This window comes from Glutamicibacter sp. NPDC087344, assembly GCF_044744225.1.
In the GTDB taxonomy this organism is placed as follows: Bacteria; Actinomycetota; Actinomycetes; order Actinomycetales; family Micrococcaceae; genus Glutamicibacter.
This window is the reverse complement of sequence record NZ_JBIUXY010000004.1, coordinates 239,222-296,289: the sequence shown is the minus strand read 5'-3', so window position 1 is coordinate 296,289 and position 57,068 is coordinate 239,222. Positions and strand designations below refer to the sequence as shown.

The 57,068-nt window shown below is 60.3% G+C and carries 51 protein-coding genes, 2 pseudogenes and 1 riboswitch (1 of these 54 cut by a window edge); of the genes and pseudogenes, 21 read left to right on the top strand and 32 right to left on the bottom strand.

Translation table 11 applies throughout. The annotated features are described in order from the left end of the window. The 4 genes from gcvT to ACIOWL_RS08975 all read right to left on the bottom strand — a co-directional run. On the bottom strand, positions 1–620 hold the 5' portion of the coding sequence (gene gcvT, locus ACIOWL_RS08990; RefSeq protein WP_400383751.1) for a glycine cleavage system aminomethyltransferase GcvT. It extends 502 nt beyond the left edge of the window; 620 of the gene's 1,122 nt are visible here — the first part of the coding sequence; it begins with the start codon at positions 618–620; its stop codon lies off the left edge, out of view. A 10-nt stretch (positions 621–630) separates the two neighbouring features. Continuing rightward, positions 631–3,477, bottom strand: coding sequence for an aminomethyl-transferring glycine dehydrogenase (gene gcvP, locus ACIOWL_RS08985; RefSeq protein ID WP_400383748.1), 2,847 nt, complete (start codon positions 3,475–3,477; stop codon positions 631–633). A gap of 165 nt (positions 3,478–3,642) precedes the next feature. Beyond that, positions 3,643–3,740, bottom strand: a riboswitch (glycine riboswitch). A gap of 114 nt (positions 3,741–3,854) precedes the next feature. Then, positions 3,855–4,634, bottom strand: a complete 780-nt coding sequence (locus tag ACIOWL_RS08980) for an SGNH/GDSL hydrolase family protein (RefSeq protein ID WP_400383745.1) — start codon at positions 4,632–4,634, stop codon at positions 3,855–3,857. Between the two features lie 11 nt (positions 4,635–4,645). Then, entirely contained in the window at positions 4,646–5,803 is a 1,158-nt protein-coding gene (locus tag ACIOWL_RS08975) for a serine hydrolase domain-containing protein (RefSeq protein WP_400383742.1), read from the bottom strand. Positions 5,804–6,065: 262 nt separating this feature from the next. Here ACIOWL_RS08975 and ACIOWL_RS08970 point away from each other — a divergent pair, with 262 nt between their 5' ends. Further along, positions 6,066–7,514 carry an APC family permease gene (locus ACIOWL_RS08970; protein WP_400383741.1) on the top strand — a complete coding sequence of 483 codons (1,449 nt, stop codon included), beginning with the start codon at positions 6,066–6,068 and terminating at the stop codon, positions 7,512–7,514. A gap of 268 nt (positions 7,515–7,782) precedes the next feature. Here ACIOWL_RS08970 and ACIOWL_RS08965 read toward each other — a convergent pair whose 3' ends face one another. After that, entirely contained in the window at positions 7,783–8,697 is a 915-nt protein-coding gene (locus ACIOWL_RS08965) for an RNase H family protein (protein ID WP_400383738.1), read from the bottom strand. Between the two features lie 219 nt (positions 8,698–8,916). Between ACIOWL_RS08965 and ACIOWL_RS08960 the strand changes: the two genes are divergently transcribed. The 4 genes from ACIOWL_RS08960 to ACIOWL_RS08945 all read left to right on the top strand — a co-directional run bounded on the left by ACIOWL_RS08960 (position 8,917) and on the right by ACIOWL_RS08945 (position 13,195). Further along, the gene (locus ACIOWL_RS08960; protein WP_400383735.1) at positions 8,917–9,540 is read left to right on the top strand and encodes a hypothetical protein; all 624 of its coding nucleotides are present in this window, start codon (positions 8,917–8,919) and stop codon (positions 9,538–9,540) included. Positions 9,541–9,929: 389 nt separating this feature from the next. Next, entirely contained in the window at positions 9,930–10,499 is a 570-nt protein-coding gene (locus tag ACIOWL_RS08955; protein WP_400383732.1) for a copper chaperone PCu(A)C, read from the top strand. A gap of 23 nt (positions 10,500–10,522) precedes the next feature. Continuing rightward, on the top strand, positions 10,523–11,701 hold the full coding sequence (locus tag ACIOWL_RS08950) for a Dyp-type peroxidase (RefSeq protein WP_400383729.1): 1,179 nt from the start codon (positions 10,523–10,525) through the stop codon (positions 11,699–11,701). Between the two features lie 39 nt (positions 11,702–11,740). Then, complete coding sequence (locus ACIOWL_RS08945) at positions 11,741–13,195, top strand: PepSY-associated TM helix domain-containing protein (protein ID WP_400383727.1); 1,455 nt, start codon at positions 11,741–11,743, stop codon at positions 13,193–13,195. Between the two features lie 67 nt (positions 13,196–13,262). On the opposite strand, the gene ACIOWL_RS08940 is transcribed toward ACIOWL_RS08945, so the two are convergent. The 5 genes from ACIOWL_RS08940 to ACIOWL_RS08920 form a co-directional block, all read right to left on the bottom strand. Continuing rightward, complete coding sequence (locus ACIOWL_RS08940; RefSeq protein ID WP_400383724.1) at positions 13,263–14,381, bottom strand: peptidase C39 family protein; 1,119 nt, start codon at positions 14,379–14,381, stop codon at positions 13,263–13,265. 52 nt (positions 14,382–14,433) lie between these two features. Next, on the bottom strand, positions 14,434–16,575 hold the full coding sequence (locus ACIOWL_RS08935) for an iron ABC transporter permease (RefSeq protein ID WP_400383722.1): 2,142 nt from the start codon (positions 16,573–16,575) through the stop codon (positions 14,434–14,436). 12 nt (positions 16,576–16,587) lie between these two features. Continuing rightward, a complete protein-coding gene (locus tag ACIOWL_RS08930) occupies positions 16,588–17,649 on the bottom strand; it encodes an ABC transporter substrate-binding protein (RefSeq protein ID WP_400383719.1) in 1,062 nt (353 codons plus the stop codon). A 44-nt stretch (positions 17,650–17,693) separates the two neighbouring features. Next, positions 17,694–18,536, bottom strand: coding sequence for an ABC transporter ATP-binding protein (locus tag ACIOWL_RS08925; protein ID WP_400383716.1), 843 nt, complete (start codon positions 18,534–18,536; stop codon positions 17,694–17,696). 117 nt (positions 18,537–18,653) lie between these two features. Continuing rightward, complete coding sequence (locus tag ACIOWL_RS08920; RefSeq protein ID WP_400383714.1) at positions 18,654–19,487, bottom strand: helix-turn-helix domain-containing protein; 834 nt, start codon at positions 19,485–19,487, stop codon at positions 18,654–18,656. Between the two features lie 376 nt (positions 19,488–19,863). Here ACIOWL_RS08920 and ACIOWL_RS08915 point away from each other — a divergent pair, with 376 nt between their 5' ends. Next, the gene (locus tag ACIOWL_RS08915; protein ID WP_400383711.1) at positions 19,864–20,124 is read left to right on the top strand and encodes a hypothetical protein; all 261 of its coding nucleotides are present in this window, start codon (positions 19,864–19,866) and stop codon (positions 20,122–20,124) included. A gap of 648 nt (positions 20,125–20,772) precedes the next feature. Here ACIOWL_RS08915 and ACIOWL_RS08910 read toward each other — a convergent pair. The 4 genes and pseudogenes from ACIOWL_RS08910 to ACIOWL_RS08895 form a co-directional block, all read right to left on the bottom strand. Further along, positions 20,773–21,593 (bottom strand): annotated as a pseudogene (locus tag ACIOWL_RS08910) (pyridoxal-dependent decarboxylase). Between the two features lie 155 nt (positions 21,594–21,748). Continuing rightward, the gene (locus ACIOWL_RS08905; protein ID WP_400384245.1) at positions 21,749–22,972 is read right to left on the bottom strand and encodes a M20 family metallopeptidase; all 1,224 of its coding nucleotides are present in this window, start codon (positions 22,970–22,972) and stop codon (positions 21,749–21,751) included. Continuing rightward, the gene (locus tag ACIOWL_RS08900) at positions 22,969–23,388 is read right to left on the bottom strand and encodes a hypothetical protein (RefSeq protein WP_400384256.1); all 420 of its coding nucleotides are present in this window, start codon (positions 23,386–23,388) and stop codon (positions 22,969–22,971) included. Before ACIOWL_RS08900 ends, ACIOWL_RS08905 begins: the two co-directional genes overlap by 4 nt. 97 nt (positions 23,389–23,485) lie before the next feature. Beyond that, positions 23,486–24,310, bottom strand: a pseudogene (locus ACIOWL_RS08895) (MFS transporter); the annotation flags it as partial. Here ACIOWL_RS08895 and ACIOWL_RS08890 point away from each other — a divergent pair. Continuing rightward, positions 24,302–24,436: a hypothetical protein gene (locus ACIOWL_RS08890; RefSeq protein WP_400384253.1), complete on the top strand. Its 135-nt coding sequence runs from the start codon at positions 24,302–24,304 to the stop codon at positions 24,434–24,436. The pseudogene ACIOWL_RS08895 and the gene ACIOWL_RS08890 sit on opposite strands and share 9 nt — an antisense overlap. 109 nt (positions 24,437–24,545) lie before the next feature. Further along, a complete protein-coding gene (locus tag ACIOWL_RS08885; protein WP_400383708.1) occupies positions 24,546–25,565 on the top strand; it encodes an Lrp/AsnC family transcriptional regulator in 1,020 nt (339 codons plus the stop codon). Positions 25,566–25,902: 337 nt separating this feature from the next. Here the strand turns inward: ACIOWL_RS08885 and ACIOWL_RS08880 are convergent, their stop codons facing one another. Next, entirely contained in the window at positions 25,903–27,021 is a 1,119-nt protein-coding gene (locus ACIOWL_RS08880) for a glutathione S-transferase family protein (RefSeq protein ID WP_400383705.1), read from the bottom strand. A 135-nt stretch (positions 27,022–27,156) separates the two neighbouring features. Then, positions 27,157–27,732 (bottom strand): NADPH-dependent FMN reductase, encoded by a 576-nt coding sequence (locus ACIOWL_RS08875; RefSeq protein ID WP_400383702.1) that lies wholly within the window; start codon positions 27,730–27,732, stop codon positions 27,157–27,159. A 156-nt stretch (positions 27,733–27,888) separates the two neighbouring features. Between ACIOWL_RS08875 and ACIOWL_RS08870 the strand changes: the two genes are divergently transcribed. Beyond that, complete coding sequence (locus ACIOWL_RS08870; RefSeq protein WP_400383699.1) at positions 27,889–28,413, top strand: MarR family winged helix-turn-helix transcriptional regulator; 525 nt, start codon at positions 27,889–27,891, stop codon at positions 28,411–28,413. Here the strand turns inward: ACIOWL_RS08870 and ACIOWL_RS08865 are convergent. Beyond that, positions 28,410–30,245 carry an ABC transporter ATP-binding protein gene (locus ACIOWL_RS08865; protein WP_400383697.1) on the bottom strand — a complete coding sequence of 612 codons (1,836 nt, stop codon included), beginning with the start codon at positions 30,243–30,245 and terminating at the stop codon, positions 28,410–28,412. The two genes, ACIOWL_RS08870 and ACIOWL_RS08865, sit on opposite strands and share 4 nt — an antisense overlap. 110 nt (positions 30,246–30,355) lie before the next feature. On the opposite strand from ACIOWL_RS08865, the gene ACIOWL_RS08860 reads away from it, so the two are divergent. Further along, positions 30,356–30,844, top strand: a complete 489-nt coding sequence (locus ACIOWL_RS08860; RefSeq protein ID WP_400383695.1) for a MarR family winged helix-turn-helix transcriptional regulator — start codon at positions 30,356–30,358, stop codon at positions 30,842–30,844. A 91-nt stretch (positions 30,845–30,935) separates the two neighbouring features. Here the strand turns inward: ACIOWL_RS08860 and ACIOWL_RS08855 are convergent, their stop codons facing one another. The 4 genes from ACIOWL_RS08855 to ACIOWL_RS08840 are packed head-to-tail and all read right to left on the bottom strand — an operon-like array spanning position 30,936 to position 34,935. Further along, complete coding sequence (locus ACIOWL_RS08855) at positions 30,936–31,967, bottom strand: siderophore-interacting protein (RefSeq protein WP_400383692.1); 1,032 nt, start codon at positions 31,965–31,967, stop codon at positions 30,936–30,938. Next, positions 31,964–32,854, bottom strand: a complete 891-nt coding sequence (locus ACIOWL_RS08850) for an ABC transporter ATP-binding protein (protein WP_400383690.1) — start codon at positions 32,852–32,854, stop codon at positions 31,964–31,966. The genes ACIOWL_RS08855 and ACIOWL_RS08850 overlap by 4 nt, the downstream gene beginning before the upstream one ends. A 3-nt stretch (positions 32,855–32,857) precedes the next feature. Further along, complete coding sequence (locus ACIOWL_RS08845; RefSeq protein WP_400383688.1) at positions 32,858–33,889, bottom strand: FecCD family ABC transporter permease; 1,032 nt, start codon at positions 33,887–33,889, stop codon at positions 32,858–32,860. Beyond that, entirely contained in the window at positions 33,886–34,935 is a 1,050-nt protein-coding gene (locus ACIOWL_RS08840) for a FecCD family ABC transporter permease (protein ID WP_400383686.1), read from the bottom strand. The genes ACIOWL_RS08845 and ACIOWL_RS08840 overlap by 4 nt, the downstream gene beginning before the upstream one ends. Positions 34,936–34,955: 20 nt before the next feature. Here ACIOWL_RS08840 and ACIOWL_RS08835 point away from each other — a divergent pair, with 20 nt between their 5' ends. Further along, entirely contained in the window at positions 34,956–35,753 is a 798-nt protein-coding gene (locus ACIOWL_RS08835; protein WP_400383684.1) for an MBL fold metallo-hydrolase, read from the top strand. Between the two features lie 3 nt (positions 35,754–35,756). On the opposite strand, the gene ACIOWL_RS08830 is transcribed toward ACIOWL_RS08835, so the two are convergent. The 3 genes from ACIOWL_RS08830 to ACIOWL_RS08820 form a co-directional block, all read right to left on the bottom strand. Next, positions 35,757–36,815, bottom strand: coding sequence for an ABC transporter substrate-binding protein (locus tag ACIOWL_RS08830; RefSeq protein ID WP_400383683.1), 1,059 nt, complete (start codon positions 36,813–36,815; stop codon positions 35,757–35,759). Between the two features lie 190 nt (positions 36,816–37,005). Then, positions 37,006–38,331, bottom strand: coding sequence for an FtsX-like permease family protein (locus tag ACIOWL_RS08825; protein ID WP_400383681.1), 1,326 nt, complete (start codon positions 38,329–38,331; stop codon positions 37,006–37,008). Further along, complete coding sequence (locus tag ACIOWL_RS08820) at positions 38,328–39,065, bottom strand: ABC transporter ATP-binding protein (RefSeq protein ID WP_400383679.1); 738 nt, start codon at positions 39,063–39,065, stop codon at positions 38,328–38,330. Before ACIOWL_RS08820 ends, ACIOWL_RS08825 begins: the two co-directional genes overlap by 4 nt. A 131-nt stretch (positions 39,066–39,196) precedes the next feature. Here ACIOWL_RS08820 and ACIOWL_RS08815 point away from each other — a divergent pair, with 131 nt between their 5' ends. Continuing rightward, a complete protein-coding gene (locus tag ACIOWL_RS08815) occupies positions 39,197–39,457 on the top strand; it encodes a glutaredoxin family protein (RefSeq protein ID WP_400383678.1) in 261 nt (86 codons plus the stop codon). A gap of 64 nt (positions 39,458–39,521) precedes the next feature. Next, positions 39,522–40,166, top strand: a complete 645-nt coding sequence (locus ACIOWL_RS08810) for a YqaJ viral recombinase family protein (RefSeq protein WP_400383676.1) — start codon at positions 39,522–39,524, stop codon at positions 40,164–40,166. Positions 40,167–40,251: 85 nt separating this feature from the next. Here the strand turns inward: ACIOWL_RS08810 and ACIOWL_RS08805 are convergent, their stop codons facing one another. Beyond that, complete coding sequence (locus ACIOWL_RS08805) at positions 40,252–41,349, bottom strand: mechanosensitive ion channel family protein (RefSeq protein WP_400383674.1); 1,098 nt, start codon at positions 41,347–41,349, stop codon at positions 40,252–40,254. Positions 41,350–41,552: 203 nt separating this feature from the next. On the opposite strand from ACIOWL_RS08805, the gene ACIOWL_RS08800 reads away from it, so the two are divergent. From ACIOWL_RS08800 to ACIOWL_RS08790, 3 genes are all read left to right on the top strand, one after another. After that, positions 41,553–42,092: a hypothetical protein gene (locus tag ACIOWL_RS08800; RefSeq protein ID WP_400383672.1), complete on the top strand. Its 540-nt coding sequence runs from the start codon at positions 41,553–41,555 to the stop codon at positions 42,090–42,092. A gap of 94 nt (positions 42,093–42,186) precedes the next feature. Next, the gene (locus tag ACIOWL_RS08795; protein ID WP_400383671.1) at positions 42,187–43,185 is read left to right on the top strand and encodes a PhzF family phenazine biosynthesis protein; all 999 of its coding nucleotides are present in this window, start codon (positions 42,187–42,189) and stop codon (positions 43,183–43,185) included. 61 nt (positions 43,186–43,246) lie between these two features. Further along, positions 43,247–44,713 (top strand): MFS transporter, encoded by a 1,467-nt coding sequence (locus tag ACIOWL_RS08790; protein ID WP_400383669.1) that lies wholly within the window; start codon positions 43,247–43,249, stop codon positions 44,711–44,713. 122 nt (positions 44,714–44,835) lie between these two features. Here ACIOWL_RS08790 and ACIOWL_RS08785 read toward each other — a convergent pair whose 3' ends face one another. Both ACIOWL_RS08785 and ACIOWL_RS08780 read right to left on the bottom strand, forming a co-directional pair. Next, entirely contained in the window at positions 44,836–45,075 is a 240-nt protein-coding gene (locus tag ACIOWL_RS08785; protein WP_400383667.1) for a CsbD family protein, read from the bottom strand. 101 nt (positions 45,076–45,176) lie between these two features. Next, the gene (locus tag ACIOWL_RS08780) at positions 45,177–45,608 is read right to left on the bottom strand and encodes a hypothetical protein (RefSeq protein ID WP_400383665.1); all 432 of its coding nucleotides are present in this window, start codon (positions 45,606–45,608) and stop codon (positions 45,177–45,179) included. Between the two features lie 153 nt (positions 45,609–45,761). Here ACIOWL_RS08780 and ACIOWL_RS08775 point away from each other — a divergent pair, with 153 nt between their 5' ends. Together ACIOWL_RS08775 and ACIOWL_RS08770 are read left to right on the top strand one after the other, a co-directional pair. Continuing rightward, positions 45,762–46,451, top strand: coding sequence for a TetR/AcrR family transcriptional regulator (locus ACIOWL_RS08775; RefSeq protein ID WP_400383664.1), 690 nt, complete (start codon positions 45,762–45,764; stop codon positions 46,449–46,451). 100 nt (positions 46,452–46,551) lie between these two features. Then, positions 46,552–47,784: an acyl-CoA dehydrogenase family protein gene (locus tag ACIOWL_RS08770; RefSeq protein WP_400383662.1), complete on the top strand. Its 1,233-nt coding sequence runs from the start codon at positions 46,552–46,554 to the stop codon at positions 47,782–47,784. A gap of 63 nt (positions 47,785–47,847) precedes the next feature. On the opposite strand, the gene hrpB is transcribed toward ACIOWL_RS08770, so the two are convergent. Both hrpB and ACIOWL_RS08760 read right to left on the bottom strand, forming a co-directional pair. Further along, positions 47,848–50,418, bottom strand: coding sequence for an ATP-dependent helicase HrpB (gene hrpB / locus ACIOWL_RS08765; RefSeq protein WP_400383660.1), 2,571 nt, complete (start codon positions 50,416–50,418; stop codon positions 47,848–47,850). Beyond that, positions 50,415–51,200: an alpha/beta fold hydrolase gene (locus tag ACIOWL_RS08760; protein ID WP_400383658.1), complete on the bottom strand. Its 786-nt coding sequence runs from the start codon at positions 51,198–51,200 to the stop codon at positions 50,415–50,417. The genes hrpB and ACIOWL_RS08760 overlap by 4 nt, the downstream gene beginning before the upstream one ends. Before the next feature lie 153 nt (positions 51,201–51,353). Between ACIOWL_RS08760 and ACIOWL_RS08755 the strand changes: the two genes are divergently transcribed. The 3 genes from ACIOWL_RS08755 to ACIOWL_RS08745 all read left to right on the top strand — a co-directional run bounded on the left by ACIOWL_RS08755 (position 51,354) and on the right by ACIOWL_RS08745 (position 54,696). Then, a complete protein-coding gene (locus tag ACIOWL_RS08755) occupies positions 51,354–51,476 on the top strand; it encodes a hypothetical protein (protein ID WP_400383656.1) in 123 nt (40 codons plus the stop codon). A gap of 510 nt (positions 51,477–51,986) precedes the next feature. Continuing rightward, positions 51,987–53,048, top strand: a complete 1,062-nt coding sequence (gene mgrA, locus ACIOWL_RS08750; RefSeq protein ID WP_400383655.1) for an L-glyceraldehyde 3-phosphate reductase — start codon at positions 51,987–51,989, stop codon at positions 53,046–53,048. A gap of 265 nt (positions 53,049–53,313) precedes the next feature. Further along, positions 53,314–54,696, top strand: a complete 1,383-nt coding sequence (locus ACIOWL_RS08745) for an NAD-dependent succinate-semialdehyde dehydrogenase (RefSeq protein WP_400383653.1) — start codon at positions 53,314–53,316, stop codon at positions 54,694–54,696. 70 nt (positions 54,697–54,766) lie between these two features. Here the strand turns inward: ACIOWL_RS08745 and ACIOWL_RS08740 are convergent, their stop codons facing one another. The 3 genes from ACIOWL_RS08740 to ACIOWL_RS08730 all read right to left on the bottom strand — a co-directional run. After that, positions 54,767–55,807 carry an HTTM domain-containing protein gene (locus ACIOWL_RS08740; protein WP_400383651.1) on the bottom strand — a complete coding sequence of 347 codons (1,041 nt, stop codon included), beginning with the start codon at positions 55,805–55,807 and terminating at the stop codon, positions 54,767–54,769. 29 nt (positions 55,808–55,836) lie between these two features. Next, entirely contained in the window at positions 55,837–56,550 is a 714-nt protein-coding gene (locus ACIOWL_RS08735; RefSeq protein ID WP_400383649.1) for a DUF5819 family protein, read from the bottom strand. Positions 56,551–56,710: 160 nt separating this feature from the next. After that, the coding region (locus ACIOWL_RS08730; protein WP_400383647.1) for an LPXTG cell wall anchor domain-containing protein at positions 56,711–57,068 on the bottom strand (358 nt) is incomplete at its 5' end.

Sequence of the window (57,068 nt, the reverse complement as noted above, 5' to 3'; positions counted from 1 at the left end):
ATCAGCTCGAATCCGTCTTCACCGGTGTATCCGGTGCGAGCCAGGATCACGTCCAGGCCGCCAAGCTGCACATAGGCGGCCGCGTAATAGTTCATCCCGGTGACAATTGCCGCGCTGGCCTCATCGGCTGCGAGCTTCACCACAATGGCCTCGGCGTTCGGACCCTGCACCGCGATCAGCGACTCCTCAGCGGATGCGTCCTGCACAACGACGTCAAAGCCCTCGGCGCGTTGCGCCAGTTCGGCGGCGACGACCGGCGCGTTGCCGGCGTTCGGAACCACCAGGTACTTCTGCTCTTCCAGGCGGTACACGATCAGGTCGTCAATGATCTTGCCGTCTTCGTTGAGGATCAGCGAGTACTTGGCTTTGCCAACCTTCATCAGGGCGAAGTTGCCGGCCAGCGCGGTGTTCAGCGCGGTGGCGGCCTGCGGCCCGGAGATCCAGACCTCGCCCATGTGGGACAGGTCGAACAGTCCGGCGGTGGAGCGCACTGCCTTGTGCTCGGCAAGCTCGGAACCGTACTTCAGCGGCATGTCCCAGCCGCCGAAGTCGGTGAAGTTGGCACCCAGCGCTTCGTGTTTGCCGTGCAGCGCGGTGTATTTGGTGATGGTTTCAGTCATCGCGATGGTCCTAGTCTTCGAACGCTTCAGGAGCAGGGCAGGAGCAGATCAGGTTGCGGTCTCCGCCGGCGCCGTCGATGCGGCCCACGGCTGGGAAGTACTTGTCAACCTTGAGCCGGGCTACCGGGAAGGCCGCCTGTTCGACGGTGTACTTGCGGTTCCAGTTGCTGTTGACCACGGCGGCTACGGTGTGCGGTGCACGGCGCAGCGGCGATTCCTCCAACTCGTAGACGCCGGCAAGCACCTCTTCCATTTCCTGGCGGATGGTGATCATGGCTTCGATGAAACGCTCGATCTCTGCAAGGTCCTCTGACTCGGTCGGCTCCACCATCAGGGTGCCGGCGACCGGGAAGGCCAGGGTCGGTGCGTGGAAACCGAAGTCGATCAGGCGCTTGGCCACGTCTTCAGCGGTCACACCGGTTTTGGCGGTGATTTCGCGCAGATCCAGGATGCACTCGTGTGCTACCAGGTCCTTGTTGCCGGTGAACAGGATCGGGAAGTGCTCGTTCAGGCGCTTGGCGATGTAGTTCGCGTTCAAGATGGCGTGCTTGGTCGCGCTGGTCAGCCCCTCGCCGCCCATCATGGCGATGTAGGCCCAGGAGATCGGCAGGACGCCGGCCGAGCCGAAGGCGGTGGACACAACCGGCACGCCGTCGCGCTCGGAGTAGGTGCCCGAGGCATCGCCCGGAAGGAACGGCACCAGGTGCTCGCCCACGCCGATTGGGCCGACACCCGGTCCGCCACCGCCGTGCGGGATGCAGAAGGTCTTGTGCAGGTTCAGGTGCGATACGTCGCCGCCGAACTTGCCCGGCTGGGCCAGGCCAACCAGGGCGTTCATGTTGGCGCCGTCGATGTACACCTGTCCCCCGGCGTCGTGGATCTTGCCGCAGACCTCGCGCACGTCGGCGTCGTAGACACCGTGGGTGGACGGGTAGGTGATCATGATCGCGGCCAGCACGTCCTTGTTCGCCTCGATCTTGGCGTCCAGGTCGTTGGCGTCGATGGTGCCGTCAGCCGCGGTCTTCACCACCACAACCTTCATCCCGGCAAGTACCGCGGAGGCGGCGTTGGTGCCGTGGGCGGAGGCCGGGATCAGGCAGACGTTGCGCTGTCCCTGGCCACGCGAGGCGTGGTAGTCGGAGATGGCCAGCAGGCCTGCGTACTCGCCCTGGGAGCCGGCGTTTGGCTGGATGGAGACCCCTGCGTAACCGGTGATCGCGGTCAGCCGGCCTTCCAGGTCGGTGATCAGCTCGCGCCAGCCCTCGGTCTGAGCCGATGGGGCGTACGGGTGGATGGAAGCGAATTCCGGCCAGGTGATGGATTCCATCTCCGCGGCCGAGTTCAGCTTCATGGTGCACGAGCCCAGTGGGATCATGGTGCGGTCCAACGCCAGGTCGCGGTCCGAGAGGCGGCGCAGGTAGCGCATCATCTGGGTTTCGGAGGAGATGGTGTTGAAGATCGGATGGGTCAGGTAGTCGCTGGTGCGCACCTGGCCGGCCGGGATTTCGTAACCTTCGGGAGCGGAAAGCTCAACACCGAAGACCTCTGCCAGGGCCTTGACGGTCCCGGAAGTGGTGGTTTCATCGGTGGAGATGCCGACCTGGGTGTCCGAGACCTTGCGCAGGTTGATTCCTGCGTTGTTGGCCTTGGAAATGATGTCCTCGACGTCCTTCACGGTGACCACCACGGTGTCGAAGAATGCCTGCGAGGCAAGCGCGAAACCGCCGGCGGCCAGCGAGCTGGCCAGCACGCGGGCGTGGTTGTGGGCGCGGGTAGCGATCTGCTTCAGGCCTGCCGGGCCGTGGTAGACGGCATACATCGAGGCGCAGATGGCCAGCAGCGCCTGGGCGGTGCAGATGTTGGAAGTGGCCTTCTCGCGGCGGATGTGCTGCTCGCGGGTCTGCAGTGCCAGGCGGTAGGCGTTGGTGCCGGCGTCATCCGTGGAGACACCCACCAGGCGCCCTGGCATGGAGCGTTCCAGGCCCTTGCCGACGGCCATGTACGCGGCGTGCGGGCCGCCGAAGAACAGTGGAACACCGAAACGCTGGGTGTTGCCCACCGCGATGTCTGCACCCTGCTCACCCGGAGCGGTGATCATGGTCAGCGAGAGCAGGTCGGCCACAACGGTCACCATGGCGCCGGCCGCCTTGGCGGCGGCGATGATGCCGGTGTGATCAGCGATCGATCCGTCGTTGCCTGGCTGCTGCAGCACGATGCCGGAGATCTCGCCTTCTGGCAGGCCTGCGGACAGGTCGACAACCTCAACCTCGAAGCCCAGCGCGTCGGCGCGGCCCTGGACGACCTTGATGGTCTGCGGGAAGATGTTCGAGTCCAGAACGGTTTTGCCGTTGGCCTTCTTCTTGTTTGCGCGGCGCATCATCAGCACGGCCTCGGCGGTGGCCGACGATTCGTCGAGCATCGAGGCGTTGGCGATGGGAAGACCGGTCAGATCCATGACCATGGTCTGGAAGTTCAGCAGGGCTTCGAGGCGGCCCTGGGAGATCTCCGGCTGGTACGGGGTGTAGGCCGTGTACCAGGCTGGGTTCTCAACGATGTTGCGGCGAATAACCGCCGGGGTGATGGTGTCGTAGAAACCCTGGCCGATCATCTGGGTTTTCATGACGTTCTTGGACGCCAGCGCACGCAGGTGGGCCAGTGCCTCGGTCTCGGTCAATGCGTCCGGGATGTCCAGGGCGGCATCCTGGCGGATGTCGGCGGGAACTGCCGTGTCGATCAGCTCATCGAGGCTGTTGTAGCCAAGAGTCTGAAGCATGGTCTCGACGTCGGACTGACGCGGGCCGATGTGGCGGGACACGAATTCAGTGTTCGTGTTAGCAGAAGTCTGCGTGATGGTCATGGTGCAGGTGTCTCCATGGGGATCTGTCTTGGCGCATGCCAAAGGAAGGTCGCTGTCCCTCCCCATCCCTGTTGCACAACCTGAGAGTTTTACACAGCCGGCCTACCAAGCCGGTTGCTTGCACCTTCGGTGAACCGGAACGGGCCGGTTACTTTCCAGAGTTGCCTATTGATGGCGGTACGGGGGCCTGAGAGTTTCCTGGGGAGGAATTGCTCCTACGGCGCCCATCCATGGTGTGAACGGGTCTCTCCCGCCATCCTTCTATGGCGCTGGTTGCAGGCCAGAGACCTGCAACACATGTCCCATGATACCTACCCCGGAGCCAACTGCAAATAATTTTGTGGCTCCGGGTCGGTATATGAAGCGATCCGCTGCTTTCAAGCACCCAAATGGATATAGTCCGGGTACTTGGCATTCAGGCTGTCGCCCGACGAAGTACCAGTCAGGCGGCGCTTGACCCACGGACCCAGATATTCTTTGGCCCAACGAAGGTCTTGACGAAATTTTTCGCCGCGCGCATCCACCGGTACCGTGGCAAGTATTGGCAGCTGAATATCCGACGCCCAGTTTCCTGCGGTGATTCCGTGATTTCCCAGCACATCCAACACCTTGGATGCCATCAGGGTATGACCGGCAGAATTCATGTGAAGTCGGTCAACGGCCCAGTAGCGGAGATCCGAGAACTCTCGCCACCGCCAATAGTCGGCGATCAGCGCACCGTGCCGATCGGCGATTTCGCGCACTTTTTCGTTGTAGATGGCTGTACGCGGACGAGTTTTGGAGAACAACGCAGAATCGACGGTGTCGAAGCCCGTGAACAGCACAACCTTGGACCCGGATTCCGCAAACCTTTTAACCATTCCGTCGTACCCGCGCATCAGCGCTTCAAGGTCCGCCTTGGGACGCAGGATATCGTTGCCGCCGGCATAGACGGTCACCACATCCGGTTTCATGGACAAGGCGAGGTCCAATTGCTGATTGATCACCTGCCCGATCTTTTTCCCACGGATCGCAAGGTTCGCGTATTCCCAGTCCCCCCGGGCGCACAGCACTTCGGCGACCCGGTCAGCCCAGCCGCGCACCTGGTTGGGGCGCAACGGGTCTTCGTCTCCCACACCTTCGGTGAAAGAGTCTCCCAATGCCAGAAACTTTGCCATGTTCTGCCCTTCTAGCCCTTGGCTTTCATCATCTTGCCGATAATTATTTGGCGCGCCAGCTGGCTGAGCTGGACACCGGTGGAAGTGCTCCGCTCACCCTCGTGGCGTGAGGGGATATAAGCGAAGCCCAACTGATACGCGGGATCGGCGAAGGCCAGGGAGGAGTTTGCCCCGTCGTGGCCGTAGGCGAAAATCGATCCGTAGTTATTGCGGGCGGTGGCTTTCATGAAGCCCAGGGCGAAGGCCTGCAGCAAGCCACTGGTCCGGTCGTGGCCGTAAACCAGTTCGGTCGATACTTGTGACCAGGTGTCTTCGGTCAAGAATCCGCGGCTCACCCCGAGTGATGGAACCGGTCCGAAGGACGCGGCGTAGATGGCTGCCAACGACCGGGCATCGGCCACGGCCCCCATGGAGGCCGGTCCAAGCCGGCGCACCTGCTTAGCATTGGCCAATTCATGCCAGTTGTACACCGGACCGCTGTCCAGTGCGAACCCTGAGGCCGAGTTGACCGCAAGCCCAGCTGGGGAGAACGGGTCGAAGAACTCCTCTTGGCCACCCGCACCTGGCAACACGTCCCGGTAACGGGATTCCAACGATTCGTCCTGCCCAATATAGGCGTCGACACCTAACGGCTTACGAATACGTTCCTCGTAAACGTCCTTCAGTTCACGACCGGTGACCCGGCGGACCAATTCCTCCATGAGCACCCCCATGGTGATGGCGTGATAACCCACGATGTTTTGCCCCAGCGGCCAGATACTGGGCATGGAAGCCAGGATCTTGGCGTATTCGGCAGAATTCATCAGTACCTGGCTGGGAACCCCGCCGGGGACACCCAAAACGCCGGCTTGGTGGCTGAGCACTTCCCCCACCGACAGGCGTCCTTTGCCGTGTGTTCCGAACTCCGGCCAATAGGAGGTGATTGGAGCCGCTGGGTCCAGTATTCCGTCCTGAACCAGCAGCGCGATCACCAGCGCACTCAAACCCTTGGTGCAAGAAAAAACACAAGTCAGAGCGTCACCAGCCAGGTGCTCGCCTACGCTGTGGCTCAAAACCAGTTCGCCGCGGTGATACACGGCCAGCTGGGCCGAGTACCCCTCTTCGTGCGCCGCGCGTTCCTGCAGCACCTTCTCCAGCGGGGCAAAGTCTTCAGTAGTGACCGATTCCATTTACATCCTTCAGAAGCTTGGTTCTTTGCAACTAACACTAGTAGGCGCCGGGAAAATTCGCAGACTTTGCCAGTATCAGCGAACGCTAAGGAACCCGCACCGCCCGCATTTTGGTGCGAAGATAATCACTTACTCTCAAAAACCAAAAAACACAAGACTTATTGCTGTTAGCATAGTGAGCGATTTCGCCCAAGTGACGTGGCGGCAACTACAGGCCCTGTGTTCTCCGCTCGAATTACTCAATGGAAAGGCTCCTACGCCTATGACTGCACCCCGAGAAGAACTAGCTACGAGTGACCAGCCAGCCGAGCTGCATCGAGTCATCGGCCCCAAACTCCTGTTGTTCCTCATCGTGGGCGACATTATTGGCGCAGGCATCTTTGCCATCACTGGCAAGGTCGCCGGACAAGTGGGTGGCGCTGCCTGGCTGCCGTTCCTGATCGCGTTCGCCATTGCAACGCTCACCGCGTTCAGCTACATGGAACTGGTCACCAAATACCCGCAGGCCGCCGGTGCCGCCTTGTATATCCACAAGGCTTTCGGCATTCACTTTGTCACCTTCTTGGTTGCCTTCGCGGTGGCTTGTTCGGGCATCACCAGCGCGGCGACCTCAGCCACCTTGGTAGGCCAGAATCTGCTGATCGGATTCGGTCAATTCATCGACGGTGTCCCGACAACTCCCGAAGCCGGAATGTTCGCGGCCATCGCGATCATCGTCATCTTGGCCTTGATTAACCTCCGGGGTGTCGGTGAGAGTGTCAAATTCAATATGGTCCTCACCGTCGTTTCGCTGGGGATCATGGCGATCATCATCGCCATCGGCATTGGCGCCATTGCCAGTGGCCATGGTGATGTCAGCCGGTTGGTGGTCTTTGAGACTCCCGCCGACCGGAGCCTGTTCGCAGCGGTCACCATGGGTACCGCCATCGCATTTTTCGCCATGGTTGGATTTGAAGACTCGGTGAACCTGGTCGAGGAAACCAAAAACCCCAACAAGATCTTCCCCCGGGTGATGCTCATTGGGCTGGGCGTTTGCGCGGTAATCTACATGCTGGTGGCAATCACGGTCATCATGGTGATCCCGACCGGCGATTTGCTCAACCCGAAGAACCCGGATGCGGGAATCCTGCTGGATGTGGTGCGCATTGGCGCACCGGGTCTTCCGGTTGATGCGATCTTCCCGTTCCTGACAGTTTTCGCGGTCGTTAATACCGCCTTGATGAACATGCTGATGGCCAGCCGCCTGCTTTATGGAATGGCCAAGCAGGGTGTGCTGCCACAGGTCCTGGGCAAGGTGCACCCGACCCGTCGCACTCCAACCCTGTCCATCATCTTCACTACCCTGCTGGCTATCGCGCTGGTGGTCTACGTCAATTTGGATACCGGCAGCGGAATTGTCGGATCGCTGGGTGGCACCACCGCGCTGCTGCTGCTTGGGGTGTTCACCATGGTGAACATTGCCCTGCTGGTGTTGCGCCGCGACAAGGCACCAGCTGATGCATTCCGTGCACCGACAATCATCCCGATTCTCGGTGCGATTACCAGTGCGTTCTTGATTGGCCCGTGGGCCCGCTCCCGGGAAGACTGGGTGCAGTACGAAATTGCCGGGCTGCTGTTGGCGTTGGGCGTCCTGCTCTGGGCGGTCACCTGGTTGATCAATCGCATCAACTACAAACGCGGAAACATCTCTTCGAACCCGGGTCACTTCTAACGGGCCGATACGCCCACAGATCCAGCAATCGAATGCCACGCGCATGGCAGGAGTGTCTCTTCCCCAGAGGAGATGTCGTCGAAAGAAAAGCGTCCCGATTACCAGCTCTCCAATCAACTGGAGGTCTGATAGCCGGGACGCTTTTGACTCTGCAACGTGCGATGTAAAAGTACGATGCCCGCGGGTTGGACATGGAAACTCGCCAGATAGGTGAAACGTCCAGCGGTGAAGCAGGCTTGTTCACCTTCGGACGTTGCACGGCATGGGCCTAGGCGCCAGCCTCACGCTGCATCGTTTCCTGACGGAATCGGAGTTTCCAACCGTGCTCGGTTCGCTGCCACCAGGAGGAAACGATCAAAACCTGAGCCTGGGCAACCTTCATCCGGTAGGCCAGCAGGGCCAGGTCTCGGTTCACCTCACGCGCGCTCAGCACCTGGATCTCGCCCGTCATCGGCAATGGCGTCCCCGCTGAAAGCTGCGTCCGCACCGTCGCCACATCCAGCAGGCCGCCGTCTCGGGTGATCTCTTGGTACCCCGGGTGCAAAAAATCGTTCAGCTCGGCAAAGCTGGTGCGGATCTGCGGATCCAAGAATCCAAGCTCCAGCTCGTAAATAGTGGCTGCAATATCTGGAGTCGCCGCCTGCACCGGTTCTTCGGCAGCGGCCGTTTCAGGGGACCCCGAGACACTGAGCGCAGGAGGCGCCACGGAGGATTCTCCACCCGTGTACCCGGGCCCGGCATCCGGGGCGCTACCTTGCTGATGGGCGGTAGCCGCCGCACGGGCCAAGTCATCCGCCGCTTCATTCAGATCGTGTCCGGCATGGCCCTTGACCCATTCGAAGGTGTAGTTGCGTCCCTTGATGGCCGCGTCCAACTCCTTGAGGATGTCCTGGTTCAGCACCGGTTTGCCGTCAGCCTTTTTCCACCCACGTTTTTTCCAGCCAGGCATCCATTTGCTCACGCAATTGATGGCATACTGCGAGTCGCACAGGATTTTGAGTTCTTGCTCCGGATACTCAGCCGTCGCACGAAAAAGCTCTAAGACCGCCTGCAGCTCACCCATATTGTTGGTGCCGTGGTCCCACCCGCCGGATGCCCAATTCTGTTCGTCGATGTACCAGGCCCAACCTGCCGGGCCGGGGTTTCCTAGGGCTGATCCGTCTGCCGCTGCGGTAATCGTCATGGCATTAATCCTGCCATCTGACCTGCTCCCCTGCCTAAAGACAACACAACACAAACGGTGTGGTGAACGTATGCGCTTCTAGGCTCGTCCTGCTACGAAAAGGCCACCTCGCTTAGCCAGGACGCGGAGGCAGTTGCCGTTGATGCCATGATTTCGGCTGACCAGGCCGAAGTTTTACGCAATGTCGAAAAGCAAAGATTTCTCTGGAATACTAGGAGGGTGCAAAAATCCTCCCGCTCAACACGTGCTCTCAGAGGCACCGCCGTCGCGTTCTTCGCGACGTTCGTTTCTCTGGGCTCTCACGTCTTCGCGGGTGGAGCTGTACCTGAACTGCTGAACGTGGTGCTCCCACTGTCGCTTTCGGTGATGCTGTGCATCTTGCTCAGTGGTCGGCGCTTTAGTATTTGGCGCCTGGCCATCATGGTGGGATTCAGCCAGGTTCTCTTCCACCTCATGTTCTCCATGGGCTCCGGGCACTCCTCGATTTCAGCCGTGGGACAAGGCGCGCACGCACATCACCAAACATCCCTCGCCGTTGACCTGAGTTCTTCGGCCACCTCAACACTGGCAACACATGGCGATGACTCCATGGTTCTGGCGCACCTTCTTGCCGGAATCGCCACAATTTTTGTGTTGCGTCGCAGTGAACAACTACTGATCGTGCTCAGCGACTTTGTGCAGTTGTTCTCCTGGAAGCTGCTGTGGCATCTCGTAAGCTTTGGCTACCGCCCGGTATGCCCGCAGCCGGTCCCGGTGGAACGCACCGAAAGCATTTCACACTTCGAAGGTGTGTATTCAACGTGCGTCATTCGCAGGGGCCCACCCGTGCTGGCCGCGGTGTAACTGACTTTTAGTACGTTTGGCCTTATATCGGATTCTTCTCAGCGCTCTTTCGTTCGTGATCCGCTGAGCTGGTGATCCCCTGTATCATCCCCGCGTCGCGCGCCCAAAATAGGCTGTGCCCGGGGCCACAGGCGGCCCGATACGTCCTTACTCAACTACCTTTGCGATACGGCTCAGGCCTCCTGCATGCTTTGAGACAGGATCCTCGGTGGTTTCTAGGCCAACGTTGACACCGCATCACTGCTCCCAAACATTTTGGGAAACCTTCATTTGCTGTGCTCGGCGTACCTTTGCCCTGCCCAAGACCACTATGCCCTGACGCATTCTTGTGGCCACAGCACTTCAGCTTTGAAGCCTTAATAGTGCTTCGCCCACGTAGAGGAATACCCTTGAAAACTCATTTCGCCCTGCGCACCACCACCCTGTTGGCAGCTTCCGTTATCGCCCTGGCAGGTTGTGCCAGCACGCCAGCAGCAGACGTCCCAGCGACCCCTGCCAACTCTTCCATCACGGTCAGCGATCCTTGGGTCAAGGCCGCAACCGAAGGAATGTCCGCTGGTTTCGGAACCATTAAAAACGACGGCGATCAAGATGTCACGATCACCGCGGTGACCAGCCCGGTCTCGGCTGATGTGGAACTCCACGAATCGGTGCCAAATGAAGCCGGGGCCATGGTGATGCGCGAAAAAACCGGCGGATTCACCATCCCCGCCCACTCAGAACTGAGCTTGGAACCAGGCGGCAATCACATCATGCTCATGGATCTCACCGAGCCGCTCCAACCAGGCAACGATGCCAGCATGATCCTGGAATTCTCTGACGACACCAGCTTCGAGATCACCGCTCCGGTGAAGGACTTCGCCGGCGCCAATGAAACCTATGAGGGTTCGGGCGACGACATGGATCACGGTGACATGGAAATGGATCACTCTTCCTCGGAAAGCGCCCACGATCACTAATGCCGCAGAACAACACACCCACCATGACCCGACCTAGCCGACGTGGTGTGCTCTTCGGCTCGGCTGCTGCCGGGCTCGGAGCCATCGCTGCCCTGGGGATCGAGTCGCTGACCAGTTCCACCGCCCCTGCCGGCGCCTCAGAACCACTGCATGGACAGGACATCATCCCGTTCTACGGTGAGCACCAAGCAGGGATCAGCACCTCACCACAGGCGCACGCAACATACATTGCACTGACCCTGCGCGAGGGCCTTGACCGTGCATCGTTGCAGCGGCTCTTGAGGTTGCTGACCGATGACGCCGCACGACTCACCCAGGGACGCAGCGCGTTGGCCGACACCGAACCCGAGCTCGGTACGTTGCCCGCGAGGCTGACCGTAACGTTCGGGTTCGGGCCAAAACTCGTGGAGCTCGCCGGCTCATCTGCTGCCGCCGTCCAACCACTACCGAAGTTTTCGATTGACCGGCTCGAAGCCCGCTGGAATGACGGGGATCTGCTCATCCATGTGGCCTCGGATGATTCGCTGACAGTTTCACACGCCCAACGGATGCTGCTCAAGGATGCTCGGCGGTTCGCGTCCGTGAAATGGATCCAGACCGGTTTCCGCCGCGCTCGCGGGTCGGAAGCCAGCGGCACCACCATGCGGAATTTGTTCGGGCAAGTTGACGGTACGGTCAACCCATCCCCCGAAACTCCGGACTTTGACGACCTGGTGTGGAATTCGGATGGAAGCACCACCGTGGTGATCCGCCGGATCCAGATGGATGTTGATACCTGGGATGAGCTTGACCGCTCGGGCCGGGAATTCAGCGTCGGCCGGACCCTGAGCAACGGGGCGCCAACCACCGGAACCGAAGAACATGACGAGCCCGACTTCGAGGCAACCAATGCGCTGGGCTTCACGGTGATCCCTGCGCAAGCCCACATTCGTCGAGCACGTTCTGAGAACACCAGTGAACGGATTTTCCGACGTGGTTATAACTATGACGATCAACCCACCGGGGACGAGATTTCCAATTCCGGGCTGATCTTTGTGTCCTACCAAAAAAGTGTGGCCAAGCAATACACCCCGATGCAGCAACGACTGGCGGATCTGGATGCGCTGAACCAATGGACAACTCCCATCGGCTCCGCAGTTTTCCTCATCCCCCCGGGATGCCTCGAAGGAGGGTACATCGGTGAAAACCTTTTCAGTGCCTGAAGAAACACACGGTAGCTACCTTTTGGCGGAGGACCCGGCATGACTCTTCTGGAAACAACCAACCCCGAATCCACACCGTCAACAGGTACAAGGCAAACCCGCCGCAAGGGCTGGCTCGGGCAGCTGTTGTTGAGGTTGCACTTCTACGCCGGAGTTTTTATCGGCCCATTTATCCTGGTGGTCGCGGTGAGCGGTGCGCTGTATTCGATCAGTCCGCAAATTGAACAAGTCGTTTACTCCAAGGAGCTTCGGGCACCGATTTCCGGTGCGGCCTTGCCACTGGCCGATCAAGTGGAAGCTGCGAATGCATACATAGGCAGCCCCGACGCCCTGGTTGCGGTGCGTCCGGCACCGAACCCCGGCGACACCACCCGGGTGATGTATGCGGACGAGAATCTTGGCGCCAGCGAAACCCGAGCTATTTTTGTTGATCCGGCCACGGCGCAGGTTCGTGGAGACCTGACAGCTTACGGCACCAGCGGTGCTCTTCCATTGAGAACATGGATCGACCAGCTGCACCGCAATTTGCAGCTCGGTGAACCGGGACGGATGTATAGCGAGCTAGCCGCTTCCTGGTTGGGGGTAATTGCCCTGGCGGGCTTAGGTTTGTGGATCTTGCGGATTCGGAAAACCAAACGCAAGAAGGATCTCCTCCGCCCCAACACCAAGGCCACCGGTTACCGCCGGTTGGCGAGCTGGCATGGCTCGCTGGGGATCTGGGTTTTGCTCGGAGCGTTTTTCCTCTCCGCCACCGGAATCACCTGGTCGACCTATGGCGGGGCGAATGTGAGTGAGCTGCGTACTGCCCTGAATTGGGGCACTCCGTCGGTGAATACGGATCTGAGTTCCGCGCCTACCGGTTCCGCTGACGAGCATGCTCATCATCATGCCGCGGCAGCTGCTCCCACCGGGGATGCGGTGAACCCAGCGGCATTCGACACCATGCTGTCGATCGCCAAGGAAGTGAACGTCAATACCGGGTTGGTCGAAATCAAACCCCCGGCCGCACAGGGACAGGCCTGGGTTGTCCAAGAAATTCAACGCTCCTATCCCACCGAAGTTGATGCCGTATCCATCAACGGCCAAACACTGGAGGTTGTCGACCGCGTTGACTTCAAGGACTTCAATCTCGCGGCGAAACTTTCACGCTGGGGCATCGATATCCATATGGGAACCATGTTTGGCCTGCCCAATCAGATCCTGTTGTTCGCACTTGCCTCCGCGATCGCCACCATGGTGGTTTTGGGTTACGTCATGTGGTTCAAACGCCGGCCCACAAAAAATCCATCACAGCGGATGGGCAAGACCCCTTCACGGGGAGGATTGGCCCGTGCCCCGTGGTGGGGTGCCGCACTGGTTCTCCTAGCGGCGCTAGCGGTTGGCTGTTTCCTTCCGCTGATGGGACTCAGCTTGGCGGCGTTCCTGCTGGTAGATGTGGTCCTTGGTCAGCTGCAACGCATCAAGGCTAGACGCCTGCTGGCTGATTCGGACTGAAACGAAATTCCGGTTTAACCACAGTGTCCTGGGTGCTTATGCACCCAGGACACTGTGGTTTCTACTGTTAAAGTGAGGACTGCTTGGTGTTCAACGTGAGCGCGGCCCGATATCCATCGGCTTCCAGACAGGACATTTCATCCAACGCACGGTGCGCAATGGGTAGGCAAGCAACATCCACCCAGCTTTCGGCACTGTCCTCGTTGACCCACGAATCATCGATCACCAGGACCGGGTGGTCCGCAGAACCAGCCGAACCGTGGCAAAGCACCCAATGCGGCACGTCGTAACCGAGCATTTGTTGCAATGAGACCAGCAACAAAACCCTCGCACCGTCCCCAACGGCCTCGCGGATCTGTGAAATCTCCACCCGGGCCTTTGTCAGCGGCAACCCTGTTTCCTTCGCCCGGCGGCGTGAATCGGCCTGAAGAATTCCCCTCCAGCCCCGCTCGGCTTCCGGATAGTAGTCAACAATCACCGGCTGCTCGGTATCCAAGGACACCGCCACCGAGTGTTCGGGCCAGCGCTGGGCAATGGCAAGGCCCAACCCGATCGGTTCGCACGCCATGAAATTGGTTGCTTGGCGCCACAGCGTCAGCTCTGCGGTGCGCAGCTCATCCAGCTCGCCAATGCGGCTGGTTTCCCCATGCGCGGCCAAAGCCGCCACCGCGGCGCAGGTGAAGTTCTCGCTTTGCCGATAGTGGTTGGTACGCAGGTAACTGGCTGGATGCAGCCAGTGCACGTAACCGGCCGAAGGAATCAAGGATTCTTGATCGGCTAGAGACCCCCGTTCCACGGCACTGCGTGGGGCTGGCAGTGCTTCAAAACCGGTCTTTTCGGCCATCTCGGCCAACGCCGAGTCTGCACCCCAGATCTCCCATTTCACACAGGCCAGATTCTGCTGCCCGGCATAGTCCAGCACCTCATGGATCAGCCGTTCGCGAGTTGCCGCATCGACGCTGAGCAGTCCGGCAATCTTCACGTAGGACCCCGCCGAGCGTGCGGTGAGCAACGCCGCCCCGGTGACAGTACCGGAAACCAAGGAAATCGTCAGCAACCGGGCGTTGGCGGCAGGTGCCTCCCGAGTCCAGCTACGGCCCAGCTCCCCCAGATGTTTCAGCTGCGGCAGGTGGCGTTGCGGGTCGAACTCTTGGACCGTGGCGTGTGGTGCGGTATGCGGTGCCATGAGGCCTTTCGGTGTGGTGGGTGAGTGGCCAGTGCAGGCCGTGGGGTTCGGGCTAGGCCCGCGAGCGGTAGAGCAACCAGATGAAGTACGGGGCGCCCAGCAGGGAAACAATCAATCCGGCGGGGATCTGTGCCGGGGCGATCACGGTACGGCCCAAGGTATCGGCCAGGCAGACCAGCAAAGCACCAAAAACCATGGACACCGGGATCACCCGATGATGCCGGGCTCCCACGAGCGAGCGAGCCAGGTGCGGGGCAATCAGCCCCACAAAACCAACCACACCCACCGCGACAACGCTGACCGCCGCCAGGAGCGCGGCGATGGACAGCGAAATCAACCGGGTCCGAGCGGTTTTGATACCCAACACCCGCGGCAGGTCTTCATCGATGGCCAGCAGATCGAGTTTGCGACCTATCGCCAACAGGATCGGAAGGCTCACTACCAGTACCACCAGAACCGGCAACGCGTCCGCGAACTGGCGCCCATAGGTCGAGCCGGAAAGCCAGGTGTAGATCCGCGGGGTTTCCCATGAATTGATGCTCAACAACAGGTAAGTGGTGACCGCGGAGAGGGTATACCCCGCGCCGATGCCAATGAGCACAAAACGTTCCGGGGAAAACCCACGACGCCAGGCCAGCGCTGTGATGGCGGCAAAGGTCGCCAGACCGGCCACCACGGCAAAAACCACCAGCAGGGAGCGGGAACCGCCAAAAACGGTCACCACGATCGCCGCGCCAAGGCCGGCGCCGGCGGTGATCCCCAAGATGCCGGGTTCGGCCAACGGATTGCGCACCGTGCCTTGCACCAGGGCACCGGCTAGACCCAGTGCGGCTCCGGCTCCCAGCGCCGCGGTGGTTCGTGGAGCACGCTCAGAGAAAGCACGGGCAATCAGTTTGGGGGCGTCGTCCTGGAACCACAGGGCCAAGTCTCCCAGCTTCAGGAACATGCTCCCGGCCAGCAGACCCAGAATCACCGCGCCAATCAGCAGCACCAGGCCGACCAGCAGGGTGAGAATAAACCGGCGGCGGCTGCGCAGTTTGCTTGCCACCTGCAGCGGGTTGCGCGAGCTGGAGGCTTCGGGCAAACGCATCGCCAAGATGATGATCAGCACGCCGCCGAGCACCGCGGTGGGAACACCGGTCGGGATGGAAGCCGCACCTTGGGCACCGAGCAGGGCGCGAAGCACCACGTCGGCCAGCAGGATCAACAGCGCGCCGATCAAACCGGTGGCCGGAAGCAAAAACAGTTGGCGGCGCAGCACTACCAGGCGGCGCGAGAGCAGGCGTGCCAGCACCGGCGCGCCCAGGCCAACAAATGCGATAGGTCCGGCCAAGGAGACCGAAACTCCGGTAAGCACCACCGCACACAGCACGGCAAGGGTTCGTGTTGAACGAACCGGGATGCCGAGCACCGCTGCGTTCTCATCCCCCAGGGACAGCACATCCAGCCGGCGGGAGAGCAACAGGCAAATGGCCAAAACAATCAGGATCACCGGCAGGGTGCGCAAAAAAGCGTCCAGGTTCAGCTGGGACAGCGACCCTGAACCCCAGGCATACAACCCCGTGGTGTTTTCCTTAAAAAGCAACAAGATAATGCCGCTGCCGGCTTCCAGTGCCATGGCAATGGCCGAGCCGGCGAGAATGAGCCGGGTGGTGGCGGTCCCGGCACTGCGCCCGGAGATGGCCAGCACAATCCCGGCTGCGACCAAGCCACCGGCGAAGGCAAGGGTGCTTGAGGCCAACGTTGAAAGGCTCAGCCCCAGGGCGGCCGCCACTGCCAACGCGAAATACGCGCCGGAGGTGACTGCCAGGGTATCTGGTGAGGCCAAGGGGTTTCGGGTGACCGATTGGAGTAGCGAGCCGGCAACCCCCAAGGCTAAACCGACGGCAGCACCTGCACACAGGCGAGGGAGCCGGGATCCGGTGAAGATCTCTGCGACACCTACCCCGCCAATTTGTGTGTCATCCCCGGCCAGTGCACGAAGCAGCTCACCCAAGCCGACCCCGGAGGTGCCCTGGGTCAGATGCCAGGCACCCACCAGCAATACCGCCGCGGCCAGAGCGGCCAACAGGCCCAGACCAGCGGCGATACGGGTACCGGTGACCGGCGCGAAGGAATTCTCCGTGCCGGTCACCGGGGTGCTGACGCCTCCGGCCGTAGCTGGCCGGTCTGCGGATTTTTCAGCGGTATTCATTTCAGGTGTTGACTACTTGGCTTCCGAAGCTTTGGTCAGTGCATCGGTGAAGGCATCCACTGCCTGGCTGGTCGACTTCGGTCCACCTGCGCCCCAGATGTTCGGGAACTGGTAGGTGCGGCCTTCCTTGACTGCGCTCAGGTTCTTCCAGATCTCGCTGGACTCAAGCTCGGTGGTCCACCCGGTTCCTGCGTCATTGGAGTAGAACAGGTTGGCTTCGCCGACACCGGCCAGGCCTTCCACGTCGGTCTGGGCTAGGCCGTATTCCTTGTTCACTCCACCGGAGCCGAAGGACTCGTTGACGTCGTCGTTCCAGGCCGGGGTCAGGCCCAGCTCCTTGCCGAGCTCGGTGAACAGCGCACCGTCGGTGTAAGGGCGGATGGTCAGGTTGGATCCGTCAACCCAGCCGTCGAAGAACAGGAAGTCGGTGTTTTCCAGCTTCACATCGGCAACTTCCTGCTTCTTCTGCGCCAGGTGCGCGTCGAAGTCGGCCAGGACCGCGGTAGCGCGCTCGGTGCGTCCGGTGGCCTCGGCGACCTGCGAGAAGACGTTTTTCATGTTGCCGATTGGGTCCGATGAATCATTGCCCTTGACCGCGAGGACCGGAACGTCCCCCTTATCAAGTTGGGACAGCACCGGGTCGTCTTCGCTGAAGGCATCCACGATGATCAGGTCCGGATCCAGCGCGTAGATCGAGTCCAGGTCTGGCTCGCCGCGCTCGCCGACCGAGGCGACACCTTCTGGCAGTTCTTCAGCGGTGACGTAGGTTTCGTAGCCATCAGGGGAAGCGACACCCACCGGGGTGACACACAGGGTCAGTGCGTCCTCGATTTCCTGCCATTCAAGCACAACAATGCGCTCGGCTGGCTTCTCCAGCTCCAGGGTGCGGCCCAGGTCATCGGTCATCGACACCGGGTCGGTGCTGGTGGCGGTGGTGTCATCCGCGCAGCTGGCGGATGCCGCGGCCGGGCTCTGCTCGGCGGCGGAGGTATCGGTGGTGCCGCAAGCGGTGGCCGAGAACAGCAGGGCCAGGGCGGCCACGCCGGTGACGGCGCTACGGGCGAGTGTAGGCATAGGTTTCCCCTTGTTAGTGAGTGTTTCGGTGATAAAAATAGTGGTCAGTGGCGCCGGTGACGGCTGACCGGTTCAATACGCAGAGCTTTGGTGTGCTCATCGGTGTTCACCTGGACGGTGATCTCGTAGACCTCGGAGAGGTTCTGGGTAGTGAGCACCTGCGCAGGTGTTCCAGCTGCATGAACTTTGCCATGGTTCATCAGCACCAGACGGTCGGCCAATGCCGCTGCCTGATTCAAGTCGTGCAGGACAATACCGATGGCCAAGCCGTTCTCCCTGGCAAGGTCATGGACCAGATCCAGGGTCTCGACCTGATACCGCAGGTCCAGGTGGTTTGTCGGTTCATCAAGCAACACCACGTTGGTCTGCTGCGCCAGGCAGACGGCCAGCCAAACACGCTGCAGCTCGCCGCCAGAAAGTTCCCCGGCGGCCTTGCGGGACATCGCGGTGGTGCCGGTCAGCTCCATGGCCCGGGCAATGGCCGCATGGTCCGCTTCGGACAGTCCGGCGAACCCTCGCCGGTGCGGGTGACGGCCAAAGGCCACGATATCCGCCACGGCCAAGCCTTCCGGGGTGGCGTGGGACTGGGCGAACAGGGTTACCTCATGAGCGAAGTCACGTCCGTTCAGGGTGCTGATCTCCCGCGGCTCCCCCGTTGAACCGGTGAGGGTGATGCTTCCCGCGGCGCGGTCGTGCAACCGTGCCATTGAGCGCAAGAGCGTGGATTTGCCGCTGCCGTTGGGGCCAATCAGCGCGGTAACCTCACCCGGGGATAACCGGATGGATGCGCCGTCGACCACCGTGCTTTTGCCGTAGCGCAGCACCACCTCGTGGGCGTGCATGCTTCCGGCCCCAGCGTCGGGTATTCCGGTCGCTGCGCCTAGCATGCGCGCCGGATGGACTGAATACGTCCACTGTTGCTAAGGATTTTCACTTAGGTAAGTCTAAGTTAAGCTGGGAATGTCAGCAATCGGTGACTTGTGACAGTTGATCAGGTTTTTCGGTCACTTATTTGTGTTTGCACTGGTGAACGCACCCGGGGTGGAGCCCATAGTGCGCCGAAAAGCGTCAATAAAAGTACTTGGCTGAGCATAACCTAACAGGTCTGAGACATCCTGCACTTCTTCCCCGCTGGCCAAAAGTTCAATCGCTCGGTGGATCTTCACGGACTGCCGCCACTGCGCAAAGGACAGCCCCGTCGTCTCGCGGTAAGCGCGGGTGATGGTGCGTGCACTGATCCCGGTATCCTCGGCCCATTGTTCCAGCGACCGGTTATCCGCCGGGTCGGCCAGCAATCGGTCGGCGATGCCGCTGATCCGCGGGTCATCGGGTAGGCGCAGGGCCAGCTGATGGTCCGAGGGTTTGAGCACGTCAAAAACCACCGCTTCGGCCCGCGCCCTGGCTTCGGGGCTCAACTCCCTGCTGGAGAGATGGATCAACAGCGACTCCAGCAGCGGCTCCATGGTGATCACCGTCGGAGATCTGAACCCGGTGGTGGTTCGTTCAGGGGCAAAAAATGCGCTAAAGAGTTTGATTTGGGCGGTAAGCCGTCCACCGTGCAGCATGCCGGTGGGAATCCACAACCCGTAACCTTCGGAGACCGTAAAAATCTGGCCCTCGATCTGGGCGGTCAAGGTGCCGTCCCGAGCCCACAACAGTTCGTGGGCCAGGTGCGAATGGGGTTCCCATTCCGTGGAGACATCGATTGCATAGGACTCCGTCAGAATCACAAACGATGAGGTCGCGTCGCTGGGTAACGGGGTTGCCTGGGCCAACGCTGTACCTGGCTCACGGCGCCAGGCACCCAAACTCCGCGACGTGGAAGTCGATGACGTCATGACAGCAGTATAAAGAAGAACACTTTTCACGTGCTCCCGCCGTGCGAACCTCGGAGCGTCGATTATTCACCTGTTGCGCAACAATGGATGCGTTCAGGCACTCCCTTCCTTAATCGTAAGCCCAAGCATCCCGCTGCTAGGTGATCGGCCTCGCACTTCTCCAACCGCTATCGCGCAGTCTCGCAGGAGAAATATCCGGAGTCTATATCGTCTCCCACGTTTCTCTGCGGATGTTTGTCTCGGTTTAGGCAGGATGGTCAATCTGGACATTCCTTGAACGCTCTCGCGCGCGTCCATCGGCATAGAACTAGCCATCTCGCCAGCGCGCCCAGTGATTCGCAGCCATAGGCTGGCATTGAGCTAGGAGGTCCACCTTATGAGTTATACAGCAGCACAGACAGAGAGCGGCTGGCGACGGTTCTGGAACCAGGGCCGTTGGTGGAAGGCCGTACTCGCCGCGGTGCTCTATCTCGGTGTATGCCTCGGCGCGGGGCTCATGATCGGCCTTCTGTGGGCTGAAGATGTCGGCAGGAACGTTCTCGATGATCCGCTGACAGTTGTTGTGGCTGTCGCTGGGGGTCATCGTCAGCACGCTGATCTTGGCAGTGGTTGTCAGTTTGGTTGGCTAGTGGCGTGATATCTTCGGGTCGCAACCCATCGAGGAACCCCGTTGGATGTGGTTTGTAGTCGTCGTGGTCCTGACACCGATCTTGCTGCGCCTGCTCGGGATCGGCTACTGGTCGTACCCGCCGGGGGTGCAGATTTCAATTTTGCCCACCGGTATGTTCATCGGGTTCTCGGAAGAACTACTCACCCATGGCATTGCAATAAAGGCCCTTCGCGATGCAGGGTTGCGGGAGATCAGCGTTGCTGTGATTTCTTCCGCGATTTTTTGCGCTACGCCATTCGACGAATCTGCTGTCGGGCTAACCGGTTTTCGTTGTCGCCGCCATGCTCCTATATACCCTCGTGTTCGGCGTGCTGATGTATCTCATCATGCGAGTCACCGGGATTATTCTCTGGGCGATGATCGCGCATGCCTTGACCGATCCCACCTCGATCCTCGCCGTCGGAGGTGGGATCGCTTCCGGTAGCGAGCGTGGAAATGCACTGCTCCCGATCGTTGCCCCGTGGAGCTTTGTGATCATCGTTGCCGGCCTGATTGCCATGTGCTTCACCCGCAGTCGGGTTCGAGGTCAAGAAACCGGGGGTTCGTGCCCGCAGCGAGATTGCCCGCGCCGGCATACCGTGGTGCAAAAAACTCCTTGCGCGTTGTTTCCAACGTCTACTGCATCGTGTCCAGGATCATTCGCAGGTCCTCGACAGTTGTGCGCGGATTCACGATCGCGACGTCCGTATTCGGGCGGCCCGCATGCACGACCACCGTTCATAGTCCGCAGCGCCCCATCCATCGCGTTCGAAGACCACAACAGAAAGCTGCGGGTTCACGGAGCGGCGACAAGCCGGGGGCCTCCGGATCTCCGCGGAGGCCTCCTGGGCAAGGTCGATCGCGTGCGTCACGGTCTCTCGGTACGCGTCCGTGCCGCAGCTCACGAGCGAGAAGCACAGCGGCAGTCCACGTGGCCGGCGCGTGAGCTGGATCGCGAGGTCGCAGGGGATCCACGCCGGTTTCCCGGTGAGGGTGTAAAGGTGCTCGGCCTGCTACGTGTGCGCGGCGCTCTGACTCGGGATCGTGATAAATCAGCGCGCAGGACTCGAAGGGCGCGAACAGCCACTTGTGCGGGTCGACGATCAGCGAGTCGGCGTGCTCCACGCCGGCGCCCTCCATCCGGCTGCCACCGAAGATGCTCGATGCCAAGACTTCCAGGTCGAAGGCCATCTCCGCCTTGATCGAAGCCACGCAGATGAAAGAGAAGTAGCGGGGATAGTCAACGGTGCTGCAAGCCGGTCGAGCACATGCTCGAAGACCGCCAGTGTGCGCAAGGCACCGACCACGCCTCTGGTGCTCATCACAACCGCAAGCCGCGCCAGCTCCTCTGGGATAGCTGGCCTGTCAAGCGGCGTGTTCTGCGAAAGCAGCCGACGACGGGAGTAATCCAGGACAAGATCGACCAGCGCCGCGTTTTCGAGAGTCATGTCGTGCATCCGGTCGACAGCGAGTGCCGACGACCCGTGGGCTGCATCGAGGGGGATCACGATTCACTTCACTAACGTTCTGGGATCGGGGAGATCAGTTGGCCGGTGGGTGCGAGTTGCCGTCCGGGCCGGCCGCCGGAGCAACCGGGCCGGACGGCGCGGCATCAGTCCGCGCTGGTGTACGGCGAGCGTTCACGCTGAACGGCGAGCAACCGCTCGCGCTGCGCAGGATCCTGCGCCACGGTGGCGACGGTGAGCGCCATCGCCAACGCCCCGTCGAGCGCGGCACGGTCCCCGGCGGGAGACACGGCGGCCTGCGCGAAACTCACGTGGTGCGGATACGCTTCGGTCCCCAGAAACGCGATCATCGGGTGGATCGACGGCAGGTACTGAGACACGTTGCCCATGTCAGTGGAGCCGCCGGCAAGGTCAGACGGAGCGACCTTCAGCGTGTAGCCGAGCTCTTCAACCATCATGTCGTCGAAAATCTGCGCGATGTCATCGTCGCCGTCCAGTGGCTCATAGGGCAATTCGGGATATTCCAGCTCGAGCGTGCAGCCGGTCGCTAGCGCCGCTCCTTCAAGCGCCTTGCGCGCCCTGGCACGCACGTCGTTCCACTCCTGAGCGGTATTTCCGCGCATCTCGACTTCCAGTACACCGAGGTCGGGGATGACATTCGTTGCCCCGCCGGCTTGGGCGATGTAGGACGCGAGCACAACGGTTTTCGGCAGCTGCTGACGCAGCAAACCGAACGCGACCTGCGCAAGAGTCACGGCGTCGCCGGCGTTGATGCCCTGCTGCGGCGCTGCCGCGGCGTGGGCGGTGCGGCCGTGGAACTTCGCGATGATCATTTCCAAGGCCTGGCCGCGGAAACCGCGCGCGGGCACCTGGCCGTCGGGGCCGCCGTGCACCATCAATGAGAAGGTTGCGTCGTCCCAGGCACCTCGCTGCAGCATCAGAATCTTTCCCCCGCCGAGCTCCTCGGCGGGGGTGCCCAGGAACTTCACACGTATCCCGAGCTCGTCAGCGACCGGCTTCAGCGCGATCGCAGCGCCAACACCGGCCGCGGCGATCACATTGTGGCCACAGCCGTGGCCGACACCCGGCAGTGCGTCGTACTCGCCTGCGATCGCCACAACGAGCTCGCCGGCTCCGTAGTCTGCCTGCAGCGCGGTCGCCAGGCCGTAGGCCCCGCGGGTGACGGTGAAGCCCTCGGATTCCAAGAGGTCAGCGACGCGAGCGGCGGCACGGTGCTCTTGGAAGGCGAGCTCGGGGTCGTGCCCGATCGCCTGATTCAGTTCGATAATCCGCTCTCGGGCGACGTCTAGGGCCTCGCGGATCCGCGTGCGGATGGCGACGGCGTCGAGGGTGGCGGTGGTTTCGGTCATGAGTCTGCTCCGATCGGGGCGGCAGGGAATGGAGATTTGTAGGCCGTGGTTTCGGCTTGGGCGGGGGTGCGCAGCAAGAGCGCGAGGAGGGCGAGCACAACGCAGACCGCGGCGAGCATGATCCAGATCGTCTGGAACGCGGCGAACGGCGTGGCGGCGACGGCGCCATCCGGAACAGTCGCGAAACCTGCCATGATCGCGGCGATCACAGCGCCGGCGACCGAGCCGCCGAGCGATCGGCCGGTGTTGTAAAGCCCGGAAACGGAGGCGGCCGCCTCGGCAGGCGCCCGGACCAGCACAACGTCGGGGAGCACCGCCATCAGGATGCCTCCGCCGAGTGAGGGGATCGCAAACAACATCGTGGCCACGACAACGCTCGTCACCCCGGTGACGAGGGCCGCTGTGCTCACCGCCATGATCAGGGCGGTGACAACGATCGTGGCGCGCCCCCATCAGGCGCTTCGCCCACGGCCCCACGAAGGAGCCCACTGTCGCGGCGAGTGAGACGATCGCGAGGATCAGGCCGACGGAGCTGGTTGAGGTGCCCGTGCCATAGCCCGCGATCTGAGGATCAGTGCCGAGGAAAAGCACGGTGGGCGTCTGCGCCCCGAACAGCGGCATCGCCATGAACACGCCGAGCAACAGCGGGATCGTGAGGTTATGGGCGCGTAGCAGCTTCACGTCGAAGAGCGGGGTGTGCGCCCGACTCTCGACGATGACGAAGACGATGATTGCGACCAGGCCTACCCCGAGGGCCAGAAGCGTCGCCGGGGCGCCCCAGCCGGCGCTCGGCCCGCTCGAAAGCCCAATCATGATGCCGATGAGCACGATGCCGAAAACGCCGGCCCCTGCCCAATCGACCACGCGGCCCGGGTCGCTGGGTGTGAACGGTACTGTGAAGCGCAACAGCAGCGCGAGGATGACCAGCGGGATCGCACCGATAAGCTGTGTGAGGACGAGGCTGCCGGTCGACTCCAGGAGGAAGCCGCTGACCAAGCCACCCATCGCGATGCCAAAGGTGAGCGACCCGACGAGCAAGCCGATAATGCGGCCCGCCTGCTGCGGGCGATGGTGCTTCAGCAGCGACATCTCAATGGGCAACAGCGCTGCGACGGGGCCCTGCACAATGGAGCCTAGGAGCAGCAACGGGAAGTTCGGGGCCAGCGCGATGAGCACGGAGCCCAACGCGGAGAACACCGCGGCGGTGACGAGCATGCGACGGGCGCCGAAGCGGTCGGAGAGGATGGTGAGCAGCGGCACCGAGACTGCGGAGGAGAGCAGTCCTACGGTTAGGATCCAGCTCACCGCTCCGCCGGAGACATGGTATTCATGGCTGATGACTCCGAGCAGCGGCGTGATCCAGCCCTGGATCAGGCCGCCGAACAGTTCGAGCAAGATTATGGTGGGGATGAACGCGGCGCCGGCGGCAGTACCGGCTCCGCGCAATGCGGGTGGGGAGGTTGACATAGGGTTTCACTTCCTACGACATCGGTGATTCAGGACACAGCAGAGCCTAACAAGCGCAACAACTTCTCGTTAATAATGCAATATATTCGTGTATTCTTATCAAACTATGCAAGATTTCAATCTCACTGAGCTCGATCTACAGATCATTCATGCAGTTCAACTGGACCCTCGGATCCCCTGGCGAGGCCTCGCCTCTGTCCTGGATGTCGATCAAGCCACACTCGCGCGGCGGTGGGCGAGGATCGAGCACGAGGGCTATGCGTGGATCAGCGCGATTCCCGGCCCGCGCATGGGAAGCCTCACCAACTCCGCGCTCGTCGAATTCGATTGCGAGCCCGGCCGCGCGCTTGAAGTCGCTGATTATCTCTCGCGCGAGAGCCAAGTCACCTCGATTGACCTCACGGCTGGCGGGCGGGACTTCATTGCGACACTGCTCGGGGCCGACGACGTCGCCTTCGCGGACTACCTGCTCGATCTCACCTCGCGCGTGCCCGGATTGCGCGACGTGCGCTCGCATCCTGTCACCCGCGCGTTCAAACTCGGCTCCGATTGGTCCGTGCAGACACTCTCGCCCGAGCAACAACGTCGCCTCCCTGCCCCGCGCGGCGCCAGGCCGGCCTCCGCGAAGCATCTGGACGATCACCTCGTGGAGCGGCTGATCGCAGCGCTCTCGGTGGCGCCGCGTGCGAGCTACGCAGATCTCGGCGAACGGCTCGGTGTCAGCGCACAACGGGCCTCCGACATCCTCGCCCGCGGTCGCGAACTCGAGCTCATCACCCTGCGCGCCGACGTCGCCGCGACTGTCTCCGGGTGGCCCGTGGTCGCGTGGTTCTTCATCCAAGTCCCGGCGCAGACCTTGCTGCGGCACGCCAGGCTGCTGGCCGAGCTTCCCTCACTACAATTCGCCGCAGGCTCTATGGGCGCGAGCAATCTGATCGTCGCAGCGGGCGCCCGCGCGAAGCACGAGCTACTGGCGCTTGAGGCGGACCTCGAGCAGCGACTGCCCGGCGCGCGAATTATTGACCGCTCCCTAGTACTCCGCGTGCACAAGCACCTTGGGCGCATCATGCGCCCAGACGGCAGGGGCACGGCAACGCAGATCCCGCTGGGGCTGTTCGCCCCGTAACCCGCGCGGCGCGCCAGTCCCGCCCGACCACAGAAATCGCTCTACGCAGGGTGAAACAGCCCGCCCACCAGCGACTTCTTCAGCGTGAGCAGAAACCCGCTCACGCGAGTTCTGCGGTCATTTCTCCTCGACAAATACATGGGCATTAGTCCTACGTTTTGTTATGTCAGCAATTGCCCAAACACCCAGAGTCAGCGGTTACATTCCAGATTCACTGGTCCCTGCTACCGGAAATCCGTAATCAAAAGCAAGGGGTAGGAGCATCCAGGACAAATTACAGCAGTCCAGGGGCGCAGCCCTATGGCTGCGCCCCTGTGTTGGACAAGGTGGAACTTGGTTACTGACCGGGAACCGGATAGAGCGGGTTATGACCGGCGACAACCCTTTCCTCCGCGCGGACCTCGCCCGGGGCGGTGCCGTTGCGGAAAGGTTCGTGTTCGGCCAGCTGCGCCCGGTCAGGCGCTTCGAGCCAGTTACTCAGATCCGGTCCCTTGGGAACGATCCGGGTCGGGTTAATGTCTTCATGGACCTTGTAGTAGTGGTCCTTGATCTGTTCAAAGTCAACTGTGTCGCCAAACCCGGGAGTTTGGAAAAGATCACGAGCGTATCCCCAGAGGTTTGGCATGTCGATTAGTTTGTTGCGGTTGGTTTTGAAGTGCCCGTGATACACCGGATCAAAACGCACCAGGGTGGTAAACAGGCGCACGTCCGCTTCGGTTATATGGTCCCCCATCAGGAAACGGCGGGTGGCCAAGCGTTCTTCAAGGTAATCCAGGGTGGTAAAGAGCCGGTCATAGGCATCCTCATAGGCGGCCTGGGTGCCGGCGAAACCGGCACGATACACCCCGTTGTTCACCTCGGTGAAAATCCGCTTAATCAGTGGGAGCATCTCATCAAGCTGATCCTCCATCACCAGATCAGGAGCTCCCTCGCGGTGGAACTGCTTCCACTGAGTTGAGAAGTCCCAGGTGATCTGCGGGTAGTCATTGGTGACCACGGCCCCGCTGGGGATATCCACCAGCGCCGGGACGGTAATGCCCCGCGGATAGTCGGCAAAACGCTTGAAGTAGTTTTCCTGCAGTCGTTCGGTACCCAGGACAGGGTCCTTGCCATCTTGGTCAAGGTCGAACGTCCAGCTGCGCACGTCATGGGTGGGTCCGGGAAGACCAAGAGAAATGGCATCTTCCAAGCCGAGTAAACGACGCACAATGATGGTGCGATTCGCCCAAGGGCAGGCCCGAGCCGCAACAAGGCGATAGCGCCCAGCTTCAACCGGCCAGAGTTGAGCACCTTCACCCAGCGCGGCGTGCGGGTGGCCAATTTTGCCCTCCGGTTCCCCGGCGGCAAAGAGTTCGGGGCGCGGATCGGCAACAATTCGATCTTGGATGTAGTTGGTGTCGCGCGTAAATTCGCTGGCCATGATGTACGCGCCCTTGGTTGAAAAGTCCTGTGACATGCTCAAACTTCCGCGGTCTCTCGCTGGGCTGCCTGCCGGCGGGGCAGGTCTTGAGTGGTGTGGCCAACGGCGGGAGGCCATATAGAGACTCCCCGCCGCTTGTCTTGGAACGCTAGCACGTCGGCCAGCGTGATTCTAGGCGTTGACGGAGGCGTTCTCGCGCACCAATTCCATGGCTTTGGTCCACGCGATCAGCTGTTCGAACATCGGCCGAACCGAGGCCGCCGATTGCTCGGTTGGAGCGAAGCTGGCGAAGTTCTCAAAGTCGGTGAACAGCGAGAAGAGACCGGTCTTTTGCACGTGGGCGATCTGCAGTTCGGAAAGGATGCCGCGCAGATGCTCGATAGCGCGAGCACCCATGGCCGAACCGTAGCCAACCAGGCCAGCTGCCTTGTTGTTGAGTTCGACATTCAGGTAGCTCAGCGCATTGGCTAGGGCCGGCTGTACCGAGTGGTTATATTCTCCGGTAATAAAGATGTATCCGTCGAACTGTGCAATTTTCGCGGCAAAAGTCTTGGTATGGTCGTTCTGGTAGTTCTGATAGGCCGCCGGGAAGGCTTCGTCCAGCACCGGCAGGTTGAAGTCGGCAATGTCAACGAGTTCAAAATCTGCTCCCCCGAAGGCCTGCGCCTGCTCGAGTACCCACTGGGCTACCCCGAGATTATTGCGACCTGGACGGGTGGAACCGGTAACGATTGCGATCTTTGACATCAGATTTCTCCTTGAAAGTTCTTCCGCCGAACACTTTAGTTGATGCGTCAGCGACTGTTGCTAAAACCAACAGCATCAGAGATGATTGATGTGTCAACAAAATTTTTGATGCCCGGGAACCTGCCGGCCATCCCACCTACGAAGGAGTGCCGAAACATGGCTGCCGATGAGACCCGCTGGCTCGATGACAGGGAACAGGCCCTATGGCGGATCACCCGCGAGTTCCTCTGGCAGTTCCCCAGCGCGATGGATCGTCAGTTGAATGTGGACTCGAACATGCAGTCTGGTGAGTACTCGGTGCTGGCCGTTCTTTCCGAAAGCCCGGACACCTCCCTGCGCCCGGCGGATATCGCCGACGGCTTGCGCTGGGACCGCTCACGCTTATCCCACCTGCTGCGCCGAATGGAAGCCAAGGGCATGATTACCCGTTGCTCCGATGCCACGGATCGCCGTGGGCAGCAGATTGAACTCACCGAAGCCGGGTGGAAAACCATCCGCGAGGCAGCTCCAAGCCACGTCACGTTCATTCGCGAAAAACTTTTTGATTCACTCAATGAGCAGGAACGCGCCGCATTTGAAACGGCGATTCCGAAAATCCTTGCGACCCTGGAGGCATGCGAGCCCGGTGCAACGTGCAAGGGGTCGGCACTCGATGATCCGCAGGAGTGCACCGAGGGCTAACCCACCCGGTCCGCGAACTCGCTATTGGCCACCAGCCGGGCAAAACGGCCATTGAGCTCCACGAGCTCGGCAAAGGTGCCGGATTCGACAATTCGCCCGCCGTCAAGCACCACAATGCGGTCCGCTCGCAGCACCGTGCTCAACCGATGGGCAATGAGCAGTGTCGTGCGGCCAACGGCCAGTTCATCCAGGGCCTGCTGAACCAAGGCCTCGGTGACCGTATCCAGGGCACTCGTGGCTTCGTCCAGCACCAGCACCCTTGGCCTGCGCAGCATGGTGCGGGCGATCGCCAGACGCTGCTGCTCGCCGCCGGAGAACCGGTGGCCACGCTGGCCCACCGCGGCACCCAGGCCATCGGGCAGCGAACGAATCAGCTCGGCGATTTGCGCCGCTTCCAGCGCCTGCCATAGCTCGGCCTCTGAGGCACCGGGCGCAGCCCATAGCAGGTTCTCCCGCACCGAGGTATGCAACAGGTAGCTCTCCTGGGCCACTACGGAGACCAGCTGCGAAACCTGCTCCGGGTCCAGCTCACGCAGATCCACCCCGTCCAGCATCACCCGGCCGCCGGTCGGATCCAGCAGTCGCGGCAGCAATGAACCCATGGTTGATTTGCCGGAACCCGTGGCACCCACCACCGCGGTCATGGTCCCCGGCTCCAACACCAGATTCAGCTCTTCCAAGGTTGCCCGCGTGGCTCCCGGGTAGCGGAAGCTGACATCCTCCAGCACCACGCGCCCGTGCTGCGCCCCAGGCTCAAGCCGGCGCGGGTTCGTGGGAAGCGGCAGGGCCTGATCCGTATCAAGGTATTCAAACACCCGGCCGAAGAGCGCCATAGCTGAGATCCACTGAACCGAAATTTGCATCAAACCCATCACCGGCCGGAAGATCCCGGCCTGCAATCCGGTGAAAGCCACCAGGGTACCGATACTCATCCCGTCCCCGGTCGCCGGCAACCCGGCCACCAGATACAAAACAGCGGGGATGGTGGCGAAGATGATACTCATGCTTGCCATGCGCCAGCGGCCAGCCAATGCGCTTTTCATTTCCAAGTCGATCAATCGGTGACTTGAACTGGAAAAGGCCGAAGCGTCTGCCGTCGAGGTGCCCATGATTTTTGACAAGCGCACCCCGGAGATGCTCAGACGCTCTTCAATCAGCGAGGTCAGATTGGACATTTCACGCTGACGCCGGCCTGTGACCGCGCGGCGCAACCTGGCGGTCTGGCGCGCCAAGATGATCGCCGGCGGAAAAACCACCAAGGAAATCAGGCTCAATTTCCAAGAAATCGCCACCATGGCACAGGCGGTTGCGACCACCGTGGTGAGGTTTGACGCGATACTGGTTGCCGAATTGGTGATCACCGACTGCATCTGCCCGACGTCATTGATCAGGCGGGACTGCACATCCCCGGACTTGGAGTTGGTGAAGAATCCCAACGACTGCTTTTGCAGGTGGGTGAACAATCCGGTGCGCAGCCCATGCATCACTCGCTGCCCCATCAGGGTGGCCCGCCAGGTCTGGATAACTTCCAGGACCGAGGTGACCAAGGCAATCAGCACCAGTCCCCCGGCGCCGGCCAATAGCAACTGAATATTTTGGTTCGGGATGGCCTCATCGATCAGCTCGCGAACGATAAAAGGCTGAGCCAGTCCAATGATTGAGGACACCACGATCAGGGATACTACAACGATCACGGCCGATAGATGCGGGCGGAATAATGCCGCAATGCGCTTGATCGAGATCGGATGCTCGGCCAGCCATTTTTTGTCTTCGGTGCCGCGGCCAGGGCCACCGGGCGGCCTTCCCGGTCCGCCGGATTCCATCCAACTCATGGGCGCCCCCTTCTCTAGTTGATTGTCTTCTGAAATACAGAATAGCAGAGGTTACCTCACTATGTGGTTCCATCTTGAAAATGTTGGAGAAAGCACACTATTCTTGATATATGCACACCGAAGAGTCCAAGCCTGACTTGGCAGATCTATTCCTCCAGGCCTCGAGGACCATTCGCGGCCGCTGGCGCGACAGCTTGCTTCCGGCGGGAGTCACCCCGCACCAGTCCCGGGTACTCTCCATCTTGGGGCGCGCCGGGGATCAGGGACTGCGCAACTCCCATCTAGCCGAACGCCTGCATATCGCCGCACGCTCAACCACCGAGGTTGTCGACCAGTTGGCCGCCAAGCAGCTGGTGGCAAGGACCCCCGACCCTGAAGATCGCCGAGCCACCCTCATTGTGCTCAGTGACACCGGTCGAGACCTGTTGGAGGAACTTTCTCAGCTGCGCAAAGTCAGCATGGAGGGCTACTTCGACAAGCTCGGTGCCGAAGACCGTGAGGAACTGATCCGGCTGCTGGAGATCCTCAATCGCGAAAACCCGCGTCCCCCACGGGCAGGCACCTGCAAACCCGCAAATTCCTCGCGGCAGAAGGAATAAAAAGACAATTCGAAAACGACAAGGCTCCCGCCCACTCGGATCACGTGATGATCCGGTGGACGGGAGCCTTGTTCCGTCTTCAGGCAGAGAGTCAGTTCTCCTGTTTACCGTGGCGCCAGTAGCCCATGAACGCTACCTGCTTACGGTCGATCCCGGCATCCCGCACCAGGTAGCGACGCAGTTCCTTGACGAACCCGGCCTCCCCGGCAATCCAGGCATAGAAGGGAGCCGACTGGGCTTGTCCAGTTTCCCACAGGATGTTTTCATCCACGTTGATGTCTTCCGGTTCCTCGGCCGCTGCGTCCTGTCCGTTGCCGGGAATCGGCACCACCAGGCTTACCGCCTCACGCAAAAGTGATCCGTGCTCGGCACCGCAGCGCGGCAGCCATTGCACCGACACCTCCGAGTTGGTGCTGACCTCCAGGATGTCGGAAGCCTCTGGCACCTCGATCAGCGCGTGACCGCTCAGGTGTTCGGGCAAGGACTCCAGGATCGAGCAGATCGCGGGGACCGCGGTTTCGTCGCCGGCCAGCACGATGCGTGTTGCTTCACCTGGACGGAATTCGATGCCGCCGTAGCTTGCGTCGCACAGCGCCTTATTGGGACCCAGGAGCAACAGCTGGTCACCGGCCTGGGCGCGGTCCCCGTATTCGGTGGCCGGTCCGCCGCGCAGCAGGCCGTCGACTACCTCGCCGTGCAACACAAAATCGATGTCCAGTTCCGGTTCGGTCCCCTGATTGGCCGGGTGGCCCGCCTCGCGGAAAGCCCGCACGGTGTAGGTGCGCATGTAGCCGCGTTCCGACGGGTCGATGGCCAGCCACCGCTGGTACCAGCCCTGCTGGTCCGCCGGGCTCGTCAACGCATCCGGACGCAGGCTGGAAATTGCATCATTGGCAACAAATCCGGAGGCGGAAGGCAGCAAGAGTTTGATGCGCATATCCAAGGGGTGGCTGTTGGTGCCAAAATCATTCAGATCCGTGCCACCGACCGTGAGCCGGCGGAAGGACTCCGAAAGCTTCTGGCTGCGCAGCACGGTGGTTTGGAAGGCCAGGGTTGGCACATGTTCACGGGCCGGACGCGCGATGGCTTGGTCCTGTGGCGCCGGCGCTTGGGTATCGCTCACTGTTGCTCCTGATCTAGTGCCGTTTCCTGTGCCACTGGCGTGGCGGAGGCTTGTTCATCATGCAGGCCGCCGCGGGCCGCCAGCACGGATTCGGTATTCAGCACCCGTTGACGGCCAATGGGAAGCACCAGCGGGGTGCCGGCAACCGGGTCCGGGATCACTTGGCTTGGCATGCCGAACACCGCCTTGACGGTTTCCTCGGTCACCACCTCGGTGGGATGGCCGGCGGCATAAATTTTGCCGCCCTTCAGGGCCACCAGGTAGTCGGCGTAACGCGCGGCAAGGTTCAAGTCGTGCAACACGATCACCACGGTGATCCCCCGGCTGTGATTCAGCTCGCTGACCACGTCCAGCACCTCTAGCTGGTGGGCCACGTCCAGGAAGGTGGTCGGCTCATCAAGCAGCAACAGGTCTGTTTCCTGGGCCAGGGCCATGGCGATCCAGACACGCTGGCGCTGGCCGCCGGATAGCTCGTCCACCGGACGGTCGGCCAGCTCGGTGGTGCCGGTCAGCTCCATGGCCCGATTCACAGCGGCCTCGTCATCCGCGGAGAAACGCTTGAACAGCCCCTGGTGCGGGTAGCGTCCGCGGCTGATCAGTTCCCGTGCGGTAATCCCATCCGGGGCGGTTGGCGACTGCGGCAACAGGCCAAGGGTCTTGGCAACTTCCTTGGCAGGTTTCGTGTGGATATCTGCCCCGTCCAGCAACACCTGCCCGCCGGCGGGTTTCAGCAACCGCGACAGGGCTCGCAGCAGCGTGGATTTGCCGCAGCCGTTCGCGCCGACCACGATGCTCACCTGCCCGGTGGGGATGTCCAGAGACAGCTCGTTCACGATGGTGACCTTGTCATATGCCAAGGTCAGCTCGCTAGCCTGCAATGTGGCCATGGGTTATCCCCCGTTTCCAGTAGAGTTGGCGCGCACCAGCACCCAAATCAGGAACGGTGCGCCAAATGCGCCGGTGATCACGCCCACCGGTAGGCTGATGTCCGCGAACAAGTTCGTGGCAAAAAAGTTGGCGACGACCACCAAGGTGGCCCCGGCAAGCCCGGCCAGCGGCACGTGGATGGCCGAGCGGGAGAGCGCCGCGGTGATGGGGCCTGCCAAAAACGCGACAAATGCCAGTGGCCCGGTGACCGCAATGGGAATTGCTCCCAGCGCGACCGCGGTGAAGACCAGCACCAACCGCGCCTGGCCTACCTTCAGGCCCAGCGCCGCGGCCGCGTCCTCGCCCAGCTCCAGGAGCTTGAGCTGGTGCAAAACCAGCGGCAGGAAGAAGAGGCACAAAACACCCAAACCCAGGCCCAGCACCCCGGCGCGTTCCCAGGTGCTGGCGGACAGCGAACCGGTCAGCCACCGCATGGCGTCGCCGGCGGTGTTGACCTCCGCTTGGGTCAGCAGGAATTGGATCAGCGCCTGCAGCATCGCCCCGATGGCCAAACCGGCTAGGATCAGCCGGGAGCCGGTGCGTTGGCCGGAAGCCGACAGCCAGTAGATGACGGCCGCTACGGCCAGCCCGCCAGCCAGCGCTACGACGCTGAGTTTCCAGTCGTTGATGCCGAAAACAATCATCGCGGCGATCGCCGCGGCGGAGGCCCCGTAGCCCACGCCAATGACATCCGGGCTTGCCAGGGGGTTGCTCAGCCAGCGTTGGAACAACGCCCCGGACATCCCCAGGCCGGCTCCGGCCAGCATTCCGACCACCAGCCGGGGCAGGCGGTCTTCCATCAGGATGAAGCTGGTGCCGGGCACCGTTTCGCCGCGGAATACCTCAAAAATCTCATCCATGGGCAGCCGATCCCGGCCCCAGAAAATGTAGGCGGCCGCCGCCAGGAACAACACCAGGATCATCCACAGCGCCGCGGTGCGCACGCGCGCGGCACGGCGGGCGGTTGGGGTCCGTTCTTTCAGTGCGCCACTCATAGTTTCACCGACTTCATTCCGCTACGCATCATGATGATGAAGATTGGCCCGCCGAGCATGGCGCACATGACACCGACCTGGATCTCACTGGGAGGAAGGATCAAGCGCCCCAAGGTATCAGCCAGCAACAACAAGATTGGTCCAGCCACCATGCTGGCGGGCATGATCCACCGGTAGTCGCTGCCGATCAGCAGACGCACCGCGTGCGGGATCATCAAACCGACAAAGGCGATGGGCCCGGCCACGGCGGTGGCGGTGCCGGCCAGCAGCACCACCCCGATGGAGCCGATCAGCCGCGAGCGGTTCAGGTTGAAACCCAGGGCCAGCGCGGTGTCCTCCCCCATGGCCACGGCGTTCGACGCACGGGCGGTGGTCAGCACAATCAGGGCTCCCACGGCAATCACCGGGATCGCCAGCAGGTAGGTTTCCATGCTTCCGGCGGACAGCGAGCCGATCTGCCACTTGCGGAATTCGTCCAAGGTGGACTTGGAGATCATCAAGATGGTGTTGGTGATCGATCCGACGCCCACGGCCAGCGCCGCACCGCCGAGGGCCAATTTGATGGGGGTCGCACCTTCGCGCCCCACGCTGGCCACCACGTACACCAGGGTCATCACCACGGCCGCGCCGAAAAACGCCGCGCCCATGATCAACGGCAGCGCGGCGGCCCCGAAAAATGCAACAACAATCACCACGGCCAGCGCCGAGCCAGCGTTCAGGCCAAGGATGCCGGTATCAGCCAGCGGGTTGCGGGTCAGCCCCTGCAAACCGGCGCCGGCCAGTCCCAGGGCCGCGCCCACCACAATCGCTCCCACGGTGCGGGCCATTCGTGAATACACCACCACCTGGTCCCCGTCGGCGGAGTCGTAGTCGCGCAGCGCAGCCAGCACGCTGTCGATCCCCACGCTGCGCGCGCCCAGCAAGAGCGACGCGAAAATGGAGATGACCAGCACCAGGATCAGCAACAGGCACACCACAAGCCTGCGCCCCAATTTGGGTCCCGTTCGTTTCGCCGAGAGGCGCAATGTACTTTCAGATGCGCTCATTGCTTCCTACACTCGTTGCTATGGATCATGTTTCTGCCCCCAGCCTTCTGGCACCCGGTATCGCGGTGCTGCGTGCCGATAACCCTTCGGAAATGACCCTTGAAGGGACCAATTCCTACCTCCTGTTTAATCCCGGACAAACCCTGGCTCCCCAGCTCCCGGTCATCGTGATTGATCCCGGACCCGAGCTGGAGGAGCACCTGCAGGCCCTGGCGCTGTACGACGTGCAACTGGTGCTGATTACGCACCGGCACCTGGATCACACCGCGGGAATTGATCGGCTGCATGAATTGACCGGCGCCCCGGTGCGGGCGCGGCTTGAACAGTTCTGCCGCAATGCTGAGGTGTTCACCGACCGCGAGGAGATCAACGGCGCCGGAATCACGGTGAGTGTGGAGTTCACCCCGGGACATACCTCGGATTCGGTCTGTTTTGTGCGCCGGGGAACGGAAGAGCACCTGTTTACCGGGGATACGGTCCTGGGCCGCGGAACCACGATCCTGGACCATCCCGACGGCACCCTGTCCGACTACCTTGCCTCGTTGCAGCGGCTGCTGTCCTTGCCGGACATGCCGCTGCATCCGGCGCATGGCGGGCAGCACGAGCATTCGCACCCGCTGCTCAACGCCTACTTGGCGCACCGCGAGGATCGATTGGACCAGGTGCGGTCCGCGTTGGAAAAACTCGGCAAGGCCGGAGCCCACGTGCATCCAGCCGATTTGCTGGAGCTCGTCTACCCCGACCTGGATCCGCGCCTGGCCGGCGCGGCGAGTCGTTCCCTGGAAGCGCAATTGCACTATTTGTCGCGGACGGACTAGAACTTATTTTTTGGCGGCCGACGCGTTTTCAGCGGCGGTCACGATCTTTGGAACCACGTTCTCCAGTGCCCATTCGATGGACAGCGGGGAAGCCGCGGAGATCGACAGGGTAGCCTGATCGGTGCCCGGCAATGCCACGGAGTCGGTCTTCACGGCAGGAATCTGGCCGAACAGCGGCTGGGCCTTCACCACGTCGTCAATACTCTGGCCGGCGAGCGCGGAGGCGAAGACCACGTCTGCGTCCCATTCGTTGACCTTCTCCGGGGAGACGGTGAAGTAGAAGGCGTCCTTGGCGGCGTTGGCATCCACGTAGTCAGCCTGGGTCATGCCCAGTGCGGTGAGGAAGCGGGGACGGGTGTCTCCGGTGGAGTACACGTAGGAGGTCTCCGGGGAGGAGAGGTCCGCTGCGATGAAGGTTGATTCCTTCACCGCCGGGTTGTTCTCACCCACGGCCGCCAGCTTGCCTTCGATCTCTGAGATCAGGCTGGTTGCCTGGTCCTGCTTGCCCAGCATCTGCCCGGCGGCTTCGGTGGCGTCCTGCCAGCTGGTGGTGTAGTTGGCTTCGATCGGGCCGATGACCGGGGCGATCTTTTCCAGCTTTTCGTAGTCTTCCTGGGTCATTCCGGAATACGGGGCGAAGATCACGTCTGGCTTGAGTTCGGCGATGCCGGTGAAGTCGATGCCGTCGGCAATATCGAACTGGGTTGGTGCGTTCTCGGAACCGATCGGTGTGCCCAGTTCCTCAAGCGCTGCGTCCTTCCAGTCCGTGGAGTTGTTGGCGTTCTGTCCGTAGGTGTCGATGTCCATGCCGGCCGGAACGGTGTCCAGGGCCAGCAGGGTATCGGCGTTGACCCAGGAAATTGTCGCGATGGTTTCAGGCACCTCGGTGATCTCGGTTTCACCGTAGATGTTTTTGATGGTGACCGGGCTGAAGTCTGCCGAGGCCGAAGGTTCACCCGAAGCATCGGTGTTCGGCTCGGAGCTCGAACCGCAGGCCGTCAGGCTCAGGGCAAGGATGGCGGTGGAGGCGGCGAAGATGCCGGCGCGGCGCGAGATGTTCATGGGAAGGCTATCCAGACTATGCGAGGTTCCGTAAAGTGCATGGCCCAGATAAGTAAGGTAAACCTATCCGAACCACAGGCCAGAATACTCGTTTTTCTATGCAATACACAAGACGGCCAATCGCTAATCATCACAAAAGTCGGATTTTTAGGCTTCCACCTGCCGTTTGTGGACACTTGAATTTCACCGACTAGGCACGTTGTGCAAGCATCCGCTGCGGATTGGCGACGATGATTGCCACGCGGATCAGGCAAAGCCCAAGCACCACGGCGAGAGCAATGATCAGCACCGCCAGCGGGTTCGTCAACACCGCGATTCCTGCCAACGGCAGCACCAGGACCGCGGAGGCGATGGCGAAACCAATCGACACACTCAGCGCCGGAATCATCAGGGATTTCACCCGAGCGGCATTCATCACCCGGTAGCTCATCCCCAATTTGTGCAGCCCGTCGTAAAGGTCCGCACGGTCCAGGGTGCTCGCACTTTGCGAGATGGCGGCGGACGCGCAGACACAAACAAAGGTGATCACCAGGGTCACCAGCACACCGGTCAGGATGTCTTGCGGCAGGAAATCGGCCCAGGTTCCGGTTGATTGCTGCTCGCCGCCGGCGGACATCAGGGCGGCCCCGCTGCCCCCGACCACCGCGACAAAGGACGCCATGGCAACCCCGGATACCTGACGCCACGATTCGGCGGGGTTTTCAAGGATCATCCGCGCGGCCAAGAGCTGTTCAGGTTTTTGGGCCGTCTTCAGTTTGTTTTTGCCCACCAGGGCCACCAGCCAGGGGCCGATGAGGTTCAGGATCAGCAATCCGAATCCGAATCCCAGGACAATCACCGCAATGATGGTGCCAAGTTCCTGGCTGATCATTCCAACGTTGGTAAAAATGAAATACAGGGCCGCAACGCCGGCAACCGTGACCAGCGCCCGGATCCAGCTTGGCACGGGAACGTTTTGCCTGGTTGCGACGGCCAAGGGTGTAATGATGAGTTTACGCAGCCCCGCCAGCGAGCTCACTACGGCCAAGAGGACAATGATCACCACGGTGATAGCCACCATCCACCAGGGCAAATACAGTGCGCTTCCCAGCGGGGAACCCTGGAATGGGATCAGTGAAACCAGCGGAGAAGCAGCCAGATACAGCACCACACCCGCTAGCGCACCCAGAAAGGCGGTGCCAGCGGCCTGCAAAAGGGAAATACGGCGAATCTGCTCACCGGTAGCGCCCAAGAGCCGCAATGAGGACAGCGCACGGTTTTGCGTCCGTGCCGATAACGCCGCCGCGGCCGCGCCGAGCACCATCAGCGGAACCGCCAGCAAGACAACTGCCAGGCCGCCCAGGGGCAGATATGTTCCCTGGGCTTCGAGTTCAAAACTGGTGAATGAGTAGGCGCCGCCAAGAACTATCAATAACATCGCGCTGACCATGGCGTAGGCGCTGATGGTCAGGATCTGCGAGCTGCTGCGTGAGGAGGAGGAGCGCCCCAACATCCAAGCGAGGTAGATGGAGTTCATGACCGGACTCCGCCCTGGCGTCCGTGGCTTACGTTGCCGTCGACAAGCCGCCCGTCGCTCAGGTGAACAATCCGGTCGCAGCGTGCTGCTACCGACCGATCATGGGTGACCATCACCAGCGATTTCCCGGCACCGACGGTGCATTCAAGCAAGATTTCAAGGACCTCTTCCGAGGTGACCGAGTCCAGTGCACCGGTCGGTTCATCGGCAAACACCACACTCGCCCCGGTCACCTGGGCGCGGGCGATGGCCACCCGTTGCTGCTGCCCGCCGGAAAGCTGGCCAAGGCGCCGATCTTCCATCCCAGCCAGCCCCAGCTGCTGCAGTGCACGTCCGGCGCGATCCATCGCATTGGCTCGTGGCACGGAATTGATCATCAATGCCATGGCCACATTTTCGATGGCGGTGAGTTCCGGGATGAGCAACCCGGATTGAAAAACGAATCCAAACGCTTCGCGGCGCAGGGCGCTTCGGGCTTTGTCCTTCAAGGATTCGAGCTGCACCGGGCCGGAGCCCGAGCGATTCAGGGTTATTCGACCGGCATCTGGCAGGTCAATGCCGGCCAGCGCATGGAGCAACGTCGACTTGCCGGACCCGGAGGGGCCCATGATGGCCAGCGAGCTGCCCAGATGGATATCGAGGTCTACATTGTCCAGGGCCACGGTACTCCCGAAGCTTCGGTAGAGTCCGCGGGCGGCGATCACGACGGGGCGTGGCAAGGAATTTTCTAGCATGATGCTATGTTTTCAAGGTTGCCTGCCGTTGCCATCGCCTGAAGGATCGAACTCATCGGGCACGGACACCTACCCTGGTATGAGTCCGGCAGCGCATCGGCTTATCCCTTGGCAGGAGGAAAACCAAACCCATGAAGCTGGAACTCTATTCACAGCCTTTTTGCGCGCCGTGCGTGAGCACCCGCCAGGTGGTGCACCGCGCCCAGCAGCTGCTTCCCACGCTGGAAGTTGAAGAAATCAACGTGGTCGAGCAGGTCGCCCGCGGCGAAGCCCTGGGTATCACTTCGACCCCGGTGATCCGGTTGATGGTTGACGGTCAGCAGAAGTTTCGCGGCGAACAACCACCTACGCTGAACCAGTTATTGACCGCCATCGCACAGGCCAGCGATTAGCCTCACGCGAGCCTTACGCCGAAGATGCGCGGTTGGACCCCCTTGATGGTGGAGAATAGAGCACGTGATTACAGTGCCCGGTGTCAGCCATGAATGCTTCGAACGAGTTCTAGCTGACTCGTCCAACCGCATCGAATGGCTCCGGGCCCGAGCCCAAGGCATCACCGCGACCGACGTCGCCAAGTTGTCGACCGAGAAGTCGATCAAGAACGCCGCCTGGGACAAGCTCTACGGTAACGGGTTCTCCGGCAACCCCTACACGGACCACGGACGTAAACGCGAACCGGTGATCGCGGCCTGGGTTCAGGAGAACTTCAATATCTTCCCCTCCACCCAGCTGTTCCATTCCCAGCACTCCCGGTTGCATCTGGCGACCCCGGACGGATTGGGCTTCGACGCCGCAGGTGTCCCGGTGCTCTCGGAAATCAAGACCACCAACAAACCATTCAAGAAGATTCCGAAAAACTATCTTCGCCAGGTTCTCTGGCAGCAACATGTGATCGGTGCCGAACGCACCCTGTTCGTATGGGAAGAACACGATAACTTTGTTCCCTTGCGTGATATCCCGGAATACCTCTGGGTTGAACGCGATGACGATCTAATTCAGGACCTGATCGATAAGGCGGAGTCGCTGATTTCGGCGCTGCGCGAGGCCACCGCACGCCAGCAGCGTTACGACGATTACGGTCCGGCCGCGTTGCGGCTCTAGCCTTCATCCAATCTCGAACAATAAAAATCCCGCGGAAGCAGCCGAGCCAAGCTCAGGTCTTCCGCGGGATTTTTCAGCTAAATGATCAGGCGGCCGGGGTATTCGGTAGCGTCCGGGGGTCCGGCAGGCACTCGGGATAACTTTTGACCAGTTCGCTCAGCAGCTTTTCCCGGATCATGTTGCGAAGCTCCCACAGGTCTGATGGATTGCGTGCCGATAAAAATATGGTCAACGTCTGAAGTCCGCCTTGGACGTCTGTCACGTTTAGGGCGTTGCTGCGCCCGTCCCACCAGTCCGATGATTCAAGCAGTTCGGTGGTGCGCTGGCGCAGGTAGTCGATTGGCGCATTCAGTTTGAGCTGGAGCACCACGTTGCCGGAGATCTCGCTGCTTCGACGTGACCAGTTCTCAAAAGGTGTCGTGGTGAAGTAGGTGGACGGCAGGATCATGCGTCGACCATCGAGCAACAGCACCACTACATAGGACAGGGTGATTTCTTCAATCGTTCCACGTTCCTGCTCAACCACCACGGTGTCTTCCACCCGGATGGAGTCGGTGAAGGCGATCTGAATCCCGGCGAAAACATTCGCTAACGTCGACTGCACGGCAAGGCCAACCACCACCGAGGCAAGACCTGCGGAAGCCAGGATTCCGGCACCCAAGGCCCTGACCTGCTCAATGGACAGCAGCACCGCCCCGACAGCCAAAATGCACAGCACCGCGGTCAGCACCCGGCGCAGAAGCCCCACCTGGGTACGTACCTTGGCGAGCTTCCGGCCCGTGCCGAATCTGGATTCAACGTGAGCTAGCAGCGTCGTTTCGATGACCTTGACGACACTGATGATGAACCAGGTGAGGAAAAAGATCAGCACCGCCAGGATGACGAACTGCCAGGCGTTGTACCAGGACTTGTCGCGGTAGAAGATCGAAAAAACCGATTTCAGGACTATCGAGGTCATGGTGGCGAAAAACGGAATCCGGGTCGGCTTGACGGTCCCAGCGGGGGCGCCCATCCGATCCAGAACCCGGCGTGAGACGCTGCTGAAAACGACCGTGAGGATCGCAGCAACTACTGCACCAATAGCTATAACTACCCAGAATTGCAACGTTTCGGGCAGGAAATTGGAGGCCTGAATGACATCTTCGACGGTCTCATCGATAGGTGCGGCAGGTGTTGGAGTCATCGTTAAAGCATGTCATAAGCCTCTGGCCGTGAGCTGTGTAGCCGCTGGTGCCACGGGGAACGTTTTCAAGCCCGTCACGGAACAATATCGGTATCGTTCCATTTCCTCCAACCCCTTGCCTTTCCGGTACGGCGGCGTTTTAGTAGTGTGACCGGCCCCGTGAATCGGCCGGATGGCGCAACCACAGAAAGCCGGTGATCCCCGTGCGCCGAACTAAATTCGGAATCCTCGCCACCACGGCGACGGCAGCCATGCTGGCAATGACGCCCGCAGCTATAGCAGTTCCAACTGCAACCACGGCCGCTACCTGCGCAACCGTTTACTGGGGTTCCTTGGCTAAGTCCAAGACCTTGTCCACTACCTCTGCCCTGACCAATGTGCGAACCGGTCAGCACACCTGCTACGACCGCATGGTCATCGACCTGAAATCCAAGCCTGCCGGTTTCACCGTGAAATACGTTGACAAGTTTCTCGGCATAGCTTCGGGTATTGAAGTCAAAACCACCGGTGGGGCGAAGTTGCAGATCCAACTTCATGCACCGGCAAGCACCTCCTACAATCCAGGTGCCCAGGTGAAAACGCTGAACTACAAAACCTTCAAGCAGCAGGTTTGGCTGGGTAGTTTCGAAGGTGAAACACTGCTGGGGGTCTCCACCCGCGCCCGGCTTCCCATGCGCGCATTCCTGCTCGACGGCCCAGGGACTTCCTCACGGCTCGTTGTTGATGTCGCCCACCAGTGGTGAGCAAGAAAAATAATCGCAGCGGTTTCACGCTTTTTGCGTGACGTACCGCGTAACACCCCGTCAACCTGCTGATTAATGTGCCACGATGCTATGTATGAGCAGCACATTTGCCTATCAGCAGGTTGACGTTTTTGCGGCCACCGAATTCAACGGCAACGGTTTGGCCGTGGTTTTTGACGCGCACCAACTCACCGACGCCCAGATGCAGCGGTTTGCCACCTGGATCAACATGGCCGAGACGGTGTTTTTTGTTGAACCGAGCGAAGAGGAAGCGGACTACGCGATCCGCATTTTCACACCAACCACCGAGCTGCCTTTCGCCGGCCACCCGACCCTTGGCGCCGCTCATGCGTGGCTTGAGGCCGGTGGCCAGCCAGGCCCCAGCGGCTACCTGGTGCAGGAGTGCCGCAGCGGCCTCATCCAGCTGCGGGTCGAGCGTGCTGGCAGCACCGAACATTCCCAGCGTCTGGCATTCCTCGCTCCTCCGCTAACCCGTTCGGGTCCGCTGGAACCTGATGTCCTGCAATGGGCCATCTCAGGGCTTGGACTCAAGCCCGAGGACGTTGTAGATCATTCATGGTTGGTCAATGGCCCGCAACCGGCTGGCTTGGTTCTGCGAGATGCAGATGTAGTGCTCGGTATTGAACCCGATTTCGAGGCGTTGGAAGGCCTGGAAGTTGGAGTCATTGGCCCTTACACGGCGGCAAGTGTCTCGCATAGCAGCTGGCAGCCGCGGGACTCGGTGATCCCCCGGGTCTCCGGTACGCGCGAAGAATTAATCCCGCTGGATTCTTCGGACGTTGAACGCTCGGAGGAACGTTTCGGCTCCGTGGTGATGCAACCGCCAGCGGATTTTGAGGTGCGCAATTTTGTACCGGGCGAAGCGGTTCCAGAGGACCCCGCCACCGGAAGCCTGAATGCAGCCTTCGGCATTTGGCTTACCGAGACCGGTTATGCTCCGCAGCGTTACACCGTCCGCCAAGGCACCAGGGTGGGGCGCGACGCGATCTTGCATATCGAAGCAGATGAACAAGGTGTTTGGGTCAGTGGCGATGTGGCGACCAAGGTGCGCGGCAGTGTGAGTTTCGACTAGTTCACGTTCAATAGTCTTGCTATTCATTTAGATTTTTGGCCGAACGCACTAGTCTTGACCAGTGCCACAAATAGCTAACCCTCCCACCGAATTCAACAAAAAAGCCGCATGGAATGCCCTCTGGGCACTGGTCATCGGCTTTTTTATGATCCTTTTGGACACCACGATTGTCCATACTGCCATGCCAGCGATCATGGCCGACCTGGATGCGGATATCTCCAGCATTCTGTGGATCAACAGCGCCTACCTTCTCACCTTCGCCGTACCGCTGCTGGTCACCGGAAGATTGGGTGACCGCTTCGGTCCGCGCAACATCTACCTCATCGGCATGGTCATCTTCACCATCGCCTCGCTGTGGAGCGGGCTGTCGACCTCCTTGGGTTCGCTGATCCTGGCCCGCGCCGTGCAGGGCTTGGGTGCGGCACTGATTTCGCCGCAGTCGATGACCATGATCACCCGGCTCTTCCCCTACGCGCACCGCGGGGCCGCCATGGGTGTTTGGGGCGCCGTTGCAGGTATCGCCTCGCTGGTCGGCCCCATTGCCGGAGGCCTGCTGGTTGACTCAGCCGGCTGGGAATGGATCTTCTTTATCAACATCCCGATCGCTGTACTGAGCATTGCCATGGTGTTCAAGTTTGTCCCCAAACTCAAGCCTCAGGCGCATTCCTTCGACTGGGTTGGCGTGGTTTTGTCGGCCGTCGGCATGTTCAGCCTCGTATACGGTATTCAGGAAGGTGACACCACCAACTGGGAACCGTTCATCGGCCCGTTTGGCGCGTGGCACCTGATCATTTTCGGCATCCTGGTGATGGTGCTGTTCGTCTGGTGGCAGTCCAAAACCAAGGCCGAGCCACTGGTTCCCTTGCGCCTGTTCAAGGTCCGGAATTTCTCGTTGGCCAACATCGCCATTACCTTCATGGGTTTGGCCATTGCCACCATCAGCCTGCCCATGGTCTTTTTCCTCCAGGATGTCCGCGGACTGACACCGACCCAGTCTGCACTCATGATTTCGCCAATGGCAATCGTTGGCATCATCATGGCGCCGATGATCGGCAAGCAGATCAACAAGTTCAATCCGCGCACCTTCGCACTGCCCGGTTTTACCCTGATGGGCGGCGGAACCATCGCCTACGCGTTGATGATGCACGCCGAGATTCCACTGTGGATGCTGCTGATTCCATCCGCGATTCAGGGAATCGGCTCGGCGATGATCTGGCCGTCCCTCTCCCTGGCCGCCACCCGCGACTTGACCGCTTCCGATGCGGGGGCTGGATCGGGTATCTACAACACCACCCGGCAAATCGGGTCTGTTTTGGGTTCGGCGCTGATTGCCTTCATGATGGACTCGCGGATCTCCGCCAATATCGGCGAACTGCAGCAACCCGCCGACCAAGGCGCCATTTTTGAAGCCACCTCGCTCGGGCTTGGCCAGGCCCTCTTGCTCCCGGGCATCGTAGCGCTGGCGGCAATTTTTGCGGTGCTCTTCTTCAAGTCCCACCCGAGCGAAAAGAAACTCGGCACCAAATAGCCCACACGGTGATTGCTATCCCTGACACACCACTGCCCCTGACCTTGAAGAACTTCACGGTCGGGGGCAGTTGGTTTCTGATGCGTTTGTGAAAACCCTCTAAGAAGCGGTGCTTCGCTGAGTTAGGCGTCTCCCTCGGGCTTATTTCCGCCCTTGAACTCATCAACCTTCTCACCGATTTTTTCTTGTGCGTCGGCAGCGAATTCTTTCACGTTCTCGGTTGCATCCGCAGCGAACTCCTTGACGTTTTCGGTTGCGTCTTCTGCGAACTCCTTGATGTTCTCAGCCGCATCGCCCGCGAATTCCTTCACGTTTTCGACTGCCTCGCCCAGCTTTTTCTTTGCGTCGTCCAAGAAACTCATACAACTCTCCTCATCGCCAAACCGGTTGTGACCAAGGAAAACAGGTCATTCAAGAATTAATCTATGCTGTTGCACCAAGCCACATCAAGAACTTTGACAAATTACTTTTTGTTCCTGGCCTTCTTGGCGGAGCGGCGACTGAAAATCAGCGCCACAGCCATACCGGCCAACCAGACATCTTTAGCCAGGGCGGTGCCATCCTGAGTCGGTCGAATTCCGTCAGATTCGGTCATGCCCGGGGTGCGCAGGTAGCTGGCCAGCAGGGCGCCGGAAAAGACTCCCAGGCCTAATCCTGCAAGACGCGACGGAATCAGCGGCAATAACAGTGCGCTGCCCAGCGAGATTTCACCGATGGAAAGCATTTTCCCGAAGGAGGCCGGATCAAGTTCGCCCAGTTGCGGGATTCCGTTAGAAGCCATTTGTTGCAGCCCAGCGGCGCTGGCTTCGTCCAGACGCAGCTTGTTGATTCCGCTGTTGAGGATGAATGCGCCACTGACCAAACGTAGCGCCCCGTTTGCGATCGAGATTCCCATGGGGCCTCATTCCTTAAGTCCTTTGATGACAACTCGAGTCGGTTGCCTTGTTGTTCAGCGTAGCCACCGACCTGGGTGATCACAATCTTTGGCGCGTCGTTTTCAGCGAAGAACAAGAAATCAGCTGGGCGAAACATGCTAAATTTTTGAATCATGATCCCCTCTTCCGCGGTACCTTCAGCTGCCCTTAATTTGTTAATCACCCAGGGCTTCGACGCGACGAGCGTCGACGAGCTGGCCACTGCGGCCGGGATCTCACGATCAACGTTTTTTCGCCGTTTCGGCTCCAAGGAAAACATGGTTTTTGCCGATCAGGAAATGATCATCACCCATGTTGAGACCACACTCGCCTCGTCCTCGGTGGATGCCCAGCAGACGCTGATCGACACCGCTCACGTCGTGTTCGACCAATACACGGCAAATCCCGAGGCCGCCCAACTGCGCCACCAGTTGCTGTCATCGGTGCCCTCCTTGCGCGAACGCGAGCTTGTCTCCACGCACCGCTATGAGCGGGCCTTTTATCGGTTCCTGAGCCGTCGGGAACTTGTATCCACCCCCGCAGCCCGCGCGCTGGGACTCGGTCTGAGTGCCGGTCTGGTGGCCATCCACAATGACCACCTGCGCATGTGGCTCCGCGATCCGCACAGCACCGACCGAACCAAACTCGCACAAGATGTCATGAGCTTCCTTGAGCGTTTCGAGGATGTGCTCCAGCCTCAGCATGCCGCGAAGAAGCCGGAGAAATCGGCGAGAACCGTGGTGGTTTCGGTGCTGTCCTCGGGAGCTGACGAGCAGTCGATTCTGGATGCGGTCAGCCAAGCGCTCAAGGCGCAACAACACTGAGCCAAACCCACAAATTGAAACTTAGTATCTTGACATGACACTGCGTTCCACTAGGCTTGGGGATAGAAGTTCTACCTCAGCCCATAAGGAGCGCCCTCAGATGACCCAACCGCACACCGGATTCGCCTTTCCTACCGGAGTCACCGAACCCGAGTATGACTTGTGGTCAGAGACTGTCAACATCGACCCAACCGGGATATTCGACGGGCTGAACCAGGCCGATGCCAGCTGGCGTGCCAAGGCGAGGAAGTTCGTGCTTGAAGAAGTTAAAAACGACATCCACGAATACTGGGACAAGGCCGAATACCCGTTGCACCTGCTCACCAAACTGGGCGATGCCGATCTCTTGCGCGACGGACTGGCCATTGAGGGCCGCGAAGCCATGAGCCCGCTGGCTGCCGGTCTGGTCAATATGGAAATGGCCCGGGGAGATGGTTCGGTGGGAACGATCATCGGCGTCCAGGGTGGTTTGGCACTGCGTTCGGTGATCTACTGCGGGAGCCCGGAACAGATCGCCACGTACGGTCAGCGGATGCTCAGCGGCGAGCTTCCCGGAGCATTCGCGCTGACCGAGCCGACACACGGCTCCGACTCCGTCTCCTTGGAAACCGCGGCCCGCAAGGTCGAAGGCGGATATGTGCTCAGCGGTGAGAAAAAATGGATCGGAAACGGCTCCATCGGCGGGATCAGCATCGTCTGGGCGCGCGACGAGGAAGGCAAGGTTCGCGGATTCATCGTCCATCAGGATGCCCAGGGGTACAGCGCCACCACCATCACCAACAAACTGTCCTTGCGCGCCATCTGGCAGGCGCACATCCGCATGGATGAGGTATTTGTTCCGGATGAGGACGTACTGCCCGGAGCCACGAGCTTCAAAGATACCTCGCGCGTATTGTTTGCCACCCGCTTGGGAGTTGCGTGGGCGGCCGTCGGCCATGCGACCGCATGCTATGAGAGCGCGGTGAACTACGCCAAGCAGCGCATCCAGTTCGGGCGTCCGCTGGCGGCGAGCCAGATTGTGCAGGAACGTTTGGCCAGGATGCAGTCGGAGCTGGCCACGATTCAGCTGATGGTGATGCAAGCGACCACACGCGAAACCGCCGGAACCCTGACCGGGCCACAGGCGTCGCTGGCAAAATACACCGCGACCCGGACCGCTCGTTCGGTGGCGTCCAACGCCCGTGACCTGCTGGGCGGCAACGGCATCCTGACCAGCAACCGGGTGGCGCGCCACTTCGCCGATATGGAAGCGCTGCACACGTACGAAGGTACCGAAACGGTTCAGGCACTCATCATGGGCCGCGATATCACCGGATTCTCTGCGTTCGCCTAGACTGCCGAAAGGCAAACACCATTGGATTTCGGGCCCTGCGCATCGCGCAGGGCCCGGCTCGCTTTAACCCTGTCCGCCGGCCTCGCGTTTCAGGCGGTTTTTGGTTGAAGCCGTAGCCACATGCTCCCACGGATTCTCCGGCCATGGATGGCGCGGATACCGCCCTCGCATTTCGGAGCGCACTTGTTGATAGGGTCCATTAAAGAAGCTGTCCAGGTCATCGGTCACTGCCAACGGGCGCCCCGCAGGTGAAAGCAGGTGGAACTGCACCGGGAGCTTTCCGTTAACCAGCCGCGGTGAATCCTTCAACCCAAAACACTCCTGCAATTTGACCGAGACGACCGCAGGACCAGTTTCATCCACCTCAGGGTAGTGAACCGTGATCCTGGAACCCGAAGGCACCTGAAGCCGAGGTGGAACCAGCTCGTTGAAGTCATGCGCATGCTCCCACGGAAGCAGCGTGCGCAGCGCAGATTCCAGGTCGATCTTTGTTGTGCTCTGACCCGCGGCCAGGCGTCGTAGCGGCTCGGTGAGCCATTGATCGGCACGGTGAATCAGCGAGTCTTCATCCATCGCCGTAAACGGCTCCCCCAACAGCCGGAAGGCTACGGCCATCCGGCGGCGGAGGACCTCGAAGCCTTCCTGCACCCCGAAGACGGCGAGGCCTTGTTCACTCAGCGCGGTGTGCGCGGCGAGAATGCCAAGTTCCTGGCTGACCTTGATGGGCCGGGAGGACAGCTCGATGGAGCCAAAGGATTCAACCCTCCGGGCGCTGACCTTGCCCTCGACCAGCTGCGCGGTGTCCTTGCTGTGATACAGCTGCGGCAGCAGCTCCCTGGCCAGTTCGAAGTCGATTCCGGCGGCCCGGCGGATGATTGCCCCGGCGCCGGCGCGGGACACCTCGGCCACCGCCAGGTATTCGAAATGATCCAGGTGGCTGCCGCGTGGCAGCGAAGCCCGGGTTCCGGACGCCAGCAAAAATTCTCCCGGAGCCATCCGGCGCGCAACCCACTGCGGATAGGCAAGTGCGCAGATGCCCGCCACTGCCCCGGAGGAATCCACTGCCGGTGCAGCACGGAGTTTGCCTGCCAGCGCCATAGCCGTCAACCGTTTCGTTTCCTGCTTCCAGCTTCGATGCCCGGGATGCGAGGTGCGCCGAAGCGAGTTGAGCAATTCTTCAACGTCAGCATTGCTGGCCCGTTCCGCACCGGTCAGCATTGCCACCACCTCGGCCGCGGCGGGTGCGCCGAAGTGCTCCGTTCCTTTCAACAGGGCACTAGCTGTGCGCGGATCCGCGGGGATCGTGGAGATCTGTTCACCCAAACTGGTGATCCGTCCGGACTGATCCACGGCGTCGAGCGCATACAGCACCTGTTCATCTGCCAGCATGGCGGCCTGCGGCGGATGTTCCCACATCTGAAGCCCTTCGCCGCGCTCGGCGCCCCAGGCGGCAAGGGACAGCCCTGCGCCCACCAGATCCGCGGTACGAATTTCCGGGGTCGAGTGCGCGGGAGCAGCCGCATAGGACTTTGGATCCAAGGTGCGCACCACCATGCCCGGGCCCAGACGCCCAGCTCGGCCAGCCCGTTGCGTGGCCGCGGCCCGGCTCGCCACCACGGTCACCAGCCCGCTGAAACCACGACCCTCATCGCGCCGGGGCTCCCTGGCGTAGCCGGCATCCACGACCAGGTGCACTCGCGGCACAGTCAACGAGGATTCGGCAATTGAGGTTGCCACAATGATCCGGGCCGGCTCGCTCACCGGCGGAAGACTGAGAATTGCATCTTGTTCACCGGAAGAGATCTGCGAATGCAGGGCGAAGCTGTTGGCCCCACTGGCCTCAAGTTGCGCACACACCCGCTGCACTTCCCCCACGCCGGGGAGGAATACCAACGTATCAATGGGGTGATCGGTGTGTTCATTGGCCAACGCTGAATGTTTAATCGCGGTCAGCGCCACATGCCTGAGGTAGTCAGGCGAGAGCCCGCGCTCGTTTTGGCGCTGTCCGGTAAAACTATCAAACTGTTCGTGTACCGGAAACTGCGCGCTCTGGGCTCTGAGTACCTTCGCCGGTCCCTCGCGGGAGAGCAGTTGCGAAAGTTCTTGCGCGTGGACGGTAGCGCTCATAACAATCAGCGTGAAGTCATCGCGCAACTGCGAAACCTGATTGGACATGGCCAGCAGGAGGTCCGTATCAATTGAGCGCTCATGGACCTCGTCGATGATCAATGCGCTCACACCGCCCAGGTCCGGGTCTGCGAGCAGACGCCGCAGCATGAGACCTGCAGTGACGAATTCGACCTTCGTCTGGGCGCTGAGCATCCGCTCACCGCGCACCGAGTAACCCACGCGGTCACCGAGCTTTGACTGATCCAGCTGGGCTAAACGCCGGGCTGCGGCGCGGGCGGCGACCCTGCGCGGTTGGGTCACGATAACGCGTCCGCCCATGTTTCGCGCACATAAGGCATTGGCCACGGTGGGCGGAACAATCGTGGTTTTACCCGAGCCTGGAGGCGCTTGGATCACCACAGGTGCCGCTGGGTCGGACTCGACACTGCTGTAGATCTCGTGCCGGCTGGGTCCGAAGGCCAGTCCCTCTGAGATCGCCTCTAGGTCAAAGTTCGCCGGACTCACCCGCGACGCCCATTCCAGAAAGACTCAATGGCTTGGACTACCGGTTCAATAGGGAACAAGGTACTTCCATGCGTTCGCCCAGGCAGCGCCACCATCCGTGCATCGGGCATCGTTCGAACCATGATTTTATTTTGGTCAAAGCGTGGTTGGTCTTGGGTGCCAATCAACAACAGGGTGGGGATACGAACCTGCGAGAGCTGAGACAACTCAATATTCTGGAGCGTCTCGGCCGCTTCATAGTACGCGGCCAAGGCGAGGGGATCATTGGATTTGAAGGCCATACGGGTAGCTGGGTCCAACCGCCCGCGGGTTTCTTGGCCGGTGACAAACCCTTCAATGTCCCCTGCACGCAGCACCTCAAGGTATCCGGGGAAAAACAGTTTCCCAATTTCCCCCGGAGTAATCTCAAACGTTCCGCCAAGCATGATCAAGGTCTTCACGGTTTCTGGCGAGGTCATCGCCATGTGAAGCCCGGTGCGCGAACCAAAGGAGTACCCGAGAACGTGAACCGAGTCCAGTCCCAGATGTGCAAGGAGCGCATGGATGTCGCCCATGACCTTGTCCATCGTGTAGTCGGCAACATGATGGGACTTGGAAGACCGGCCGTGCCCGCGTAGATCCATCCGGATGTTTCGGTAGCCCGCACCCAAGGTCTTGGTGTACCCCAATCCTCGCCAAATCGACCGGGACAAAGCTGATCCGTGAAGGTAGAGGATCGGCTCTCCATCGGCAGCATCATCATCGAAAAAGATTTCAGCACCATCGGCAGGGTTCTTGATCATCGGCATACCTTAGATTAAATCGTGTCCATTCCTGACAGCGAAATCCTTAGATCGCCCCGCCCCTCGACAAGGCGCGGAAGAAGGAGAACACTGAAGATATGGTGGTCTGGTAATTCTCCAGCCACAACAGGTGAGCAACGGAAGGGGAACAAGATGAGTGAACAACCCAGCGAAGAGGATCTCGAAAAGAAGTTGCATGATGAACATGACGAACAGCTCGTCGAAGAGTGGGAAGACGAGTCTTTTCCAGCTTCCGACCCACCTTCCAACTACTAGCCGTGACGGGCATAAGCTCCCGCACACCTAACTGTCAGGCAATTTCAAGCCTCAGCCCATAAGCTCGGTAGTACCTTCTCAAGGTGCGAGTGATTAAGAAGAACCGATCGCGCAGGCGTTACCTCCTTGGCCTGAGCGATCGGTTCTTCATTTAATGCGACGTCCAGAAGACCCGCATAGCCACCTGGTTAGAATTCTCTATCCTCTAGCCATATTTTGTAGAAACGAAATACCCTCTGATATGAGCAAAGATAGAATTCAAATACCGGTCAAACCGGCTGTTGGTGCATAAATCCCCCAAGCTATGCATCCGCAGGGCGCGAATGGTCCCCCAAGCATTCGCGCCGCTGAGTTCGCCGCCCGCTCCCAGGCAGGCGGCGAACTCGTTTAATATCAACAAAGTTGCCCCGTTTCACACCCATGCCCGCTGTCGGTCAAAAATCTGACATATGGTGGAGCCAAGAGGTTTTTCAGCACACCGGCCGGCCAGCGCCGGCAGAGAGGTTTTTCGTGGAATACGAGATCTTTAACTCCGCCAACGACACCCACCGACCTTACGTGGCAGCCGCAGAGCGTTATGGCCAGTTCGGTTACCGTCGCGTCGGCAACTCCGGACTCATGTTGCCGCCGCTGTCCCTGGGACTGTGGTGGAACTTCGGTGACAACCGGGCCTTCGATTCCCAGCGTGAAGTGCTGCGCCACGCTTTCGACCACGGAATCACACACTTTGATCTCGCCAACAACTACGGCCCTCCGGCCGGGTCGGCCGAAGAGAACTTCGGACGCATGATGCGTAAGGACTTCAAGCCTTACCGCGACGAACTAGTAATCTCATCCAAAGCCGGTTACGACATGTGGGCCGGACCTTTCGGAACCATGGGTTCACGCAAGTACCTGATCTCCTCCTGCGACTCGTCCTTGGACAAACTTGGCCTGGACTACGTCGACATCTTCTATTCACACCGCTTCGATCCCAAAACTCCGCTGGAAGAAACCATCGGGGCGCTGGATACATTAGTTCGCTCTGGCAAGGCACTCTACGTGGGAATTTCCTCGTACTCGGCCGAGCGCACTGCGCAGGCCAAGGCGATTGCCAATGACCTAGGTACACCATTGGTGATCCACCAGCCGTCCTACAACATCCTCAATCCTTGGGTTGAGCACGGCCTGTTGCAGACGCTAGCCGAGGAGAACATGGGGTCCATCGCATTCACCCCGTTGGCGCAGGGTTTGTTGACCGATAAATACCTCACCACCACCGACGTTGAACGCCAAGGCGGTCGACGCACACTCAGCAGCCAATTGACGGATGAAAACCTTGCCAAGATTCGCAGCCTGAACGAGGTTGCTCAGCGCCGCGGCCAAACTCTTGCACAGATGTCCATCGCCTGGCTTCTGCGTGATGGCGCTGCGACCTCGGTGCTCATTGGCGCGTCTTCAACTAAGCAGCTGGATGAAAACCTCGGCGCATTAACAAATGTTGAATTCACCGCGGCCGAGCTGGAGGAGATCGCGCAGATCGCCCAGGGCGATGCAGGAATTGACTGGTGGAAGACCTCCGCAATCAGCTAATTCACGCGCAAGGGTCGACCTTGCAGCTTAAGATGTCGCACCTACCTGAAAATTCTTAGGTAGTGCGACATTTTCTGCTTCTCGACACTCCCCTAGTGAAAGTTCGTTTAGCGGCACCATCCCTTGCTAGCGGATTCATAGATGTATCGATAAGCTCAGTGTGGATGCGATATGAAGTGAATTACATTCATTTATTGGCTATAGTTCAATACAACAAGCTACGTTCGCGTAAAACCGACCAACATGCACACAGACAGGAGCATCGATGAGCGCCCCAACCTACAAGGTCTTGAACCCGGCGACTGGCGAGGTAGTCGAGGAATTCGACGTTGCCACCGATGAGCAGATCGATCAGGCCCTCGCAGCTGCTCAGTCCGCTTACGAGTCATGGCAGGACGTTGATATTAACGAACGTGCCAAACTCGTTTCCAAAGTCGGAGCACTTTTTGCCGAGCGCGCTGACGAGCTGGGCAAGATCATGACTACCGAAATGGGCAAGCCGCTCTCTGAAGCCGTCGGCGAGGCTCAGTTCTGCCAGGAGATCTTCGAGTACTTCGCAACCGAGGGCCCGACCCTCGCTGCGGACCAGGAAATCAAATCCTTCTCCGGTGGCAAAGCCATTGTGCAGAAACGACCGGTAGGCCCGTTGCTTGGCATCATGCCGTGGAACTTCCCGCTGTACCAGGTCGCACGTTTCGTCGCACCGAATCTCATGCTGGGCAACACCATCCTGCTCAAGCATGCAGAATCCTGCCCTCGCTCGGCCCTGGCAATCCAGGAAATCATGGATGAGGCAGGTGTTCCGGCAGGCGTGTACAACAACGTGTTTGCCACCCATGACCAGATCTCCACCATCATCGCTGACAGCCGTGTCCAAGGTGTTTCCCTGACCGGTTCAGAGCGTGCCGGCGCGATCATTGGCGAGCAGGCCGGACGCAATCTGAAGAAGGCAGTGCTGGAACTGGGTGGATCAGATCCATTTGTGGTGCTGGATTCAGATGATGTCTCGGGCATCGTGGACACCGCGTGGGGTTTCCGCATCGACAACACCGGCCAGGCCTGCAACTCGAACAAACGAATGATCGTCATGGAGGACATCTACGACGAGTTTGTTGCCGAGCTGACCAAGCGTGCCGAGGGCCTGAAGGCCGGAGACCCGATGAAGGACGAGGACGGCTCGTTCGCTCCGATGTCTTCACGCAAGGCCGCCGAAGATCTGCACGCGCAGGTTCAGGATGCGGTCTCCAAGGGCGCCACCCTTCACGCCGGCGGCGTGCTGCACGAGGGTCCCTCGGCGTACTACTCCCCTGCGGTACTGACCGGGGTCACCAAGGAGATGCGCGCGTACTACGAAGAGCTCTTCGGTCCGGTGGCAGTGGTCTACAAGGTCACCAGCGACGAGGAAGCGACCGAGCTTGCCAACGACACCATTTACGGTCTGGGCGGATCGGTGCACTCCACCGATGAAGCTCGCGCAGCAAAGGTCGCCCAGAAGCTGCAGGTTGGTATGTCCAACGTGAACATCGCCAGCGCCGAAGGAGCCGAAATGCCTTTCGGCGGCGTGAAACGTTCGGGCTACGGCCGTGAACTTGGACCGTTGGGCATGGAAGAGTTCGTGAACAAGCGCCTGTTCTACGTAGGCGAATAAGACCTTCGAGGTTAAGTGACTAGGGGTGAGCTTCCGATTGGAAGCTCACCCCTAGTCGTTTTGAATATTTTTACAATGAGACCGGCACCTTTGAAGCTTCTTGGTCATCATGCTCGGATTCTTCGGAGCGCTGCATAACTTCAGTGTTGCGACGCTTGCCAAACACCTTTCGCCAGCAACCTAGCAGCCACGCCTGGACGGTCAACCACGTTGCACTGGAAACCAATACAGCATCGGCCGAGGCCATGATCCCCGAGAAGAATGGCAGGCCCATCACGACGGCGATCCCAATGTGCATTCCCAAAACCGCCAAGAGCGCGATCCTTCGACTGATCTTGTTGAAGAGCATGAAGGGGAATGCGACCTGAATGATCACGGTGAAGTAGGTAATCAGTACTACCGCCCAGGTATTCCATGTGATCAGCTCGCTTAGCCATGGGAAGATCCCGTAGGCCTCGGAACTGATCGGATAGTACATCGCGGTTCCGTCTTGCCATAGCGCGCCTTGGATCTTGTACATCCCGGCTTCAAAATACACGATGCACAGCTGAGCGACTACCAGGCAAAGAGCGACATTGTGCAGGATCGTCGCGAATTCAAATTCACGTCGCTTTTTTCCTTTGCGCTTCCGCAGCCACGAATCAACGGACCAGCGCTGAGACAGATCTGCGAAGATCAGGTAGATCAGCATGATGCGGATGAAGTAGTTTCCGCCATCAGAGATCGGGGTGTTCTGCGCATTGATTGCAGTATAGAAAACGAAAAGCAGCGGCGTAATGAAGCGGGTCTTCCAGCCAATCATGAATGCGAAAGCAAGCAGGATCGCGACGACGTACCAAACGACGAAAAAACTCATCCCCGCGTCGCGGAGAATATCCAGCGGCCATTTGTAACCGAGTACGGACCGATACGGTTCCAGATAGGCTGAACCGGGTCCCCAGATCTTTGATGCGACCGGGATGTTGACCAGTAGCCAGCCAAGGATCAACGCTCCTGATGCCATGCGCATCACGGCCAGTCCGTATGATGCTTTCCGGTCAGCGGTAAACCAGTTGTACAGCCATTGAAGGATTGCTTGCGGCTTGCCTAGCTGCGCTTTTGCCCATCGCATGACCGATGGATTCTGATTTGGTGTCATAGTCATTTCCAAACCGCCAACACTTGATCGTCAAATTCTTTCGTATCGCGCCAGCCGATATATTTTTCAGAGACCTGCCTCTGGTAATCATCGTTGTGGCGCTGGGCAAAGGGGGTCACGGATTCTCGCCGCAACTTGATCTCAACCATCGAAGCCCCACCCCATTGTTCCTGCGCATAGAGTGTTGCGAAACCAACCGCGGTATCTTCCATACGCTTGTAGGCACGGAGATTGGAGCGTTCAGTTGCCGAATATTTCTCGGCGGCTTCAGCTGAATCGAGGTCTACACCAAAAACAGGTTTCCCCAAAACGAATGGTTTCCCGATTTCCTTCTGGGCTTCGCTGCTCAGATCAGAAGCGGCACCCCAAAGCCGCCCATGGATGGCCTTTGATTGCTTGGCTTCTCGATTCGAAAACATGTTTCCAGCTCTGGATACCATTTCTTCGGCGGTAACGTCACGCCATTCAGTGAATTCAGCGCCATTTTTCGCCCCGCCGGCACAGACTTCTGCACTTGATAGGCAGGCTCTCATGGTGAAGTACTCGTCTTGCGAGTATGGGCCCGGAGCAAAAAGGCTCCACCCTTGGTCCAGCGGGCCCAGAAAGTATTTATTGAGCCCCGGCTGCAGCGAACTCTTAATCGGTGTTGACGGGCCGGTGAAAGCCAGCGTTGCTCCGATATGCGCCAAGGCCAGTAGCCCTGCGATGAGTAGCACAGTAACTGAAAGAATCCTGGGTTTCGTTCGTCTTTGCCGCATTGGGCCCTTCTTAATTACGACTTCTCACAGATAGCTAGAGAGAATTCGGCCTACAAATAGTGAAGCGGAAGGGGCATCCAAAGATGCCCCTTCCTCTTCTTACCTAACCCTTAGTGGGTTAGGCCTTGCGCTTACGCGAGATTACCTTGGCACCAAGTCCCAAGAGAACCAGCATGATTGCGCCAGCGCCAATGAGCAGTGCTCCGTTGGAACCGGTATCTGCCAGCTTGCCGTTGTCGGAATCCTTGTCATTCGGCTTGTTTCCGCCATCGGAACTGTTGTTCGCACCGTTGTTGTTACCAGCGTTTTCTGCGGTGTTCGCATCGGTGTTTGCATCGGTGTTCTCAGCCGCATTGTCTGCAGTGTTTGCATCGGTGTTTGCATCGGTGTTCTCACCAGCGTTATCCGCAGTGTTCGCATCCGTGTTCGCATCGGTGTTCTCACCAGCGTTATCCGCAGTGTTCGCATCCGTGTTC

Coding starts and splice junctions, on each gene's coding strand:
- gcvP (WP_400383748.1), bottom strand. CDS start 3,477: ATGACCATCACGCAGACTTCTGCTAACACGAACACTGAATTCGTGTCC.
- ACIOWL_RS08980 (WP_400383745.1), bottom strand. CDS start 4,634: ATGGCAAAGTTTCTGGCATTGGGAGACTCTTTCACCGAAGGTGTGGGA.
- ACIOWL_RS08975 (WP_400383742.1), bottom strand. CDS start 5,803: ATGGAATCGGTCACTACTGAAGACTTTGCCCCGCTGGAGAAGGTGCTG.
- ACIOWL_RS08970 (WP_400383741.1), top strand. CDS start 6,066: ATGACTGCACCCCGAGAAGAACTAGCTACGAGTGACCAGCCAGCCGAG.
- ACIOWL_RS08965 (WP_400383738.1), bottom strand. CDS start 8,697: ATGACGATTACCGCAGCGGCAGACGGATCAGCCCTAGGAAACCCCGGC.
- ACIOWL_RS08950 (WP_400383729.1), top strand. CDS start 10,523: ATGACCCGACCTAGCCGACGTGGTGTGCTCTTCGGCTCGGCTGCTGCC.
- ACIOWL_RS08945 (WP_400383727.1), top strand. CDS start 11,741: ATGACTCTTCTGGAAACAACCAACCCCGAATCCACACCGTCAACAGGT.
- ACIOWL_RS08940 (WP_400383724.1), bottom strand. CDS start 14,381: ATGGCACCGCATACCGCACCACACGCCACGGTCCAAGAGTTCGACCCG.
- ACIOWL_RS08935 (WP_400383722.1), bottom strand. CDS start 16,575: ATGAATACCGCTGAAAAATCCGCAGACCGGCCAGCTACGGCCGGAGGC.
- ACIOWL_RS08930 (WP_400383719.1), bottom strand. CDS start 17,649: ATGCCTACACTCGCCCGTAGCGCCGTCACCGGCGTGGCCGCCCTGGCC.
- ACIOWL_RS08925 (WP_400383716.1), bottom strand. CDS start 18,536: ATGCTAGGCGCAGCGACCGGAATACCCGACGCTGGGGCCGGAAGCATG.
- ACIOWL_RS08920 (WP_400383714.1), bottom strand. CDS start 19,487: ATGACGTCATCGACTTCCACGTCGCGGAGTTTGGGTGCCTGGCGCCGT.
- ACIOWL_RS08915 (WP_400383711.1), top strand. CDS start 19,864: ATGAGTTATACAGCAGCACAGACAGAGAGCGGCTGGCGACGGTTCTGG.
- ACIOWL_RS08905 (WP_400384245.1), bottom strand. CDS start 22,972: ATGACCGAAACCACCGCCACCCTCGACGCCGTCGCCATCCGCACGCGG.
- ACIOWL_RS08900 (WP_400384256.1), bottom strand. CDS start 23,388: ATGGCGGTGAGCACAGCGGCCCTCGTCACCGGGGTGACGAGCGTTGTC.
- ACIOWL_RS08890 (WP_400384253.1), top strand. CDS start 24,302: ATGGCTGATGACTCCGAGCAGCGGCGTGATCCAGCCCTGGATCAGGCC.
- ACIOWL_RS08885 (WP_400383708.1), top strand. CDS start 24,546: ATGCAAGATTTCAATCTCACTGAGCTCGATCTACAGATCATTCATGCA.
- ACIOWL_RS08880 (WP_400383705.1), bottom strand. CDS start 27,021: ATGTCACAGGACTTTTCAACCAAGGGCGCGTACATCATGGCCAGCGAA.
- ACIOWL_RS08875 (WP_400383702.1), bottom strand. CDS start 27,732: ATGTCAAAGATCGCAATCGTTACCGGTTCCACCCGTCCAGGTCGCAAT.
- ACIOWL_RS08870 (WP_400383699.1), top strand. CDS start 27,889: ATGGCTGCCGATGAGACCCGCTGGCTCGATGACAGGGAACAGGCCCTA.
- ACIOWL_RS08865 (WP_400383697.1), bottom strand. CDS start 30,245: ATGAGTTGGATGGAATCCGGCGGACCGGGAAGGCCGCCCGGTGGCCCT.
- ACIOWL_RS08860 (WP_400383695.1), top strand. CDS start 30,356: ATGCACACCGAAGAGTCCAAGCCTGACTTGGCAGATCTATTCCTCCAG.
- ACIOWL_RS08850 (WP_400383690.1), bottom strand. CDS start 32,854: ATGGCCACATTGCAGGCTAGCGAGCTGACCTTGGCATATGACAAGGTC.
- ACIOWL_RS08845 (WP_400383688.1), bottom strand. CDS start 33,889: ATGAGTGGCGCACTGAAAGAACGGACCCCAACCGCCCGCCGTGCCGCG.
- ACIOWL_RS08840 (WP_400383686.1), bottom strand. CDS start 34,935: ATGAGCGCATCTGAAAGTACATTGCGCCTCTCGGCGAAACGAACGGGA.
- ACIOWL_RS08835 (WP_400383684.1), top strand. CDS start 34,956: ATGGATCATGTTTCTGCCCCCAGCCTTCTGGCACCCGGTATCGCGGTG.
- ACIOWL_RS08830 (WP_400383683.1), bottom strand. CDS start 36,815: ATGAACATCTCGCGCCGCGCCGGCATCTTCGCCGCCTCCACCGCCATC.
- ACIOWL_RS08825 (WP_400383681.1), bottom strand. CDS start 38,331: ATGAACTCCATCTACCTCGCTTGGATGTTGGGGCGCTCCTCCTCCTCA.
- ACIOWL_RS08820 (WP_400383679.1), bottom strand. CDS start 39,065: ATGCTAGAAAATTCCTTGCCACGCCCCGTCGTGATCGCCGCCCGCGGA.
- ACIOWL_RS08815 (WP_400383678.1), top strand. CDS start 39,197: ATGAAGCTGGAACTCTATTCACAGCCTTTTTGCGCGCCGTGCGTGAGC.
- ACIOWL_RS08805 (WP_400383674.1), bottom strand. CDS start 41,349: ATGACTCCAACACCTGCCGCACCTATCGATGAGACCGTCGAAGATGTC.
- ACIOWL_RS08795 (WP_400383671.1), top strand. CDS start 42,187: ATGAGCAGCACATTTGCCTATCAGCAGGTTGACGTTTTTGCGGCCACC.
- ACIOWL_RS08785 (WP_400383667.1), bottom strand. CDS start 45,075: ATGAGTTTCTTGGACGACGCAAAGAAAAAGCTGGGCGAGGCAGTCGAA.
- ACIOWL_RS08780 (WP_400383665.1), bottom strand. CDS start 45,608: ATGGGAATCTCGATCGCAAACGGGGCGCTACGTTTGGTCAGTGGCGCA.
- ACIOWL_RS08775 (WP_400383664.1), top strand. CDS start 45,762: ATGATCCCCTCTTCCGCGGTACCTTCAGCTGCCCTTAATTTGTTAATC.
- ACIOWL_RS08770 (WP_400383662.1), top strand. CDS start 46,552: ATGACCCAACCGCACACCGGATTCGCCTTTCCTACCGGAGTCACCGAA.
- ACIOWL_RS08760 (WP_400383658.1), bottom strand. CDS start 51,200: ATGATCAAGAACCCTGCCGATGGTGCTGAAATCTTTTTCGATGATGAT.
- ACIOWL_RS08755 (WP_400383656.1), top strand. CDS start 51,354: ATGAGTGAACAACCCAGCGAAGAGGATCTCGAAAAGAAGTTGCATGAT.
- ACIOWL_RS08745 (WP_400383653.1), top strand. CDS start 53,314: ATGAGCGCCCCAACCTACAAGGTCTTGAACCCGGCGACTGGCGAGGTA.
- ACIOWL_RS08740 (WP_400383651.1), bottom strand. CDS start 55,807: ATGCGATGGGCAAAAGCGCAGCTAGGCAAGCCGCAAGCAATCCTTCAA.